The organism is Streptomyces sp. NPDC021019 (assembly GCF_044333295.1).
Taxonomy (GTDB): domain Bacteria; phylum Actinomycetota; class Actinomycetes; order Streptomycetales; family Streptomycetaceae; genus Streptomyces.
In genome coordinates, this window is sequence record NZ_JBIRQR010000001.1 from 1409018 (window position 1) to 1464564 (window position 55547).

General features: G+C 72.1%; 55 protein-coding genes and 2 pseudogenes (2 of these 57 running past the window's edge). 30 read left to right on the forward strand and 27 right to left on the reverse strand.

From position 1 onward, the window contains the following. From ACH4RG_RS06580 to ACH4RG_RS06595, 4 genes and pseudogenes are all read left to right on the forward strand, one after another. A protein-coding gene (locus ACH4RG_RS06580; RefSeq protein WP_397920174.1) for an ABC transporter permease crosses the window boundary here: on the forward strand, window positions 1-730 show its 3' portion. It extends 536 nt beyond the left edge of the window; the window shows 730 of its 1266 coding nt (coding positions 537-1266); the start codon falls outside the window, past its left edge; it ends in the stop codon at window positions 728-730. Further along, on the forward strand, window positions 727-1155 hold the full coding sequence (locus ACH4RG_RS06585; protein ID WP_069752628.1) for a cytidine deaminase: 429 nt from the start codon (window positions 727-729) through the stop codon (window positions 1153-1155). The genes ACH4RG_RS06580 and ACH4RG_RS06585 overlap by 4 nt, the downstream gene beginning before the upstream one ends. Before the next feature lie 120 nt (window positions 1156-1275). Continuing rightward, window positions 1276-2553: a thymidine phosphorylase gene (locus ACH4RG_RS06590; protein WP_398539201.1), complete on the forward strand. Its 1278-nt coding sequence runs from the start codon at window positions 1276-1278 to the stop codon at window positions 2551-2553. A 38-nt stretch (window positions 2554-2591) separates the two neighbouring features. Next, window positions 2592-2750 (forward strand): annotated as a pseudogene (locus tag ACH4RG_RS06595) (Uma2 family endonuclease); the annotation flags it as partial. 80 nt (window positions 2751-2830) lie between these two features. On the opposite strand, the gene ACH4RG_RS06600 reads toward ACH4RG_RS06595, so the two are convergent. Further along, window positions 2831-6121 carry a S8 family peptidase gene (locus tag ACH4RG_RS06600; RefSeq protein ID WP_398539401.1) on the reverse strand — a complete coding sequence of 1097 codons (3291 nt, stop codon included), beginning with the start codon at window positions 6119-6121 and terminating at the stop codon, window positions 2831-2833. A 262-nt stretch (window positions 6122-6383) separates the two neighbouring features. On the opposite strand from ACH4RG_RS06600, the gene ACH4RG_RS06605 reads away from it, so the two are divergent. Continuing rightward, on the forward strand, window positions 6384-6758 hold the full coding sequence (locus ACH4RG_RS06605) for an STAS domain-containing protein (RefSeq protein WP_397920178.1): 375 nt from the start codon (window positions 6384-6386) through the stop codon (window positions 6756-6758). Between the two features lie 61 nt (window positions 6759-6819). Here ACH4RG_RS06605 and ACH4RG_RS06610 read toward each other — a convergent pair. The 3 genes and pseudogenes from ACH4RG_RS06610 to ACH4RG_RS06620 all read right to left on the reverse strand — a co-directional run. Continuing rightward, window positions 6820-7845 (reverse strand): annotated as a pseudogene (locus tag ACH4RG_RS06610) (sigma-70 family RNA polymerase sigma factor); the annotation flags it as partial. A gap of 176 nt (window positions 7846-8021) precedes the next feature. Then, entirely contained in the window at window positions 8022-8738 is a 717-nt protein-coding gene (locus ACH4RG_RS06615; protein ID WP_397920182.1) for a L,D-transpeptidase family protein, read from the reverse strand. A gap of 99 nt (window positions 8739-8837) precedes the next feature. Next, window positions 8838-10148, reverse strand: a complete 1311-nt coding sequence (locus ACH4RG_RS06620) for an MFS transporter (protein ID WP_397920184.1) — start codon at window positions 10146-10148, stop codon at window positions 8838-8840. A gap of 62 nt (window positions 10149-10210) precedes the next feature. Here ACH4RG_RS06620 and ACH4RG_RS06625 point away from each other — a divergent pair, with 62 nt between their 5' ends. Both ACH4RG_RS06625 and ACH4RG_RS06630 read left to right on the forward strand, forming a co-directional pair. After that, window positions 10211-11164, forward strand: a complete 954-nt coding sequence (locus tag ACH4RG_RS06625) for a LysR family transcriptional regulator (RefSeq protein ID WP_397920186.1) — start codon at window positions 10211-10213, stop codon at window positions 11162-11164. Window positions 11165-11261: 97 nt separating this feature from the next. Next, entirely contained in the window at window positions 11262-12080 is an 819-nt protein-coding gene (locus tag ACH4RG_RS06630) for a hypothetical protein (RefSeq protein WP_398539202.1), read from the forward strand. Between the two features lie 5 nt (window positions 12081-12085). Here the strand turns inward: ACH4RG_RS06630 and ACH4RG_RS06635 are convergent, their stop codons facing one another. Beyond that, on the reverse strand, window positions 12086-12847 hold the full coding sequence (locus ACH4RG_RS06635; protein ID WP_397920190.1) for an alpha/beta hydrolase family protein: 762 nt from the start codon (window positions 12845-12847) through the stop codon (window positions 12086-12088). A gap of 103 nt (window positions 12848-12950) precedes the next feature. Between ACH4RG_RS06635 and ACH4RG_RS06640 the strand changes: the two genes are divergently transcribed. Both ACH4RG_RS06640 and ACH4RG_RS06645 read left to right on the forward strand, forming a co-directional pair. Then, entirely contained in the window at window positions 12951-14105 is a 1155-nt protein-coding gene (locus ACH4RG_RS06640; protein WP_397920192.1) for an adenosine deaminase, read from the forward strand. A 134-nt stretch (window positions 14106-14239) separates the two neighbouring features. After that, window positions 14240-14542 carry a hypothetical protein gene (locus ACH4RG_RS06645; protein WP_397920194.1) on the forward strand — a complete coding sequence of 101 codons (303 nt, stop codon included), beginning with the start codon at window positions 14240-14242 and terminating at the stop codon, window positions 14540-14542. 127 nt (window positions 14543-14669) lie between these two features. Here the strand turns inward: ACH4RG_RS06645 and ACH4RG_RS06650 are convergent, their stop codons facing one another. The 5 genes from ACH4RG_RS06650 to afsQ1 all read right to left on the reverse strand — a co-directional run bounded on the left by ACH4RG_RS06650 (window position 14670) and on the right by afsQ1 (window position 18495). After that, window positions 14670-14876: a PspC domain-containing protein gene (locus tag ACH4RG_RS06650; protein WP_397920196.1), complete on the reverse strand. Its 207-nt coding sequence runs from the start codon at window positions 14874-14876 to the stop codon at window positions 14670-14672. Between the two features lie 93 nt (window positions 14877-14969). Then, window positions 14970-15542, reverse strand: coding sequence for a VanZ family protein (locus tag ACH4RG_RS06655; protein ID WP_397920198.1), 573 nt, complete (start codon window positions 15540-15542; stop codon window positions 14970-14972). A gap of 117 nt (window positions 15543-15659) precedes the next feature. Continuing rightward, on the reverse strand, window positions 15660-16295 hold the full coding sequence (locus ACH4RG_RS06660) for a hypothetical protein (RefSeq protein ID WP_397920200.1): 636 nt from the start codon (window positions 16293-16295) through the stop codon (window positions 15660-15662). Beyond that, the gene (locus tag ACH4RG_RS06665) at window positions 16292-17821 is read right to left on the reverse strand and encodes an ATP-binding protein (RefSeq protein WP_397920202.1); all 1530 of its coding nucleotides are present in this window, start codon (window positions 17819-17821) and stop codon (window positions 16292-16294) included. Before ACH4RG_RS06665 ends, ACH4RG_RS06660 begins: the two co-directional genes overlap by 4 nt. Further along, a complete protein-coding gene (gene afsQ1, locus ACH4RG_RS06670) occupies window positions 17818-18495 on the reverse strand; it encodes a two-component system response regulator AfsQ1 (RefSeq protein WP_006127084.1) in 678 nt (225 codons plus the stop codon). Before afsQ1 ends, ACH4RG_RS06665 begins: the two co-directional genes overlap by 4 nt. Window positions 18496-18677: 182 nt before the next feature. On the opposite strand from afsQ1, the gene ACH4RG_RS06675 reads away from it, so the two are divergent. Both ACH4RG_RS06675 and ACH4RG_RS06680 read left to right on the forward strand, forming a co-directional pair. After that, window positions 18678-19445 carry a SigE family RNA polymerase sigma factor gene (locus tag ACH4RG_RS06675; protein WP_397929761.1) on the forward strand — a complete coding sequence of 256 codons (768 nt, stop codon included), beginning with the start codon at window positions 18678-18680 and terminating at the stop codon, window positions 19443-19445. A gap of 322 nt (window positions 19446-19767) precedes the next feature. Then, window positions 19768-20781 carry a hypothetical protein gene (locus tag ACH4RG_RS06680; RefSeq protein ID WP_398539402.1) on the forward strand — a complete coding sequence of 338 codons (1014 nt, stop codon included), beginning with the start codon at window positions 19768-19770 and terminating at the stop codon, window positions 20779-20781. A gap of 21 nt (window positions 20782-20802) precedes the next feature. Here ACH4RG_RS06680 and ACH4RG_RS06685 read toward each other — a convergent pair whose 3' ends face one another. Then, entirely contained in the window at window positions 20803-21513 is a 711-nt protein-coding gene (locus ACH4RG_RS06685) for a uridine kinase (protein ID WP_397920206.1), read from the reverse strand. Between the two features lie 62 nt (window positions 21514-21575). On the opposite strand from ACH4RG_RS06685, the gene ACH4RG_RS06690 reads away from it, so the two are divergent. Then, on the forward strand, window positions 21576-21995 hold the full coding sequence (locus ACH4RG_RS06690) for a hypothetical protein (RefSeq protein ID WP_398539203.1): 420 nt from the start codon (window positions 21576-21578) through the stop codon (window positions 21993-21995). 75 nt (window positions 21996-22070) lie between these two features. Here ACH4RG_RS06690 and ACH4RG_RS06695 read toward each other — a convergent pair whose 3' ends face one another. Genes ACH4RG_RS06695 through deoC form a run of 3 tightly spaced genes read right to left on the reverse strand, consistent with a single transcriptional unit; the run spans window position 22071 to window position 25421 of the window. Beyond that, complete coding sequence (locus ACH4RG_RS06695) at window positions 22071-23039, reverse strand: aldehyde dehydrogenase family protein (RefSeq protein ID WP_397920210.1); 969 nt, start codon at window positions 23037-23039, stop codon at window positions 22071-22073. Beyond that, entirely contained in the window at window positions 23032-24468 is a 1437-nt protein-coding gene (locus ACH4RG_RS06700) for an aldehyde dehydrogenase family protein (protein ID WP_397920212.1), read from the reverse strand. Before ACH4RG_RS06700 ends, ACH4RG_RS06695 begins: the two co-directional genes overlap by 8 nt. Window positions 24469-24473: 5 nt before the next feature. Continuing rightward, complete coding sequence (gene deoC, locus ACH4RG_RS06705; protein ID WP_397920588.1) at window positions 24474-25421, reverse strand: deoxyribose-phosphate aldolase; 948 nt, start codon at window positions 25419-25421, stop codon at window positions 24474-24476. Between the two features lie 180 nt (window positions 25422-25601). Here deoC and ACH4RG_RS06710 point away from each other — a divergent pair, with 180 nt between their 5' ends. Beyond that, a complete protein-coding gene (locus ACH4RG_RS06710) occupies window positions 25602-26240 on the forward strand; it encodes a PH domain-containing protein (RefSeq protein WP_397920214.1) in 639 nt (212 codons plus the stop codon). A gap of 79 nt (window positions 26241-26319) precedes the next feature. Here ACH4RG_RS06710 and ACH4RG_RS06715 read toward each other — a convergent pair whose 3' ends face one another. The 3 genes from ACH4RG_RS06715 to ACH4RG_RS06725 all read right to left on the reverse strand — a co-directional run bounded on the left by ACH4RG_RS06715 (window position 26320) and on the right by ACH4RG_RS06725 (window position 29760). Next, window positions 26320-27960, reverse strand: a complete 1641-nt coding sequence (locus ACH4RG_RS06715; RefSeq protein ID WP_398161398.1) for a phospho-sugar mutase — start codon at window positions 27958-27960, stop codon at window positions 26320-26322. A 421-nt stretch (window positions 27961-28381) separates the two neighbouring features. Further along, on the reverse strand, window positions 28382-29206 hold the full coding sequence (locus tag ACH4RG_RS06720; protein ID WP_397929766.1) for a purine-nucleoside phosphorylase: 825 nt from the start codon (window positions 29204-29206) through the stop codon (window positions 28382-28384). Between the two features lie 116 nt (window positions 29207-29322). Next, entirely contained in the window at window positions 29323-29760 is a 438-nt protein-coding gene (locus ACH4RG_RS06725; RefSeq protein WP_007458837.1) for a gamma-glutamylcyclotransferase, read from the reverse strand. 272 nt (window positions 29761-30032) lie between these two features. On the opposite strand from ACH4RG_RS06725, the gene ACH4RG_RS06730 reads away from it, so the two are divergent. Together ACH4RG_RS06730 and ACH4RG_RS06735 are read left to right on the forward strand one after the other, a co-directional pair. Beyond that, a complete protein-coding gene (locus tag ACH4RG_RS06730; RefSeq protein WP_397920220.1) occupies window positions 30033-31472 on the forward strand; it encodes an NAD(P)H-quinone dehydrogenase in 1440 nt (479 codons plus the stop codon). 196 nt (window positions 31473-31668) lie between these two features. Further along, window positions 31669-32631 (forward strand): DeoR/GlpR family DNA-binding transcription regulator, encoded by a 963-nt coding sequence (locus tag ACH4RG_RS06735; protein WP_397920222.1) that lies wholly within the window; start codon window positions 31669-31671, stop codon window positions 32629-32631. 132 nt (window positions 32632-32763) lie between these two features. Here the strand turns inward: ACH4RG_RS06735 and ACH4RG_RS06740 are convergent, their stop codons facing one another. Next, window positions 32764-33360, reverse strand: coding sequence for a TetR/AcrR family transcriptional regulator (locus ACH4RG_RS06740; RefSeq protein ID WP_397920224.1), 597 nt, complete (start codon window positions 33358-33360; stop codon window positions 32764-32766). A 127-nt stretch (window positions 33361-33487) separates the two neighbouring features. Next, entirely contained in the window at window positions 33488-35242 is a 1755-nt protein-coding gene (locus ACH4RG_RS06745) for an acetyl/propionyl/methylcrotonyl-CoA carboxylase subunit alpha (RefSeq protein ID WP_397920226.1), read from the reverse strand. A gap of 354 nt (window positions 35243-35596) precedes the next feature. Here ACH4RG_RS06745 and ACH4RG_RS06750 point away from each other — a divergent pair, with 354 nt between their 5' ends. Beyond that, a complete protein-coding gene (locus ACH4RG_RS06750) occupies window positions 35597-36085 on the forward strand; it encodes a hypothetical protein (RefSeq protein WP_398539204.1) in 489 nt (162 codons plus the stop codon). 76 nt (window positions 36086-36161) lie between these two features. Here the strand turns inward: ACH4RG_RS06750 and ACH4RG_RS06755 are convergent, their stop codons facing one another. From ACH4RG_RS06755 to ACH4RG_RS06770, 4 genes are all read right to left on the reverse strand, one after another. Beyond that, entirely contained in the window at window positions 36162-36773 is a 612-nt protein-coding gene (locus ACH4RG_RS06755) for a nucleoside triphosphate pyrophosphatase (RefSeq protein ID WP_215102404.1), read from the reverse strand. A 100-nt stretch (window positions 36774-36873) separates the two neighbouring features. Continuing rightward, entirely contained in the window at window positions 36874-37002 is a 129-nt protein-coding gene (gene mmpB / locus ACH4RG_RS06760) for a morphogenic membrane protein MmpB (protein ID WP_098018286.1), read from the reverse strand. Between the two features lie 88 nt (window positions 37003-37090). After that, window positions 37091-37297: an acyl-CoA carboxylase epsilon subunit gene (locus tag ACH4RG_RS06765; RefSeq protein WP_397920230.1), complete on the reverse strand. Its 207-nt coding sequence runs from the start codon at window positions 37295-37297 to the stop codon at window positions 37091-37093. A 35-nt stretch (window positions 37298-37332) separates the two neighbouring features. After that, complete coding sequence (locus ACH4RG_RS06770; protein ID WP_397920232.1) at window positions 37333-38913, reverse strand: acyl-CoA carboxylase subunit beta; 1581 nt, start codon at window positions 38911-38913, stop codon at window positions 37333-37335. A 155-nt stretch (window positions 38914-39068) separates the two neighbouring features. Between ACH4RG_RS06770 and ACH4RG_RS06775 the strand changes: the two genes are divergently transcribed. From ACH4RG_RS06775 to hutH, 5 genes are all read left to right on the forward strand, one after another. Continuing rightward, a complete protein-coding gene (locus ACH4RG_RS06775) occupies window positions 39069-39938 on the forward strand; it encodes a biotin--[acetyl-CoA-carboxylase] ligase (RefSeq protein WP_397920234.1) in 870 nt (289 codons plus the stop codon). 177 nt (window positions 39939-40115) lie between these two features. Further along, on the forward strand, window positions 40116-41315 hold the full coding sequence (locus ACH4RG_RS06780; RefSeq protein WP_397920236.1) for an adenylate/guanylate cyclase domain-containing protein: 1200 nt from the start codon (window positions 40116-40118) through the stop codon (window positions 41313-41315). A 150-nt stretch (window positions 41316-41465) separates the two neighbouring features. Beyond that, on the forward strand, window positions 41466-42278 hold the full coding sequence (locus tag ACH4RG_RS06785; RefSeq protein WP_398539205.1) for an enoyl-CoA hydratase/isomerase family protein: 813 nt from the start codon (window positions 41466-41468) through the stop codon (window positions 42276-42278). Window positions 42279-42381: 103 nt separating this feature from the next. Continuing rightward, window positions 42382-43536, forward strand: coding sequence for a diguanylate cyclase domain-containing protein (locus tag ACH4RG_RS06790; RefSeq protein WP_397920240.1), 1155 nt, complete (start codon window positions 42382-42384; stop codon window positions 43534-43536). Window positions 43537-43683: 147 nt separating this feature from the next. Continuing rightward, window positions 43684-45243 carry a histidine ammonia-lyase gene (hutH, locus tag ACH4RG_RS06795; RefSeq protein ID WP_397920242.1) on the forward strand — a complete coding sequence of 520 codons (1560 nt, stop codon included), beginning with the start codon at window positions 43684-43686 and terminating at the stop codon, window positions 45241-45243. A gap of 109 nt (window positions 45244-45352) precedes the next feature. Here the strand turns inward: hutH and ACH4RG_RS06800 are convergent, their stop codons facing one another. Beyond that, entirely contained in the window at window positions 45353-45667 is a 315-nt protein-coding gene (locus tag ACH4RG_RS06800; RefSeq protein WP_397929775.1) for a hypothetical protein, read from the reverse strand. 108 nt (window positions 45668-45775) lie between these two features. On the opposite strand from ACH4RG_RS06800, the gene ACH4RG_RS06805 reads away from it, so the two are divergent. Then, window positions 45776-46225, forward strand: coding sequence for a hypothetical protein (locus ACH4RG_RS06805; protein ID WP_397929777.1), 450 nt, complete (start codon window positions 45776-45778; stop codon window positions 46223-46225). Between the two features lie 235 nt (window positions 46226-46460). Next, window positions 46461-47729: an Ig-like domain-containing protein gene (locus ACH4RG_RS06810; RefSeq protein ID WP_397920248.1), complete on the forward strand. Its 1269-nt coding sequence runs from the start codon at window positions 46461-46463 to the stop codon at window positions 47727-47729. 506 nt (window positions 47730-48235) lie between these two features. Here the strand turns inward: ACH4RG_RS06810 and ACH4RG_RS06815 are convergent. Then, on the reverse strand, window positions 48236-48637 hold the full coding sequence (locus ACH4RG_RS06815; protein WP_397920250.1) for a RidA family protein: 402 nt from the start codon (window positions 48635-48637) through the stop codon (window positions 48236-48238). A gap of 101 nt (window positions 48638-48738) precedes the next feature. Between ACH4RG_RS06815 and ACH4RG_RS06820 the strand changes: the two genes are divergently transcribed. From ACH4RG_RS06820 to ACH4RG_RS06830, 3 genes are all read left to right on the forward strand, one after another. After that, window positions 48739-49122 carry a helix-turn-helix domain-containing protein gene (locus ACH4RG_RS06820; RefSeq protein WP_361874147.1) on the forward strand — a complete coding sequence of 128 codons (384 nt, stop codon included), beginning with the start codon at window positions 48739-48741 and terminating at the stop codon, window positions 49120-49122. Between the two features lie 424 nt (window positions 49123-49546). Further along, a complete protein-coding gene (locus tag ACH4RG_RS06825; RefSeq protein ID WP_398539403.1) occupies window positions 49547-50059 on the forward strand; it encodes a hypothetical protein in 513 nt (170 codons plus the stop codon). Window positions 50060-50355: 296 nt separating this feature from the next. After that, window positions 50356-50670 carry a hypothetical protein gene (locus tag ACH4RG_RS06830; RefSeq protein WP_398539206.1) on the forward strand — a complete coding sequence of 105 codons (315 nt, stop codon included), beginning with the start codon at window positions 50356-50358 and terminating at the stop codon, window positions 50668-50670. Between the two features lie 38 nt (window positions 50671-50708). Here the strand turns inward: ACH4RG_RS06830 and ACH4RG_RS06835 are convergent, their stop codons facing one another. After that, the gene (locus ACH4RG_RS06835) at window positions 50709-51158 is read right to left on the reverse strand and encodes an RDD family protein (RefSeq protein WP_397929974.1); all 450 of its coding nucleotides are present in this window, start codon (window positions 51156-51158) and stop codon (window positions 50709-50711) included. A 496-nt stretch (window positions 51159-51654) separates the two neighbouring features. Between ACH4RG_RS06835 and ACH4RG_RS06840 the strand changes: the two genes are divergently transcribed. From ACH4RG_RS06840 to ACH4RG_RS06855, 4 genes are all read left to right on the forward strand, one after another. Then, a complete protein-coding gene (locus ACH4RG_RS06840; RefSeq protein ID WP_397920254.1) occupies window positions 51655-51837 on the forward strand; it encodes a hypothetical protein in 183 nt (60 codons plus the stop codon). Between the two features lie 335 nt (window positions 51838-52172). After that, on the forward strand, window positions 52173-53561 hold the full coding sequence (gene gdhA, locus ACH4RG_RS06845) for an NADP-specific glutamate dehydrogenase (protein ID WP_397920256.1): 1389 nt from the start codon (window positions 52173-52175) through the stop codon (window positions 53559-53561). 153 nt (window positions 53562-53714) lie between these two features. Then, a complete protein-coding gene (locus tag ACH4RG_RS06850) occupies window positions 53715-54287 on the forward strand; it encodes a hypothetical protein (RefSeq protein WP_397920258.1) in 573 nt (190 codons plus the stop codon). 134 nt (window positions 54288-54421) lie between these two features. Next, window positions 54422-54871 carry a helix-turn-helix domain-containing protein gene (locus tag ACH4RG_RS06855; RefSeq protein WP_398539207.1) on the forward strand — a complete coding sequence of 150 codons (450 nt, stop codon included), beginning with the start codon at window positions 54422-54424 and terminating at the stop codon, window positions 54869-54871. A gap of 179 nt (window positions 54872-55050) precedes the next feature. Here the strand turns inward: ACH4RG_RS06855 and ACH4RG_RS06860 are convergent, their stop codons facing one another. Beyond that, window positions 55051-55547 carry the 3' portion of an alpha/beta fold hydrolase gene (locus tag ACH4RG_RS06860; protein ID WP_397929782.1) on the reverse strand. Its footprint extends 418 nt past the window's final position, so only the last 497 of its 915 coding nucleotides appear in the window; its start codon lies off the right edge, out of view; the stop codon is at window positions 55051-55053.

Here is a 55547-nt window from a genome sequence, read left to right on the forward strand (position 1 = left end):
CGTCCCAGGGCTCTCGGACTGGTTGCAGGACCTGCAACAACAGCACTGGTTCCTGGTCTCCGACATCGCGGGCATCCTCGGCGGCCTGATGACCGGACTCTCCCTGCTGACCGTCGTCGCCCTGCTGCTGATCCCCGCCACCTGGTGGATCCTGTGGCGCACCCCGTTCGGGCTGCGGCTGCGCTCCTGCGGCGAGTCCCCGGTGGCCGCCGAGACCCTCGGCGTCAACGTGTACAAGTACAAGTACATCGCCGTCACCGTCTCCGGCGGTCTGGCGGGCCTCGGCGGCGCGTTCCTCGCGATCGTCGCCACGGGCATCTACCAGGAGGGCCAGACCGGCGGCCGCGGCTACATCGGGCTCGCCGCGATGATCTTCGGCAACTGGATGCCGGGCGGCATGGCGCTCGGCGCCGGGCTCTTCGGCTTCACCGACAGCCTCAAGCTGCGCGGCGGCGCGGAGAACGTCCACGCGATGCTGCTCCTGCTGGCGGTCCTGCTGGTCATCGCGGTGTTCTGGCAGCTGTACCGGAAGAAGTACGTCGCCGCGGTGATCTCGGCGGCCGTCTCGGCGCTGCTGTTCACCTGGTACCTCCTGACCGACCAGGTGCCGAGCCAGTTCGTCGACGCCGCCCCGTACGTCACGACGCTGCTGGTCCTCTCGCTCTCCGCGCAACGGCTGCGGATGCCCAAGGCGGACGGCGTGCCGTACCGCAAGGGCGAGGGCAAGTGACGCCGCCCGCCGCCGGTGGCACGTCCTCCGGCGCTTTCGGCGAGGCCGACTGGGAGGCCCTGCGGGTCGCGGCCCGGGACGCCATGTCCCGCGCGTACGTCCCCTACTCGCGCTACCCGGTCGGCGTCGCCGCCCGGGTGGACGACGGCCGCACGATCACCGGCTGCAACGTGGAGAACGCCAGCTACGGCCTGTCGCTCTGCGCCGAGTGCGGTCTGGTCTCCGCGCTCCACGCCACCGGCGGCGGCCGGCTGACCCACTTCACCTGCGTGGACGGCACCGGGGCGATCCTGGTGCCGTGCGGCAGGTGCCGGCAGCTGCTGTACGAGTTCGGCGGCCCGGAGCTGCTCCTGGAGACGCCCGACGGGCGGCGCACGCTGGACGAGATGCTGCCCCAGGCGTTCGGCCCGCAGCACCTCGCCTGAACCCCGTTCTCCTCGGCGGTGGCCCTTCCGTTTTCCTGGAAGGGTCACCGCCCTCCCTCATCTCTATGCGCGTAGAGTCAGTGAGGACTCTTGCGTACGCACCCGGCCGGAAGGATTCCCATGGACGCCATCTCCGTCATCCGCACCAAGCGGGACCGAGGCGAGCTGACCCCCGAGCAGATCGACTGGGTCATCGACGCCTACACCCGCGGCGAGGTCGCCGACGAGCAGATGTCCGCCCTCGCCATGGCGATCCTGATCAACGGGATGAACCGCACCGAGATCGCCCGCTGGACCGCCGCGATGATCGCCTCCGGTGAGCGGATGAACTTCGACGCGCTGTCCCGCCCGACCACCGACAAGCACTCCACCGGCGGCGTCGGCGACAAGATCACCCTGCCGCTCGCCCCGCTGGTCGCCGCCTGCGGCGCGGCCGTGCCGCAGCTCAGCGGCCGGGGCCTCGGCCACACCGGCGGCACCCTGGACAAGCTGGAGTCCATTCCCGGCTGGCGGGCCCACCTCTCCAACGCGGAGATGCTGAACGTCCTCGACACCACCGGCGCGGTCATCTGCGCCGCCGGTGACGGGCTGGCCCCCGCCGACAAGAAGCTGTACGCGCTGCGTGACGTCACCGGCACCGTCGAGGCGATCCCGCTGATCGCCAGCTCGATCATGTCCAAGAAGATCGCCGAGGGCACCGGCGCGCTCGTCCTGGACGTCAAGGTCGGCTCCGGCGCCTTCATGAAGACCATCGAGGACGCCCGCGAACTGGCCTCCACCATGGTCGCGCTCGGCACCGACAGCGGGGTGCGCACGGTCGCGCTGCTCACCGACATGTCCACCCCGCTCGGTCTCACCGCGGGCAACGCGCTGGAGGTGCGCGAGTCCGTCGAGGTGCTGGCCGGTGGCGGCCCGAAGGACGTCGTCGACCTGACCCTCGCCCTCGCCCGCGAGATGCTGGACGCCGCCGGGCTCAAGGACGCCGACCCGGAGAAGGCCCTCGCCGACGGCTCCGCCATGGACGTCTGGCGCCGGATGATCTCCGCCCAGGGCGGAGACCCGGACGCCACGCTCCCGACCGCCCGCGAGCAGCACATCGTGACCGCGCGCTCCTCCGGCGTCCTGACCCGCCTGGACGCCTACGACGTCGGCGTCGCCGCCTGGCGCCTCGGCGCGGGCCGTGCCCGCAAGGAGGACCCCGTGCAGGCGGGCGCCGGCGTCGAGCTGCACGCCAAGCCCGGCGACACCGTCACCGAGGGCCAGCCCCTCATGACGCTGCACACGGACACCCATGAGAAGTTCGACTACGCGCTGAAGGCGCTGCCCGAGGCGTACGACATCGCCGCGGCCGGCACATCGTTCGCACCGCTGCCGGTGGTGCGGGAACGCATCGCCTGACCTGCGGATTCCCCATACGGGTGGACGGGACCGGTGGACTGCCACCGGGGCGCTCCGGCCGCCCGACCGCGACGCTGTACGGAGAGCCGGAGGGCGGTACGTACCGGGTGCTGGAGACCGTCGAGTACGGACGGAAGCTGACCCTCCCCGATCCGTTCGGACTGGTCCTGGACACGGGCGTCTTCCCCATCGGCTGACACCTGTACGGCCCGCCGCACGGAGAGGATCCGTGCGGCGGGCCGCCGTCATTCGAGCGTGAACTACCGGACGTGTCGCGTCACTTGCCGAAGTACGCGCTGTAGATCTTCACCGACGAGGTGTTGCCCTTCTTGTCGGTGACCTTGGCGGAGAAGGAGATCGCCTTGCCCTTGGCAGGGTTCTTGACGGTGATCTTGCCCTTCTTGACGGTGACCTTCTTCCAGGTCTTGCCACCGTTGTAACTGACGTACGTCTTCAGTGACTTCAGGTTCTTGCCGGCGGCCGCGCCGTGCACCTTCACCGGCACCGGGACGGTCTTGCCCGCCTTGACCCGGCCGTCCGCGCCCACGGCCGGGGTGAACCGGACGGTGGAGGCGGGCAGCATGGTGAACGAGGTCTTCTTCGAGCGGAACGTCCAGGCCGCGTCCACCCGGGTGGAGAGCGGGTTGACCCTCGCGCTGTGCTGGACCGTGGTCGTCAGCTTGTAGTCGGCCGCGCCCGCCGGGACCCGGAAGGGCTCGCCGCCGACCAAGGGGTCGCCGTTCTGGCCGAGCTTCTTGCCGTTGCGGTACAGGACGGTCTTGGCCGACGTGAACGGCATCCCGCCCTCGTTGCCCTGGCCGTCGGCCAGCAGCGGGAGAGCGCCGGTGATCTCGTTGCCCTCACGGACGATGCCGAGGTCCTTGCTCACCAGCGGGCCGAACACCGCGGTGTTCACCGTCTTCCTGTACGTCCTGCCCGCCTTGTACTTCGCCACCGTGCCGACCTGGTAGCCGGCCTCGTACGTCGGCCAGCCTTCCGCGTCGACCGGGCCCAGCTGGTCGAAGCCGAAGCTCCACGCCACCTTGTCCGCCGTGGAGACGTACAGCGTGCGGGTGCCGGGCAGCCTCTGCTCGGACGCGTGGGACCAGCCGCTGTCATGCGTGGGCAGGTAGGGGAAGGCGGTGACCGTGCCCTTCTTCTTCGACGCGGCCGAGCCCATGGCGACCTTCACCTTGGCCAGTTGTCCGGCGGTGAACTTCCGGCTGTAGCCGGTCGCGAGCCGCTCGACCCTGCCGCCGACCGCGATGTCGTACTCGGTCGACGCGCCCTTGGTCCAGGTGCCCGACCAGTGCTGGGCGAGCGAACCGTCGGTGATCCGCGGGCCGACGTGAAGCGTGCGGAGGCCGGCCGGCGAATCCACCAGCCGGCCGAAGGAGACCGCGTCGTTCTTCGACGCCACCGAGTAGTCCGGGAAGAACATCCGGCTCTTCGCCTTCGCGTCCGGCACCGTGACGCTCACCGGCTTCGCCTTGCGGGCGTCGAACGTCAGCGAGGTGTTCTGGGTGACCGCGAGTTTCGGTCGGGCGATCCAGTCGGCGCCCTTGGTGACGTCGTCCGGGTCCTTGTACACCATGGAGTCGACCGCGTACGTGCCCTTGGGGACCCGGATCTTCGCCGTGCCGTCGACGACCTCCGGGTTCAGGAAGGGGTAGCCTTCCCCGGCACCGAAGCGGTAGAGCGTGCTCTCCGCGTGGGCGGCCGGACGGCCGTCCCGCCCGAGGTGCTTGACCGTGACGTCGTAGCTCTCCACCTCACGCTCGACCGCGGCGGCCGTGCGCACGGTCTGCCCGCCGCCGGTGGCCACCAGGTAAGCGGAGTACGTACCGTCGGCGGTGCCGCCGAGACGGGTGTCGGCGGTCAGCGTGACCTCCGCCGTGCCGCCCGCCGGGACGGTGACCTCGTCCGCGCCGAGCGTGAAGAAGCCGGCCGGAGCGGGCTTCCCCGTCGGGCCGGCGCCCGCCACCTTCAGACCGAGGGTGACGTCGCTCGTGCCGAGGTTGCGGTACGTGACCTTCTCGGTGGCCGGCTCGTCGTCGGCGTGCGGCCACTGCTGCACCCCGAAGGTCACCGAGACCGGGTCGGCGACGACGGTCTGGGCGATCGCACGGTCCACCGCGATCCGGCCGGAACCCTGCTGGAACGGGTGGTACGCGCCGGGCTTCGTGGACGCGGTCAGCGCGCCCTTCAGCTCGGCGTACGCCCAGTCGGGGTGCTGCTGCTTGAGCAGGGCGGCCGCGCCCGCCACATGCGGGGTGGCCATCGACGTACCCGAGATCGTCGCGTAGCCGGCGGGGTTCTCCCCCACCTCATCCGCGATCAGCGATCCGGACGGGATGGCCGCCGTGGTGTCCACGCCGGGGGCCGTCACGTCGGGCTTGATCGCCCCGTCCCCGATCCGCGGGCCCCGGCTGGAGAAGTCCGCCAGCTTGTCCCGGTCGTCGACCGCGCCCACGGTCAGCGCGGCGTTCGCGCTGCCGGGCGAGCCCACCGTGCCCGCGCCGTCGCCGTCGTTGCCCGCGGCGATGGCGAACAGGACGCCCTTCTCGGCCGACAGCTTGTCGACCGCGGCTTCCAGAGGGTCCACCTCCGGAGTGTCCCTCCCACCGAGGCTCAGGTTGACGATGTCGGCGCCCTGGGCGACCGCCCACTCCATTCCGGCCAGGATGCCGGAGTCCTCGCCGAAGCCGTTGTCGTCGAGCACCTTGCCCGCGAGCAGCTTGGCGTCCGGAGCCACGCCCTTGAACTTCCCGCCCGACCGGGCTCCGGTGCCCGCCGCGATCGACGCCACGTGCGTGCCGTGGCCGACCCGGTCCTTGGTGTCGGCGGAGGCGCTGAAGTTCTTCTCCGCGAGGATCTGGCCCTTGAGATCGGGGTGGGTGGCGTCCGTCCCGGTGTCCAGGACCGCGATCTTGACGCCCTTGCCGGTGAATCCGGCCTTCCACGCCGCCGGGGCGCCGATCCGCGGGACGCTCTTGTCGAGGCTCGCCCGGCGCACCCCGTCCAGCCAGACCCGGTCGATGCCGGCCGCGGTGGTGAGCCGCTCACCGCCCGCGCGTCGGTCGGTGAGCGCCTTCCAGATGGCCGGCGCGTCGGCGGTCGGTGTGGTCACCGACTCGGCGTTCAGCGACGTCAGGCTCCGGCCCACCTCGGTGGAGCCCGCGTCGCGGACCTGCGCCCTCGCGGTGGCGGCCTGCTTGCCCCGGTAGCCGACGATCAGCTTCAGGCCGTCGCGCTGGGCCCGGAGGTTCTCCGGGCGGCTCAGCTCGGTGACGTCGAACAGCCGCCGGTCGAGCTTGCCGGAGACGATCAGCCGGTGGGCGTCGGCCGGGATGACGAGTGTGTGCCCCTTGTTGCTCATCCGCTGGACCGGGATGTGCTCCCGGCCCTTCGCGGGCCGGAAGGCGACCGGCTTGCCCTGGGCGTCGACGGTGACCCGGTCGCCGGTGACGAGGGTCAGCTGACGCAGCTCCCTCTCCTGGGCAAGGTCCTGGGCGCCGGCGCCGGACGTCCCCCTCGGATCCGGCTGGGCGACGGCGGACGAGGTCATGCCCGCCGCCAGTGCCACGGCCACGGCAGTGGCGACCGCCGGTATGCGCGCGGTTCTCACGTGTCTGCGCAACTCTCCCCCTGGAGAACTCGATGGTTTCTCGGTCCCGTCGGTCCGCAGAGACGCAGGAACGGCGGCTGCGGCCCGTCGGTTCATCGAACTAGAGGGACTGCTGGGGGTGTTGGTTCACGGCAGGGGCGCGAGGAATTCACAGTTGTCGCAAAACGGCCCCCTCCGTGGCAGGGTCGCCCGGAGGGGGCCGATGAATTTCGCCCGCCGGTCCGGTCTGCCTGGTGTGGATACCGAGAATCCGATCGCCCTGACCGTGACCGGTCGGGTCAGCCGCGCCGTCGTACCCGGCCTCTGCGTCGAGCTGGAGCGCGCCCTCGCCGACCCGCGCGGGGCTGCCCTTGATCCGGGAGCGGCGGTGGACTGCGATGTGGGCGGGGTGATCCGGCCCGATCTGACCCTGGTCGAGGCGGTGGCCCGCCTCGCGCTCGTGGCCCGCCGGTCCGGACGCACGCTGCGGCTGCGCCGCGTGCCCCCCGAACTCCGCTCGCTGCTGGACCTGGTGGGGCTGGCCGACGTGGTGGCCCTGGACGAGGGCCCGGAGGGGCGGGTGCCCGACCCGCGCTGACGTCGGGCACGCACGGGCGCCGGACCCGTACGGCTCCCGGCCGCGCGCCTGCGTGCGTACGGCTGTCGGCCGGGAGCCGGTCGGCCAGACCGAACAGCGGGAACCAGCGCGGGACGTCCAGGAAGCAGTGCATCCCGGTGATCGCCCCGTCCTGGATGTCGATGACCTGGACCGCCCACGGCACGAACCCGTCCCCGTCCTCGGCGGGCTTGTAGTGCGCGAAGCCGGGGGAGCCGTTGGCCAGGACGGGCACCAGCTTGGAGCCCGCGCACGACGCGCCGATGGAGGTCATGAACCCCGTGATGTCCCCGGTGCCCCGGAGCCACAGGTCGAACGGCGGCATCGTCATCACCGCGTCCTCATGGAGCAGCGCGGTCAGGGCGGCCATGTCGTATCCCTCGAACGCCTTCACATAGCGCTCCAGGAGCTTCTGCTGCTCCTCGTCGAGGGGGTCCGCCACATCGCCCGCCCGGCCCTCCGTCTCGGTCAGCGTGGCGCGGGCCCGCTGCAGGGCGCTGTTGACCGAGGCGACGGAGGTCTCCAGCAGCTCGGCCACCTCCGCGGCCTTCCAGGCGAGGACCTCGCGCAGGATCAGCACGGCCCGCTGCTTGGGCGGCAGGTGCTGGAGGGCGGCGACGAACGCCAGGCGCACCGACTCGCGCGCCACGGCCGCCTCCGCCGGGTCCTGGACCGAGGGCAGGATCCGGCCGTCGGGCATCGGCTCCAGCCAGACGTTCTCCGGGCGGGGGCTCAGCGCGGCCTGGGCGAGCGGTGTGGGACCCGTCAGGTCGACCGGGCGGGCCCGCTTGTTGCCCGCGTTCAGCATGTCCAGGCAGACGTTGGTGGCGATCCGGTAGAGCCAGGAGCGCAGCGAGGAGCGGCCCTCGAACTTGTCGAAGTTGCGCCAGGCCCGGACCAGGGTGTCCTGCACCGCGTCCTCGGCCTCGAAGGCGGATCCGAGCATCCGGTAGCAGTATCCCGTCAGCTCGATCCGGTGCCCTTCCAGACGGCTGTCGATCCCGGGGGCGTCGGCGCTCCCGGCGCCCGCCGCCGCTCCTGTGGCCGTCGTCGTGGTCAGATCGCTCATCGCTCCACCCCTGTCGCGCGCAGCCGCGCTGTGGCATCCGTCACCCGGTACGTCGGAAGCTACCGCAGGCCACTGACAGCCGGGGCGGAAAGAGGACAAGGGGTGCCCGGCGGCCGTGGCCGCGGCCACGATCCGTCCGGCACCCCTCAAGGCGTCCCGCCTGCCGAGCGCGTCGCTCAGGTCCCGGGCTTGCGCCCGTACACGTACACGTCGTCGCCGTTCTTCAGCAGTTTCCAGTATGCCTTCGCGTCGGCGGGGCGCATGTTGACGCAACCGCCGGAGCCCGGCGGGTTGTACATGGACTTGGTGACCGAGTGGAACGCCTGGCCGCCGTCGAAGAACTGGGAGTGCGGCATCCAGACCTTGTAGATGGTCGACCAGTGCTTGATGTTGCGCCAGTAGATCTTCTTGGACCCGGTCCGGGTCTCCACGCCGTTCCGGCCGGTCCGCACCGGAACCGGTCCGTACGTCAGCTTCTTGCCGTCCTGGATCCAGCTCAGCTGCCGCGTCAGGTCGACACAGGCGATGCGCCCCTTGTCGGTGGGGCACTTCTTCGCCTTGTTGGGGTTCTTCCCGGCCGCCTTCTGGGCGAGCATCGTGTTCATCGTGCGCCAGGTCAGCGGACCGGCGTAGCCGATGGTGGGGGTGATCCCGTGCTTCTTCTGGAACTTCTGGATCGCCTTGCAGTCGGCCGTCGACTGCTTGCCGTCCACGGGCCGCTTCAGGAACTTCTCGACCTGCTTCTGGTGCGGTCCCACCGACTTCGTGCAGGACGCCGCGTGGGCGGCGGTGCCGGTGCCCAGGACCAGGGCCGGAGCGGCCACCAGTCCGGCGACGGACAGGGCCACCCCTCGTCGCAGAGGTCTTCCGGATATCTTCGCCGTGACTCGCATGCGCGCCAACTCCCCTTCACCCACAGTGCGTTGCTGGTTACGCCTGGTAGACGTGCGAAGGGGTGCGGTGGTTGCGCGCCGGTATGTCTCGGTTGCGCTTCAGTGCGCGGCGGGGACGAGCGCCCGCCGCTCCGCGCGCGCCACCCGGGTCCCGTACAGGGTGATCGAGACGACCCCGAGCACCGCGAGCAGCCCCAGGGCCACCGTCGCCGCCCAGCCCCCGGCGTGGAAGGCGACCGCGCCCAGCGTGCCGCCCGCGCTGGAGCCCAGGTAGTACGCCGACTGGTAGAGGGCCGACGCCTGTGCCCGGCCCGTCGTCGCGGTGCGGCTCACCGACGACGAGGCGACCGCGTGCCCGGCGAAGAAGCCGGCCGTGATCAGCACCAGGCCCAGCAGTACGGTGGCCAACTGGTCGGCCAGCGAGAGCAGCAGCCCGGCCGCCGTGGTGGAGACCGCCAGATAGAGCGCGCCCCGGCGACCGAGGCGGGCCACCAGGCGTCCGGCGGCGGCGGAGGAGACCGTGCCGACCAGGTAGACCAGGAAGATCGAGCCGATCACGCCCTGCGGCAGGCTGAACGGCTCCTCGACCAGCCGGTAGCCGATCACCGTGTAGACCGCGCCGAACACCGTCATGAACAGCGCGCCGATCGCGTAGAGCCGGACCAGCAGCGGGTCGGCCAGATGCGTGGCGACGGTCTTCGCGAGGGCCTTCGGGTTCAGCGAACCGGGACGGAAGTTGCGCGCCTTCGGGATGAGGAAGTGGAAGGCGACGGCGCACGCCAGCGCGAGCAGCCCGACCGCCGCGAGCGCGGCGCGCCAGCCCCAGGCCTGGGCGACCCACCCGGTGAGGATGCGCCCGCTCATACCGCCGATGCTGTTGCCCGCGACGAACAGTCCGATCGCGGCGATCAGCGCCTTGGGCCGCACCTCTTCCGCGAGATACGCCATCGCGGAGGCCGGGAGCCCGGCGAGCGCCGCACCCTGGACGGCGCGCAGCGCGATCAGCGCGCCCATCGAGGGGGCGAAGGGCACCAGCAGTCCGACGAGCACCGCGATCACCAGCGACGCCGTCATCAGCTGCCGCCGCCCGAACCGCTCCGACAGCGCGCTCAGCGGCAGCACGAACAGGGCCAGGGCCCCGGTCGCCGCCGAGACCGTCCAGCTCGCCTGCCCGGCGCTCGCGTCGAACGACGCGGAGAGCGCGGGCAGCAGCGCCTGGGTGGAGTAGAGGAGCGCGAAGGCCGCGACACCGGCGGCGAAGAGGGCGAAACTCATCCGGCGGTAGCCGGGGCGGCCGGGCTCCAGGCGCTCGTGGGTGGCGGCGGCGGGCGCGGCGGTGGTGGTGACGGGGGACTGCGGGGCAGAGGCATCCACGACGATGGTGGATGCCCCGGTACTGGCGGGAGGCATACGTCGAAAGTAGAGCGAGACGTTTCATGCGTCCAATGCACAGAACTGCGATAATCAATCCCATGGCGCATGAACGCAGCTCAGGGCCGTGGCTGTCACCCAGTAGTTACGAAGAAGACATCCGGGCCGTACTCGCGCCCCGCCTCGCGTACTTCGAGGCGGTCGCCCGGCACGAGCATGTGACCCGCGCCGCACACGAGCTGGGCGTCCCGCAGTCCACGCTCTCGCGGGCCATGGTCCGGCTCGAAGCGGACCTGGGCGTCGCCCTGTTCGCCCGCAAGGGCCGCACCGTCTCGCTCACCCCGGCGGGCCGCACCTTCCTCGGTTCGGCGGAACGGGCCCTGGCCGAGGTGGAGAAGGCCGCCGACTCGGTCCGGGCGGACGCCGATCCGACGACGGGCCGGGTCTCCTTCGGCTTCCTGCACACCATGGGCTCGGAGACCGTGCCCGCCCTGATCCGCGCCTTCCGGGCCGACCACCCCAAGGTCCGCTTCCAGCTGGTGCAGAACTACGGCGAGGCGATGATCGAACGGCTGCGCGCGGGCGGCCTCGACCTCTGCCTCACCTCACCCGTGCCCGACGCCCCCGACCTGGTCGCCCGCCGCCTCGACGAACAGCGGCTGCGCCTCGTGGTCCCCGACGACCACCGCCTGGCGTCCCGCCGGCGCATCCGGCTCGCGGAGGCCGCCGACGAGACGTTCGTCACCCTGGAGCCCGGTTACGGGCTGCGCCGGATCACCGACGACCTGTGCGCGGAGGCGGGCTTCACACCCCGGGTCGCCTTCGAGGGCGAGGAGGCGGAGACCCTGCGCGGGCTGGTCGCCGCCGGGCTCGGGGTGGCCCTGCTGCCGCCGCCCGCGGTCGCCCGCCCCGGCGTCGTCGAGCTGACGGTCACCGCACCGCGCGCCGCCCGCGAGATCGGGGTCGCCTGGCTGGACGGCCACCCCGACACCCCGCCGGTCGCCGCCTTCAAACGCTTCCTGCTCTCGCGCCGGGGCCACCTGCTGCCGGACTGAGCGGGCACGCGGCGGGCGGCGTCCGCACCCTGCCCGGTGCGCGGTCGGCGACCCGGGGGCCGCTCGTCCTTCTCTACGGGACAGCGAGAATGTCCCGGTGACCCGTGACCGTGCGTCCTCCACCGGGCCCTCCCGGCCCGCCCCGTCCGCCCTGCCCCCGCACCCGTCCGCGTCCGCGTCCGCGTCCGCAGGCCTGAAGGGCGTCGTGCTCGCCGCCGTGGTCGGCTCGGTGATGCTGCTGGCCTCGGCGGTGCTCTTCGCGCTGCTGCCCGGACAGCTCTCCGAGGCCCGCGACTTCCGGGCCGCGCGGCCGTGCGCGGAGCTCGGGGGCTCCGCGGCGGAGAACGGCGACTGCCTCGCCGAGCGGCCCGCCACGGTGCTCGGCACGGAGGCCCGCCGCCGGGGCAAGGGCCACGCCCGCTGGGTCACCCTCGACCCGGGCCGGGGCAGCGAGCCGTTCCACGTCCGGCTGCGGGGCGAGCGGCCGGTGTGGGAGAAGCTCGCGCCGGGCGACCGGGTCACCGTGTCCTCCTGGCGCGGCCGGACGGTCCAGGTGGTGGCGGGGGAGGCGCGCCAGGACGCGATCGACCGGCCGGGCCCCGGCGCGATCGTCCGGCTCGCCGTGGCGCTGGCCCTGCTGATCGTCGGATGCGTCTTCGTGCGGTCCGCGTTCTGGTGGAACGGCCGCCGCGTGCCCGGCGCCCCGGCCGTCCGGGCCGCGCAGGTCACCGTGCCGATGGTGGCGACGGCGTCGGCGGTGGGCGTCGCGGTCACGGCCGCGGTCACCGTCGAGAGCCTGCCCCTCGCCCTCCTCGCCACCGCCGCCGGCTGCGCGGCCCTGTGGGCGGCCTCGGCGTGGCTGCTCCGCCGGCCGGCCCGCGGACGCACCGCCCGGGGCACGGTCTCCGCCCCGTAAGGCGCTCAGTGCCGCAGGGAGCGGCCGAACCCGGCGGCCAGGGGCATCCGCAGCCCCAGCGGCGGCGGTGCGGCGAGCGCGTCCGCGACCGGGCGGGCATAGGACCGGGCGAAGAGCGAGCCACGTACGAAGTCGGCGGCCAGCGCCGTCACTTCGGAGCGGTGCTGGCGCAACGCATGGCCGTCGGAATGGACTTCGAAGCGACAGGTGTCCCGGTTGGACTTCTTCGCCCGCTCGGCCAGCCGGTAGGACAGCTCCGGGTCGGTGCGCTCGTCATTGGTGCCGTGCACGATCAGCACCCGCCGCCCCACCAGTTGCTTCACCGGCTCCGGCTCGGCCGCCGCCCGCTCCGGCAGCCACGGGGCCAGCGCCAGGACCGAGGTGACCGCACCGTGCCCGGCCGCCCGCAGCGCGGCCCGCCCGCCCATCCCGTGGCCGGCCAGGCAGACCGGTACGTCGCCGTACCGGCGCTGCACCTCGTCGGCCGCCCACGCGGCGTCCTCGACGGGATGCGCGTCTCCGGCGTTCCAGCCCCGGCTGCGGTAGCGCAGCACGTGCACCGCGAGCCCGTCGCCCACCCCGGCGCGGGCCAGGGAACGGGCGAACGGCAGCTGTGCCACGTACGCCAGGGGGGAGGGGCGACGGTGCGAGTCGGCCCGGCCGTCCGGAAGCAGCAGAACCACGCCGCTGACCTCGTCCATCGTTCCGGCCGTCCGAACGGCCCGTCCCAGCCTGGCATCGGGCGAGGAGAGTGCGCGCTGTCCCATGACAGAACAGTGTCAGAAGGAGAGGTGTACTCCACCCGACTTCGCGGTCACTGTTACGCATCGACATCAGGCGCTCTACGCGCGTAGGCGCTAGAGTGCCAAGATGACGAGCCAGACCCCGAACGTCCCTGATTCCGACCAGATCCGGCGCGCCCCCAAGGTGCTGCTCCACGACCACCTCGACGGCGGCCTGCGGCCGGGCACCATCGTCGAGCTGGCCCGCGCGCAGGGTTACGACTCCCTCCCCGAGACCGAGGCCGACAAGCTCGGCATCTGGTTCCGCGAGGCCGCCGACTCCGGTTCGCTGGAACGCTACCTGGAGACGTTCGCCCACACCTGCGCCGTCATGCAGACCCGTGACGCGCTGTTCCGGGTGGCCGCCGAGTGCGCCGAGGACCTCGCCGAGGACGGCGTCGTCTACGCCGAGATCCGCTACGCCCCCGAGCAGCACCTGGAGGGCGGCCTGACCCTCGAAGAGGTCGTCGAGGCCGTCAACGAGGGCTTCCGCGAGGGCGAGCGCATCGCCCGTGCCCACGGCCACCGCATCCGCGTCGGCGCCCTCCTCACCGCGATGCGGCACGCCGCCCGTGCGCTGGAGATCGCCGAACTCGCCAACAGCTACCGCGACCAGGGCGTCGTCGGTTTCGACATCGCGGGCGCCGAGGCGGGATTCCCGCCCACCCGCCACCTCGACGCGTTCGAGTACCTCAAGCGCGAGAACAACCACTTCACCATCCACGCGGGCGAGGCCTTCGGCCTGCCGTCGATCTGGCAGGCGCTCCAGTGGTGCGGCGCCGACCGCCTCGGCCACGGGGTGCGGATCATCGACGACATCGAGGTCGCCGAGGACGGCTCGGTCTCCCTCGGCCGCCTCGCCTCCTACGTACGGGACAAGCGCGTCCCGCTGGAGATGTGCCCGACCTCCAACCTCCAGACCGGCGCGGCCACCTCGTACGCCGAGCACCCGATCGGACTGCTGCGGAGACTGCACTTCCGGGTCACCGTGAACACGGACAACCGGCTGATGAGCGGCACGAGCATGAGCGGGGAATTCGAGCGGCTGACCGAGGTCTTCGGATACACGCTCGATGACATGCAGTGGTTCACCGTCAATGCGATGAAATCAGCTTTCATTCCTTTCGACGAACGTCTCGCCATGATCAACGACGTCGTCAAGCCCGGCTACGCGGAGCTGAAGTCCGAGTGGCTCTTCCGCCAGACCGCTGTGACCAGCGGTTCCGCGGTCTCCGCGGGCTGAGATATCCGACAGGGAATAGGGCCGGGAAGGGAAACCCCGGCCCTTTTCCGCGTGTCGGGATGTTTGCGATAAGGGCAGCGGGATGGCTAGCTTGCAGAGCCGCTCACATCCCCTTCCCCAAGGATGAACTCTCCATGAAGAAGTCTGCTGCCAAGACTCTCGGTGTCGCCGCTCTCGGCGCCGCTTTCGCCGCTGCCGCCGCCGGCAGCGCCTCCGCCGCCCCCGCGCTGCCGCTGGACGCAGCGGCCGGGGCGCTCCCCGTCTCGACGATGGCGCTCGACACCGTCGCCAAGTCGGCCCAGAACGCGCCGGTCCAGGAGACCGTCGGCAAGGTCCTCGGCGGCGACGCCACCGACGCGGCCGCCCCGGTCACCGGTCTGCTCGGCGGCCTGCCCACCCAGGGCCTCACCGCCAACGGGATCCCGCTCGGCGGCTGAGAGGCTCTCGGGTGACCCCGGGGCGCGCACCGGCCCAGCGGCGCCGCCCGTACCTGCCGGTGGGGCGCACACCCTGGTCCAGGGGGTGCGCCCCACTGTGCGTATCTGCTCCCCGTGGTCCGGCGCGTCACCAGGCCGTCGCGGAGGAGGCGGACTTCTCCGACGGCAGCAGCGCCCACAGCGCCAGGTAGAGCAGGAACTGCGGGCCGGGCAGCAGACAGGAGACGGCGAAGATGACGCGCATCGTGTTGGCGGAGATGCCGAAGCGCCGGGCGAGGCCCGCGCACACCCCGCCGATCATGCGGCCTTCGCGGGGGCGGACAAGTGCGGCCATGGTGGGCTCCTTCGTGAACCGTGGTGTGAGGAGCGGCCTCGTGCGCTCCCCGATGTATCCATGGTGCGCCGCGAAGGGGGACAAAGCCTCGCTCTACGGGGCGAGGCCGACCCCGGTAATCGTCGGGGTCGACCCCCCAGGGGCCTCGTCCCTGAGACGGGTCTCCTGCCGGTAGTGGGGCAGGTCCCGTACCCCCGGCAGGCCCCGGCGGCGCAGCCGCGCCCGGCAGACCGGGACGACCAGCAGATGGGCCAGCACCACCCCGGTGGTGTTCAGCAGCAGCGAGTCGATGTCGACGATCTGACCGGGGACCCCGGTCTGGCCCAGTTCGATGGCGAGCGAGATCAGCGCGCCGGCGGCGGCCGTGCGCAGCAGTGAGACCCAGGGGGAGACGAAGATCCGGCCCCCGGCCATCGGCAGCAGCACCCCCAGCGGGGCCAGCAGCAGCAACGCCCCGCCGATCCGGCGGGCCGCCTCTGCCGGTCCCAGCGCGAGGTCCGCCCTGATCCCGGCGAGCGGCTCGAAATTCGCCGCCGTGATCCAGGGAACGTCCAGCGGGCGCAGCGTCAGCCACCCGACGAACAGCAGATGCGCGACAAGGAGAGTGACCCCCGCCGCGCGGAAGTGGATGACGGTCTCGCCGTCCGAACTGTGACGCACGTCCACCAAGACGCCGTGACCGGCAGGATCGGTTCCGCGCCGTCGCGGCCCGCCTCCCGGGCGGCTCCCCCGGGCAGCCCGTCTTCCCGCACCGGGAGGGCGCCCGGCCGCCCGGGACCCGCGTCAGTCCAGCCGGACGCCGTCCGGCGTGGCCAGGTCGCCCGGCCGGGACTTCGTCTGCGAGGTGCACAGATAGCCGCGCGGCGGGTAGTCCCCGGGCCCGCCCAGGACCACCGAGCCGTCCCGGACCAGCGCCTCGCTCTCCGCGTACGTGCACACCAGTTGGGCCAGCGCCTCCGCCGACAGGTCCTCCGGCTGGCTGTTGAGGCGCACGGTGCCCTCCGGATCGCCGTCCCGGACCGGAACCACCCGCAGCCCCGCCGGGACCGCGGTGGTGAACCCGGCCTGCCGCTCGTTCGCGGGCGGCGCCTGCTGGACCTCCTCCAGCAGTTTCCGGGCGACGACCAGGGGGGCGGTGCCGGTCGCGTCCGCCGCCACCGGACGTTCCGCGGTGACCAGTTGTGAGGTGCACACCAGATACACCGTGGTGGTCACGCTGTCCGGCGTCCGGGTGGCGACGTCCGAGGAGGACAGCCGGCACGGCACCCGGGAGGGCGCGGCCCCCGCGTCCACCGGCACCGAGGTCGTACGGATCCCGCACCCGGAGAGAAGCGCCGCGGCCGCCAGCACGGCGGCCAGCGAGGCTGCCGTACGCCGCCGGATCGGGGATCGCCGGTACGTGACATCGCCGCGCTTCACGTCGCCCCGTTCCCGTCCGGGGTGTCCGCCCCCGGTTCGCCGTGGTGCGCGAGCTTCTCGGCGTCGCGCGGCAGCCGCAGTTCGAAGACGGCGCCGCCGTCCGGGGAGTTCGCCGCCGTGATGTCCCCGCCGTGGATGTGCGCGTTCTCCATGGCGATGGAGAGGCCGAGCCCGCTGCCCTCCGACCGCGGCCGGGAGGCGCTGGCCTTGTAGAACCGGTCGAACACGTGCGGCAGCACCTCCTCGGGGATGCCCGGACCGTGGTCCCGTACCTCGATGACCAGTTCCTCGCCCTCGGTCCGCACCCGTACGCCCACCGGCGAACCCCCGTGCTTGAGGGCGTTGCCGATCAGGTTGGCCAGGATCACGTCCAGCCGGCGCGGATCGAGCCGCACCATCATGCCGCGCTCCGCGTCCAGGTCCACCGCGTCCAGCCAGGCCCGCGCGTCGATGCACGCGGTCACCTGGTCGGCCACGTCGACCGTGTCCAGCACCAGGCGGGCCGTGCCCGCGTCGAAGCGGGTCACCTCCATCAGGTTCTCCACCAGGTCGTTGAGCCGCCGGGTCTCGCTGACCACCAGGTGCACGGCGGGCGCGATCATCGGGTCGAGGGTGTCCGCCTCGTCCTCCAGCACCTCGGCCACCGCCGTGATCGCGGTCAGCGGGGTCCGCAGTTCGTGCGACATGTCGGCGACGAACCGGCGGCTCGCCTCCTCCCGCGCGCTCATGTCCGCGACCTTCTTCTCCAGCGAGCCGGCCGTCCTGTTGAACGTACGGGAGAGATCGGCGAGTTCGTCCGTGCCGGAGACCACGAGCCGGGTGTCGAGCTTGCCCTCGCCGAGCTTGCGGGCGGCGTCGCCGAGCCGCTGCACCGGACGCAGCACCGTCGTCGCGGCGGCCTGCGCCAGCAGCGCCGAGCCGACCAGCGCGAGGGCGGTGGCGATCCCCAGCGACCAGGCCAGCGAGTTGAGGTCCTGCCGCTCCTGGTCGAGGGACTTGAGCATGTAGCCGGTCGGGCCGCCGCCGATGATCCGTGTACCGGCGACCAGATACGGCGTGCCCGCGATGCTCGTCCGCTGCCAGAACAGGTGGTACTCGTGCTCGTTGCTCGACGTCAGCGCCTGCTTGCGGGCCACCTGCTCCTGCAGCGAGTCCGGCACGTCGGCCCGGGTGAAGCTGTCCAGGTCGGAGTAGCCCACGATCGGCTTGCCGCGCTCGCGTTCGGCCTCCAGCAGCACGCTGTAACCCAGACTGCTGGACGCCATCTCCCCGGCGGCCCGCTGGAGGTCGTCCTTGGTGGGACGGGTCGGCAGCTCCGCCGCGGTGGCCTGCATCTGCCGCCGGAAGTCGTCGAGCGCGGTGTCCTGGGTACGGGTCAGCACGGCCTCGCGGTTGAGCCAGTACGCGATTCCCGAAGCGGAGACCGCGGCCGTCAGCGCCACCAGCGCGAACACCACGACCAGGCGCAGCCGCAGACTGGTCCAGCGCAGACCGGCACGCAGGGACCGCTCGGCGGTTTCGGTCACTGAGGCGAGTCCAGCCGGTAGCCCACGCCCCGCACCGTACGGATGAGGGTCGGCGAGGACGGCACGTCCTCCACCTTCGCGCGCAGCCGCTGTACGCAGGCGTCCACCAGACGGGAGTCGCCCAGGTAGTCGTGCTCCCACACCAGGCGCAGCAACTGCTGCCGGGACAGGGCCTGGCCGGGCCGACGGCTCAGCTCCAGCAGGAGCCGCAGCTCGGTCGGTGTGAGCTGCAGATCCTCACCGTCCTTGGTGACGGTCATGGCGGAGCGGTCGATCACCACGTTGCCGAAGGTCGCCGAGTCGGTCGACTCGCGCTCCCCCCGGCGCAGCACCGCCCGGATCCGGGCGTCGAGCACCCGCCCCTGGACGGGTTTCACCACATAGTCGTCCGCGCCGGACTCCAGTCCCACCACGACGTCGATGTCGTCGCTGCGCGCGGTCAGCAGAATGATCGGCAGCTGGTCGGTGCGGCGGATACGCCGACACACCTCGAAACCGTCGATCCCGGGCAGCATCACATCCAGCACGACCAGGTCGGGCCGCTGCTCGCGCAGCAGCTCCAGGCCGTCCTCTCCCGTCGCCGCGGTGGCCACACGGTGGCCCTGGCGTGACAACGAGAGTTCGAGGGCCGTGCGGATGGCGTCGTCGTCCTCGATCAGCAACAGGAAAGGCACGAACGTCATTCTGGCCCATGGTGGCGCTTCAGTTCGACCTGTGGCCCGGTCCGATTGTCCGGGCACGGCCCCGACCGCCCCTGTGACAGGCCTGTGACAGTCGGGGGACAGCGCCATGAAACTGCCCCGGCAAGCTCTTCGACAACAGGGCACGAACGAACTCCACCGATAGGGGGCGCGAGATGAACGCACTGCACAGCACCAGCTCAAGCGCAGTTGTCACGCGTCTCCACGACGTCGGGCGGAGCACGGAGAAGTCCGGTGCGATGAACATGCGGGGGTGTGTTCGGAGCGCCGGGCGTCAGCACCAGACGGTGGCGGAGCAGGTGCGCATGCCGTACATGACGGTGATCGACGCGCCCAAGGGGGCGGCGAGCGCGTACGGGGAAGTCACGGGGGATCGCACGGCCCGGACGGCAGACGCGGACGCCGAAGCGGCGTTCACGGCCTACGTCCAGGAGCGACGGGCCTCCCTGTACGCGACCGCCTACCACCTGACCGGTGACCGGTTCGAGGCCGAGGACCTGCTCCAGAGCGCCCTCTTCTCGACCTACCGGGCGTGGGACCGGATCAGCGACAAGGCAGCGGTCGGCGGCTATCTGCGCCGCACCATGACCAATCTGCACATCAGCGCCTGGCGCAGGCGCAAGCTCAACGAATACCCGACCGAGGAGCTGCCGGAGACGGTGGGCGACACGGACGCGATGCGCGGCACGGAGTTGCGGGCGGTGCTGTGGCAGGCGCTCGCCCGGCTGCCCGAACTCCAGCGCACGATGCTGGTCCTGCGGTACTACGAGGGCCGCACCGACCCGGAGATCGCGTCGATCCTCGACATCAGTGTCGGCACGGTGAAGTCCAGCATCTGGCGCTCCCTGCGCCGGCTGCGCGAGGACGAGGTCCTCAGCTTCGGACGTGACGAGCAGGAGTCCTTCGGCGAGCTGGTGGCCTGAGGCTGGGCCCTCCGTCTCGGGGGAGGCGGGGGCCACGGGGGAGGTACGGGGGAAGTACGGGGGAGCAGTAAAAAAGGGGGGACCGAGGGGGGTTCGGGGAACCACGGGGGAACGGCCCGCCGCTTCGGGGGAGGCGCGGGGCACGGGGGAGACACAGCGGGGTCGTACGGGCCGGGGGGTCCTGTACGGCCCCGCTTCCCGTGCGTCCGGGCCGTTACGGTGGGGTCGGCGCCGTCGTCGCCGGCCCCGCGAACCAGGAAGTGAGCCAGTGAGCACAACAGAGGGTGGCCGTACGAGGCCGGCGTGGAAGGTCTGGGCGGTCGTGGCCTCCGTGGTCGTGGTGGTCGCGGGGCTGTTGCACGCCTGGCGCAACACCAACGTGCTGACGGCGGACAGGCTCTGTGGGGACCTGGTCTCGGCGGAGAAGACGGACGCTGTCCTTCCGGGGTCCGGGCGTCTGGACGCCGAAGGGGACGGTCTGGATGACGGCGACCTGACGAATACGACGTGCGAAGTCGAGAAGTCGTCTGTCGTCCTCGGCTCAGGCGAGAGCCGGCTGACTGTTCGGCTCTGGGGGGTACGAGGCTACGATCCGCTGACGTTCGACGGGCAGCCCTACCCGACGGGCGCTTCGTTCTTCAGCGGCGAGGTGACCGGCGGGGTCGACGCTCACAAGGCGTGGGTCATGCTGCCCGAGAAGTGCTGGACCGACCGGCCGGTGGTCGCCGAGTTCAACATCACCGAACCGGCTGCCGACCGCGCAGCCTTCGCCGTCCTGGCCACCGACACTGTACGGACCATCGCGGCCCGGACCGGATGCGGTGACCTCCCAGGGAAGCCCGGGACGCTCGTGCCTCCGCGCTCCGACGCCGCCCGTCCGGTCTCCGCAGGGCAGGTGTGCGGCCTGGACGGCCTGGCCGTGGCGGACCAGGTGCCGGCGGGGACGACGGTGCTCGAAGAAGGGCAGAAGGCTCCCGCCGACCTGTGGGCCTGCAAGCTGACCCTGGACGACGAGACGAGTGGCTTCGTCCGCAGTGACGGCTTCATGAAGTACACCGCCACCCGGGACCCGCTGCTCATCGCCGCCATGCGGAAGTTTCCGGGCACGGTCAACGGCGCGTCGCGGGGCGGCCGGGAAGGGGAACTCGTCGACAAGGGTGCTGGATTCATCCTGCGCTGCGCGGAGGGGGACCCCCTCTACCTGGCGGTGGAGTCGGGACTGCAGTACCTGGCGGCGAGCAAGCTCCACGCGGACCTTCCGCGGCGGGACGCCCATGTCGAGCCCTTCGTGAAGGCCGCCGCCAAGACCTTCGGCTGCGCTGCCCCCACGGGCTGAGCGCGAGCGGGGCGTCCGTCCCTACTCCGGGACCGGCACCCCCACGCCCGCCCGACGGCACCGCCCGGCCGCCGCGGCGGCGAACCGTCCCAGGGCCTCCTCCTTGCCGCAGGGGTACGCCCCCAGGGCCGTCTGGCGGGCCACGATGCGGCGTTCGGCCCGCATCAGCCGCCAGCCCCGCCGCAGCAGGAACGGCACCGACTTGCGGCCCTCGCGCAGATCCCGTACCAACCGCCGCCGGAACGTGGTGGACGGGCGGCCGCGCAGACACAGCGCGTCCGCCAGCAGCCCCAGGTCCTGGCAGCGTTCGACGATGTCCGCCGCGAAGATCCCCTCCGCCACGAACAGCGGTGACCGCTCGATGTGGAAGGCCTCACGGTCCGTACGGGAGCTGGTGGCGATGTCGTACACCGGAACCTCGGTCCGGCCGCACCGGCACAGCTCGGCGATGGCGGCCACCGCCGCGTCCGCGTCCCAGGACCCGGCGGAGTCCCAGTCGACGTCCGTGGAGCCGGGGACCCGAGGCAGTGTCGGGTCGTCGTACTCCTTGTAGAAATCGTCCAGGCGCAGCACGGGCAGACCGGTGCGCGCGGCGAGGGAGGACTTGCCGGAGCCGGAGGGGCCCGCGAGCAGCACGACGCGGGTGGGGATCGGTTGGGAACTCACAGAAGAGAAGTGTGAGGCATTGACCCGCGCAGGGGACCCCCCGGGCCTCCTGTTGGTATCCGGCATCACACCTCAACTACTCTGCGCGCACAGACGATTACCCGACCAGGTTCGATCAGGTGGAAAACATGGCACTTCATGCACGTAAGCCCGAACGTCGCGTCCTGCTGCGCGCCGGTCTGACCCTCACCGCGCTGGGAGCCGCCCTGGGAGCCGGCGCGGGCTCCGCGGGGGCCGTCCAGCTGCCCCCGGTCGCGGAGGTCCCGGAGCAGGGCACCTCGGCCCTCCAGGCGGTCGGCGAGACGGCCGGACCGGCGGTGACCAGCGCGCTCGGGACCTCGCTGGCCAGCAGCGTCGCCCCGATCACCGACCTCCAGCTGGACCCGCTGGCCAACACCGGGGTGGACCCCCTGGACAACGCCGTGGGCACTCAGATCGCCGACTTCAAGCCGGTGACCACGGCCGTCCTGACGGACCCGATCACCAGTGGCGGCTCGCTGAGCGACCTGCCGGTGGTGGGGACGGCCACCGGGCTCATCACCGGCTGACGCCCGGCGCGGGCCAACGGCGGACGGGGCCGCCCCGGGGTGGGAGGGCGGCCCCGTCCGGGCATCGGGTGCGCGTCAGTACGAGGAGCCGGCGGCTCCCAGGGCGCCCGTGGGGTGCCACACCGTCTTGGTCTCCAGGAACGCCGTCAGGCGGTGCGTGTCCGGGGAGGCCGACCAGTCCGCGGAGTCCGCCGCGCCGTCCGCGCCGGCCGGAGAGGGAAGGGCGGCGCTCTGCGCCTCGGTTGCGGGGTGGCGGCGGGTGACGGGCGGGCGCAGGACGCGCTTGAGGTTGTCCGCCGCCGCGATCTCCAGCTCCTTCGCCAGGGCGGTGTCCGCACCGGTGAGGTCGATCGCGTTGACGTCCTGGTGGGCGGCGAGCGGGGCCGCGAGCTCCGCCGTGACGCCCGACAGGATGTTGACCACGCCGCCGGGCACGTCGGAGGTGGCCAGCACCTCGCCCAGGGACAGTGCGGGCAGCGGGGCGTCGGCCGAGGCGACGACGACCGCCGTGTTGCCGGTCGCGATGACCGGGGCGATCACCGAGACCAGGCCGAGGAACGACGACTTCTGCGGTGCGAGGACCGCGACCACGCCCGTCGGCTCGGGGGTGGAGAGGTTGAAGAAGGGGCCCGCGACCGGGTTCGCCCCGCCGGAGATCTGCCCGATCTTGTCGGTCCAGCCCGCGTACCAGACCCAGCGGTCGATCGCCGCGTCCACCACGGCCGCCGCCTTGGACCTCGACAGCCCCTCGGAGGCGGCCACCTCACGGACGAACTGGTCCTTGCGGCCCTCCAGCATCTCCGCGACGCGGTAGAGGACCTGGCCCCGGTTGTACGCGGTCGCGCCCGACCAGCCGCCGAACGCCTTGCGCGCGGCCACGACCGCGTCGCGCGCGTCCTTGCGGGAGGACTGCGGCGCGTTCGCCAGCCACTGGCCCTTGGAGTCCGTCACCTCGTACACCCGGCCGCTCTCGGAGCGGGGGAACTTGCCCCCGACGTACAGCTTGTAGGTCTTGAAGACGCTCAGACGGTTCTGCTCAGACATCGAGGTACGCCTCCAGGCCGTGGCGGCCGCCCTCGCGGCCGTAGCCCGACTCCTTGTAGCCGCCGAACGGCGACGTCGGGTCGAACTTGTTGAACGTGTTGGCCCAGACGACGCCCGCGCGGAGCTTGTTCGCCACCGCGAGGATGCGGGAGCCCTTCTCCGTCCAGATGCCGGCCGAGAGGCCGTACTGACTGTTGTTCGCCTTGGCGACCGCCTCGTCCGGGGTGCGGAAGGAGAGGACGGAGAGCACCGGGCCGAAGATCTCGTCGCGGGCCACCGTGTGCGCCTGGGTGACGTTCGTGAAGAGCGTCGGGGCGAACCAGTAACCGGACGACGGCAGTTCGCAGGGGGCGCTCCAGCGCTCCGCGCCCTCCGCCTCGCCGGTCTCCACCAGGGAGGTGATCCGGGCCAGCTGCTCGGCGGAGTTGATCGCGCCGATGTCGGTGTTCTTGTCCAGCGGGTCGCCCAGGCGCAGCGTGGACAGCCGGCGCTTCAGGGCGTCCAGCACCTCGTCCTGGACCGACTCCTGGACCAGCAGCCGGGAGCCCGCGCAGCAGACCTGGCCCTGGTTGAAGAAGATCCCGGTGACGATGCCCTCGACGGCCTGGTCGACCGGCGCGTCGTCGAACACGATGTTCGCGCCCTTGCCGCCCAGCTCCAGGGTGACCTTCTTGTCCGTGCCCGCGACGGAGCGCGCGATGGCCTTGCCGACGGCGGTCGAACCGGTGAAGGCGACCTTGTTCACGTCCGGGTGCGTGACGAGGGCCTCACCCGCGTCCCCGTAACCGGTGAGGATGTTGACGACGCCCTTGGGGAGTCCCGCCTGGCGGCAGATGTCCGCGAAGAACAGAGCACTGAGCGGGGTCGTCTCGGCGGGCTTCAGGACCACCGTGTTGCCCGTGGCGAGCGCCGGGGCGATCTTCCACGCGAGCATCAGCAGCGGGAAGTTCCACGGGATGACCTGGCCCGCCACGCCCAGCGGACGGGGGTTCGCCCCGTACCCCGCGTGGTCCAGCTTGTCGGCCCAGCCCGCGTAGTAGAAGAAGTGCGCCGCGACCAGCGGGAGGTCCGCGTCGCGGGTCTCCTTGATCGGCTTGCCGTTGTCGAGGGTTTCGAGAACGGCGAGCTCGCGGCTGCGCTCCTGGATGATCCGGGCGATCCGGAACAGGTACTTGGCGCGCTCGGAGCCGGGCAGCGCCGACCACTTCTCGAACGCGCTGCGGGCCGCCCTCACGGCCCGGTCCACGTCCGCCGCGCCCGCCCGCGCGACCTCGGAGAGGACTTCCTCGCTGCTCGGCGAGACGGTCTTGAAGACCTTGCCGTCGGCGGCCTCGGTGAACTCGCCGTCGATGAACAGCCCGTAGGACGGGGCGATGTCGACGACGGAGCGGGACTCCGGCGCCGGTGCGTACTCGAATGCGGATGCCATGGCTATCAGTCCACCGTCACGTAATCGGGGCCGGAATAACGGCCGGTGCTGAGCTTCTGGCGCTGCATCAGCAGGTCGTTGAGCAGGCTGGACGCGCCGAACCGGAACCAGTGCGGGTCCAGCCAGCCCTCGCCCGCGGTCTCGTTGACCAGCACCAGGAACTTGACCGCGTCCTTGGTGGTGCGGATGCCGCCGGCCGGCTTCACGCCGATCTGTACGCCGGTCTGCGCCCGGAAGTCGCGGACGGCCTCCAGCATGAGGAGCGTGTTGGCGGGGGTGGCGTTGACGGCCACCTTGCCGGTCGAGGTCTTGATGAAGTCCGCGCCCGCCAGCATCCCGATCCAGGACGCCCGGCGGATGTTGTCGTACGTGGACAGCTCACCGGTCTCGAAGATCACCTTGAGGCGGGCGGCCCCGCACTCCGCCTTCACGGCGAGGATCTCCTCGTACACCTTCAGGAACCGGCCGGAGAGGAACGCCCCCCGGTCGATCACCATGTCGATCTCGTCGGCCCCGGCCGCCACGGCGTCGCGGACGTCCGCGAGCTTGACGTCGAGCGCGGCACGGCCCGCCGGGAAGGCGGTCGCCACGGACGCCACCTTCACGCCGGAGCCGGCCAGCGCGGCGGCGGCGGTGGCCGCCATGTCGGGATAGACGCAGACCGCGGCGGTGCGCGGGGTGGTCCGGTCCGTCGGGTCGGGGTTGACGGCCTTGGCGGCGAGAGCCCGGACCTTGCCCGGGGTGTCCGCGCCTTCCAGCGTCGTCAGGTCGATCATCGAGATGGCGAGATCGATGGCGTACGCCTTGGACGTCGTCTTGATCGAACGGGTTCCGAGGGCGGCGGCGCGCGCTTCGAGGCCGACGGCGTCGACGCCGGGCAGCCCGAACAGGAAGCGGCGCAGCGCACTGTCGGACGCCGTCGCGTCGGAGAATGCGGGAGCAGTGGTGGGCATGGTCACCAGAGGAGCATATCTACGCGCGTAGCGGCCTGTACAGGGGGCCGGGCCATCCGTGCGTCCCGCACCCGGCCGTCCACCCGTTCCGCTTCCGGGGCCCGTCTGCGGGGCGACCCGCCCGACGGGCGCGGACGGCCGCTCCGCCGCCCTCCGCGCCCGTCAGGCAGAATCGGCCCCATGACGAGCCCCACACCTCCCGCGGAGCCGCCGCCCGCGACTCGGACCTACCGTTCCGTCGCCGCACTGGTCTGCGGGTCGCTGCTGCTCCTGCTGATCGCCTGGATGGCCGGGGACGCCATGATCCGGGGCGAGGGGCGGGTGCCCTGGCTGGCCGCGGCCGCGCTGCTCCTCGTGGTGCCGCTGGTCGTGGCGTTCACCCTGCGGCCCGCCGTCTTCGCGGACGACGAGCGCATCCGGGTCCGCAACCCGTTCCGGACGATCGAGCTGCCCTGGACCGAGGTCGCCGACGTACGGGCCTCGTACTCCTCCGAGCTGCTCGCCCAGGACGGCACGAAGTACCAGCTGTGGGCCGTCCCGGTCTCCCTGCGCGCCCGCAAGCGCGCGGCGCGCAGCGCGGCCCGCGCGGCGCACGACGACCCCTACGGCCGCACCTCCGTCAGCGCCGACGTCCGCGACTCCGCCGCGCGCACCGCATCCGCCGACCAGACGGTCCGCGACCTGCGGGACATCGCCGAGCGGGCCGGCGACGCGACCGCCGAGGGCTCGGACCGGGGCTCCGTGCGCTGGGCGTACGAGGTGATCGCCCCGGCCGCCGCGGGGGCCCTCCTGCTCGTGGTGGTGGGGGCGCTCGGCTGAGGCGAGGCCGAGGCCGTCGAAACGCCGTAGGGCCGGCGCCCCTCCCGGGGCGCCGGCCCTACGGCGTGAAAGCGGTGCCTCAGATCCCCGCTGCCGCCGCCAGGTCCCGCTTGATCCCGGAGAGCAGCTCGGCCCCCCGGGCCCGCGCGGCGGGCAGCCCGGCCGCGTCCGCCACCGGCACGACGACCTCCAGGTAGCACTTCAGCTTCGGCTCGGTGCCGCTCGGGCGGACGATCACCCGCGCGCCCTCCAGCTGGTAGCGCAGCCCGTCGGTGGGCGGCAGCCGGTCCGTGCCCCGCGCCAGGTCCTCGGCCGAGGTGACGGCGAGACCGGCCAGCGCGGTCGGCGGCTGCTCCCGGAGCCGGGTCATGGCGTCCGCGATGACCGAGAGGTCCTCCACCCGCACCGAGAGCTGGTCGGTGGCGTGCAGGCCGTGCGTGAGCGCCAGGTCGTCCAGCAGGTCCAGGAGCGTACGGCCCTGTTCCCTGAGTGCGGAGGCGAGCTCGGCGACGAGCAGGGCGGCGGTGATGCCGTCCTTGTCGCGGACGCCCTCGGGGTCGACGCAGTAGCCGAGCGCCTCTTCGTACCCGTACCGCAGGCCGTCCACCCGGGCGATCCACTTGAAGCCCGTCAGCGTCTCCTCGTACCCGAGGCCCGCCTTCTCCGCGATCCGGCCGAGCAGCGACGACGACACGATCGACTCGGCGAACACGCCGCTCACGCCCCGCTCCACCAAGTGCGCGGCCAGCAGCGCGCCCACCTCGTCGCCGCGCAGCATCCGCCAGCCGCCCTCCGCGGCGGCGTCGGGCACGGCGACGGCGCAGCGGTCCGCGTCCGGGTCGTTGGCGATGACCAGGTCCGGCGCGGCCCGGCGCGCGGTGGCGAAGGCGAGATCCATCGCGCCGGGCTCCTCCGGGTTCGGGAAGGCCACGGTGGGGAACGCGGGGTCCGGCTCGGCCTGCTCCGCGACGAGCACCGGCGCGGGGAACCCGGCCCGCGCGAACGCGGCGGTCAGCACGGAGGTGCCGACGCCGTGCATCGCGGTGTAGACGGTGCGTGCCGTACGGGGGCTGCCGGGGGCCAGGACCGCGTCCGTACGGGCGAGGTAGGCGGCCAGGACCTCGTCGCCGAGGGTCTCCCAGCCGTCCTCGGGGCGCTCCACGCCCGCCAGCGGGCCGACCGCGTCGATGGCGGCGGCGATCTCGCCGTCGGCCGGAGGCACGATCTGCGACCCGTCGCCGAGGTAGACCTTGTAGCCGTTGTCGCGCGGCGGGTTGTGGCTGGCGGTGACCTCGACCCCGGCGACCGCGCCCAGATGCCTTATGGCGTACGCCAGTACGGGGGTGGGGAGCGGGCGGGGCAGCACGGCGGCGCGCAGCCCGGCCCCGGTCATCACGGCCGCCGTGTCGCGCGCGAAGTCCTCCGACTTGTAGCGGGCGTCGTAGCCGATGACGACGAGGCCGCCCTCCTCGCCCTGCGTCTTGAGGTAGGCGGCGAGGCCCGCCGCCGCCCGGATGACCACGGACCGGTTCATCCGCATCGGCCCGGCTCCCAGCTCCCCGCGCAGCCCGGCGGTGCCGAACTGGAGCGTGCCCGCGAAGCGGGCGGCGAGCTCCGTGGTGTCGCCCGCCTCGATGATCGCGCCCAGCTCCGCGCGCGTCTCGGGGTCGGGGTCCTCGGCCAGCCAGGTCCTGGCCTGCGTGATGAGGTCATGCTGCACGGGGTCCGCCTTTCGGGGGTGCGGAGGAGTTACGGGGTGGGGTACGGGTGGGGCGGGGGCGCGGGGCGGGATCGGCTGCGCGGGCTGTTCCCCTCCCCGCCCCTTCCCGAAACCGGGCTCCGCCCGGGGCCCCGGTTCTCGAACGGCGGACGGGCCGGAAACGCAGCCGGGCGGGCAGAGAAGGGGCGGGGGAGCCGAGAAGGGGCAGGGGCGAAGGCAGAGCCCATCCCTGGAGGGCTCCGCCAGGACCGGTCCGGTGGGGCTCGGCCGGAGCCGGACCTCTGGGGGCAAGCAGTGCCGGTCCCCGCAGGGAACAAAGCGGTGCCGGTCCCGACGGGGACGAGCAGTGCCGGTCCCGAGGGGGGGGCAAGCAGTGCCGGTCCCGGAGGCCCGGCTCAGCGGCTCGGCTCAGCGGCCCGGCTCAGACGCGGTCGAGCACCCTCGCCAGCAGCGCGCCCATCCGGGTCGCCGAGTCGCGACCGGCCTGGAGGACCTCCTCGTGGTTGAGGGGTTCTCCGGACATGCCGGCCGCCAGGTTGGTGACGAGGGAGAGACCGAGCACCTCGGCGCCCGCCTCCCGGGCCGCGATGGCCTCCAGGACCGTGGACATGCCCACCAGGTCGCCGCCCATGACCCGGACCATGTTGATCTCGGCCGGGGTCTCGTAGTGCGGGCCCGGAAGCTGGACGTAGACGCCCTCCTCGAGGGTGTCGTCGATCTCCTTGCACAGCGCGCGCAGCCGCGGGGAGTACAGGTCGGTCAGGTCGACGAAGTTGGCACCGATGATCGGGGAGGCGGCCGTCAGGTTGATGTGGTCGTTGATCAGGACCGGCTGTCCCGGGCGCATGCCCTCGCGCAGCCCGCCGCAGCCGTTCGTCAGGATGACGGTCCCGCAACCCGCGGCCACCGCCGTACGGACCCCGTGGGCGACGGCGGCGACGCCCCGGCCCTCGTAGAAGTGCGTGCGGCCGAGGAAGACCAGCGCGCGCTTCTCGCCGATCCTGTACGAGCGGACCGTGCCGCCGTGGCCCTCGACGGCGGGCGCCGGGAAGCCGGGCAGATCGGTCACGGGGAACTCGGCCTCCGGGACGCCGAGTGCTTCGCCCGCGGGCGCCCAGCCGGAGCCCATGACCAGGGCGACGTCATGGGTGTCGGCGCCGGTCAGCTCGCGCAGGCGTGCGGCGGCCCCGGCGGCGGCTGCCCGCGGGTCGCCCTGGATGTTGTCCGGAATAACAGATGCGTTCACGCGGACGAGCGTAACCGCTGAATCCCTACGCGCGTAGATGTACTGGCGCAAAGGCGTGCCACGCGTCCTTGTGCTTTTGTACGAACAGGCCGCGACCGTGCCCCGGTCCGCCCTGGTCAGCAGGGGCGCTTGCGCAGTTCCATCACGTAGTCGTGCGGTGCTCCGGCGGACTCAGCGGCGTCCGCGATCTCGCCGAGATAGCGCGCCGAGGGCAGCCCGCCCTCGTAGCCGTTCAGCACGTACATCCAGGCCGGCTCCTCGCCGTCCAGGGTGTGCACCCGCACCCGCATCCGCCGGTAGATGTCGAGCCCGACGCCCTCCCAGCGGTCCATCGAGTCCTCGTCCATCGGCGCCAGGTCGTACAGCGCCACGAAGACCTGGGAGCGCGGGGCCTCCACCACGGTGGCCAGCGCCCCCTCCCAGCCCATCTGCTCCCCGCCGAAGGTCAGCCGCCAGCCGTTGAGCCAGCCGGTGCTGCGCATCGGGGAATGCGGAGCGCGGCGGGTCATGAGCCGCGCGTCGAGGTTGCCGGCGTACGCGGCGTAGAGCGACATGGGACCGAGGGTACGGGAGGTGGGCGCGGGAGCGGCGGTTCCTGTGACGAAGGCCCCGGTCGGGGGAGTGCGGGGCGGGGCCGCGGTGCCGCCCCCGGCGGCTCGTTCCCGTGCGGCGGAAGCCCTCTTTCCCGTATGGAGGGCCCCGGGGCGAAGCACTTTGGCGCGTGCGGGACAATGGAGTACGTACTGCATTCCCCCGGGGCGATCCCCCGGACCCCCGGCCGGGGCGGCAGACGGCCGCGGGTTACACAACGCGAGGCGGACTTTTCGTGACCCGGATCGTGATCATCGGCGGCGGCCCCGGCGGCTACGAGGCAGCCCTGGTGGGCGCCCAGCTCGGCGCGGAGGTGACCGTCGTCGACTGCGACGGTCTGGGCGGGGCCTCGGTCCTCACCGACTGCGTGCCCTCGAAGACCCTGATCGCCACGGCCGAGGTGATGACCACCTTCGACTCCTCCTACGAGGAGCTGGGCATCATCGTCGCCGACGACACCCCGCACGTGGAGCAGGCCGCCCGGGTCGTCGGCGTGGACCTCGGCAAGGTCAACCGCCGGGTCAAGCGCCTCGCGCTGGCCCAGTCCCACGACATCACCGCCTCCGTCACGCGGGCCGGCGCCCGCGTGATGCGCGGCCGGGGCCGGCTCGACGGGCTCCAGGCCGCCGACGGGTCCCGCCAGGTCGTCGTCACCGCCGCCGACGGCACCGAGGAGCGGCTGACCGCCGACGCCGTGCTGATAGCGACCGGCGGCCACCCCCGGGAGATCCCGGACGCGCAGCCCGACGGCGAGCGCATCCTGAACTGGACCCAGGTCTACGACCTCGACGAGCTTCCCGAGGAGCTCATCGTCGTCGGATCCGGCGTCACCGGCGCCGAGTTCGCCGGGGCCTATCAGGCGCTCGGCTCGCGCGTCACCCTCGTCTCCTCCCGCGACCGGGTGCTGCCCGGCGAGGACCCGGACGCCGCCGCCGTCCTGGAGGACGTCTTCCGCCGGCGCGGCATGAACGTCATGGCCCGCTCCCGCGCCCAGTCCGCCAAGCGCGTCGGCGACCGGGTCGAGGTGACGCTGGCCGACGGCCGGGTCATCAGCGGCTCGCACTGCCTGATGGCGGTCGGCGCGATCCCGAACACCGCGGGCATGGGCCTGGAGGAGGCCGGCGTACGGCTCAAGGACTCCGGACACGTCCTCACCGACCGGGTCTCGCGCACCAGCGCCCCCGGCGTCTACGCGGCCGGTGACGTCACCGGGATCTTCGCGCTGGCCTCGGTCGCCGCGATGCAGGGACGCATCGCGATGTACCACTTCCTGGGTGACGCGGTCGCCCCGCTGAACCTCAAGGCCGTCTCCGCCAACGTCTTCACCGACCCGGAGATCGCCACCGTCGGCTACAGCCAGGCCGAGGTCGACGCGGGCAAGATCGAGGCCCGGGTGGTGAAACTGCCGCTGCTGCGCAACCCGCGCGCCAAGATGCAGGGCATCCGCGACGGCTTCGTCAAGATCTTCTGCCGTCCCGGTACGGGGATCGTGGTCGGCGGCTGTGTGGTCGCGCCACGCGCCAGCGAGCTGATCCACCCCATTTCTCTCGCGGTCGACAACAACCTGACGGTGGAACAGATCGCCAACGCGTTCACCGTGTACCCGTCCCTGTCCGGATCGATCGCCGAAGTGGCCCGGCAGCTGCACACCCGCAAGCTCACGGGCGAGGGCTGAGAGCCCGGGAAGCACGGCGTTTCCGGCATCTCACCGCGACCGGGCGGCAGTCCGGACGGCGCGGCGACCGTCTGGCGATCGCCGCCGACCAACAAAGGGGCCTCCTATACCACTTGGAGGCCCCTTTGAAGTACAACTTCCGTTATTCGGCGCAAACTGCTGAAAACTCACCTGCGGCCAGGTTACTGTCAGTTTCGTGTTCGCTGCAGAACGTCGTCAATTGATCCTCGAAATGGTGCGTGCCAACGGGGCGGTATCGCTCCGTGAGCTCGCCCGCGTCGTCCAGACCTCCGAAGTGACCGTACGGCGGGACGTGCGGGCACTGGAGGCAGAAGGACTCCTCGACCGCCGGCACGGCGGTGCGGTCTTGCCGGGCGGTTTTACGCGGGAGTCCGGCTTTCCGCAAAAATCCCATCTCTCCACCGCGGAGAAGACTGCCATCGCCGACCTGGCCGCAGGCCTCGTCGGCGAGGGCGAGGCCATTGTGGTCGGCGCCGGCACGACCACGCAGGAGCTGGCCCGTCGGCTCGCGCGGGTCCCGGGTCTCACCGTCGTCACCAACTCCCTCCTGGTGGCCCAGGCGTTGGCCCATGCCAACCGGGTCGAAGTCGTCATGACCGGCGGCACCCTGCGCGGGAGCAACTACGCGCTGGTGGGCAGTGGGGCCGAGCAGTCCCTCCAGGGTCTGCGGGTCTCCCGGGCCTTCATCTCCGGGAGCGGTCTCACGGCGGAGCGTGGCCTGTCCACCTCCAACATGCTCTCGGCCAGCGTCGACCGGGCTCTCGTGCAGGCCGCCGCGGAGGTGGTCGTCCTGGCGGACCACACCAAGCTCGGCTCGGACACCATGTTCCAGACGGTGCCCACCGAACTGATCACCCGTCTGGTGACGGACGAGCCCCCGCTCCACGACGAGCGGGCCGCCGCCGAACTCCAGTCCCTGGCGGACCTGGGCGTGGAGATCACGGTGGCCGGCCCGGACGCGGACGCGTCCGGCGGGGACGGCCCTCCACCTGGGCGTCAGCCCCGCCGGGACATGCCGCTCCCCGGCCAGCGGCGCACGCAGAACGGCGGTCTCGGGCCGCAGCTGCGCAGCGCTTCCGCCTTGGCGGACGTGCCGGGCGAGCAGCGGGCCCGGGTGGCGGACCTGCGGCGACGGTAGGGCCGCCTTTCGGCCCCTCCGGTGTTTGAGGAGCGGGGTCCGGGGCGGAGCCCCGGGGTCGGGAAGGGGCGGGGAGAAGCCCCGCGCAGCGGCCGAGCACGCCGGCCGCAGGCCCGGCTGCTTCAGGTCCCGCTACTTCAGGCCCCGCAAGGTCAGCCGCAGCAGCCGCTCCGCCAACTCCGGGTCGTCGGGCGACTGCTCGGCCGCCAGCGCGATCGCGTTGGTGAGCTGGAGCAGATCGTCGATCGAGACGTCCGCCCGCACCGACCCGCTCTCCTGGGCCCGGCGCAGCAGCCCCGCGCCCGCCTCCCGGAGCGGCAGATGGCACTGGACGAGTGCCGAGCTCCCGTTGTGCGAAGCGGACATCAGGCCGTGGGCCAGGCCGCGGTACTCACCCGCATGAGTGACGATCGCGCCCAGCCAGTCCACCAGCGCCCGGCACGGGGCTTCCGCCGCCGCCAGCTCCCGTGAGCGGTCCAGGAGCGAGCTCAGGGCGTCCTGGAAGACCGCGTTCATCAGGGCGTCCCGGTTCGGGAAGTGCCGGTAGAGGGTGCCGATGCCCACCCCCGCCCGGCGGGCGATGTCCTCCAGCGACGCGTCCGTACCGTGCTCGGCGAAGGCTCTGCGCGCCTCGCCCACCAGCCGGTCGTGGTTCCGGCGCGCGTCCGCGCGCATCGGCCGGGCCGGCGGTCGTGCCGTGCTCGTCTCCATCGGGATCGCCCCTGCCATGGCTTCAGCCCCTCCCCAGGTCCGCGGACCTCGGACCTTCTGTGGGTTCCAGGATGCCACTGTGAAGAAGGGGCCCGGTCCGCGTCATCACGACGTGGACCGGGCCCCTTCGGAGTATGCCGGGCGGTCAGTCCTTGATCTCGCAGATCAGGGCGCCGGAGGTGACCGAGGCGCCGACCTCGGCGGTGAGCCCCTTGACGGTGCCGGAGCGGTGTGCGTTGAGCGGCTGCTCCATCTTCATGGCCTCCAGGACGACGACGAGGTCGCCCTCCTCGACCTCCTGGCCCTCCTCCACCGCGATCTTGACGATGGTGCCCTGCATGGGCGAGGCGAGGCTGTCGCCCGAGGCGGCGGAGCCGGCCTTCTTCGCGGCGCGGCGCTTGGGCTTCGCGCCGGCGGCGAGGCCGGTGCGGGCCAGCGACATGCCCAGCGAGGACGGCAGCGACACCTCCAGGCGCTTGCCGCCGACCTCGACGACGACGGTCTCCCGGCCGGCCTCGTCGTCCGTGTCCGTGTCGGCGGGGGCGGTGAAGGGCTTGATGTCGTTGACGAACTCGGTCTCGATCCACCGGGTGTGGACGGTGAACGGGTCCGCGGTGAAGGCGGGGTCCGCGACGACGGCACGGTGGAAGGGGATGGCGGTGGCCATGCCTTCGACGGTGAACTCGGCGAGCGCGCGGGCGGCGCGCTGGAGCGCCTGTTCGCGGGTCGCGCCGGTCACGATGAGCTTGGCGAGCAGGGAGTCCCAGGCCGGGCCGATGACCGAGCCGGACTCGACGCCCGCGTCGAGGCGGACGCCGGGGCCGGTCGGCGGCGCGAAGGTGGTGACGGTGCCGGGGGCCGGCAGGAAGCCGCGGCCCGGGTCCTCGCCGTTGATACGGAACTCGAAGGAGTGACCGCGCACGGCGGGGTCGCCGTAGCCGAGCTCCTCGCCGTCGGCGATGCGGAACATCTCGCGTACGAGGTCGATGCCCGTGACCTCCTCGGTGACGGGGTGCTCGACCTGGAGGCGGGTGTTGACCTCCAGGAAGGAGATCGTGCCGTCCACGCCCACGAGGAACTCGACCGTCCCGGCGCCGACGTAGCCGGCCTCCTTCAGGATCGCCTTGGACGCCGCGTACAGCTCGTCGTTCTGCGCCTGGCTCAGGAAGGGGGCCGGGGCCTCCTCCACGAGCTTCTGGTGGCGGCGCTGGAGCGAACAGTCACGGGTGGAGACGACGACCACGTTGCCGTGCTGGTCGGCCAGGCACTGGGTCTCGACGTGGCGGGGCTTGTCGAGGTAGCGCTCGACGAAGCACTCGCCCCGGCCGAACGCCGCGACGGCCTCGCGGACCGCGGAGTCGTAGAGCTCCGGGATCTCCTCCAGGGTGCGGGCCACCTTCAGGCCGCGACCGCCGCCACCGAAGGCGGCCTTGATCGCGATGGGCAGCCCGTTCTGCTCGGCGAACGCGACGACCTCGTCGGACCCGGAGACCGGGTCCGGGGTGCCGGCCACCAGCGGGGCCCCCGCGCGCTGGGCGATGTGGCGGGCGGCGACCTTGTCGCCCAGGTCGCGGATGGCCTGCGGCGGCGGGCCGATCCAGGTCAGCCCGGCGTCCAGGACGGCCTGGGCGAACTCCGCGTTCTCCGACAGGAAGCCGTACCCGGGGTGGATCGCGTCCGCCTCCGAGTCCTTGGCGGCCTGCAGCACCTTGGCCATGTCCAGATAGCTGGCGGCCGGGGTGTCACCGCCCAGGGCGAACGCCTCGTCTGCGGCCCGGACATGCAGCGCGTCCCGGTCCGGCTCGGCGTAGACCGCGACGCTCGCGATCCCCGCGTCCCGGCACGCCCGAGCAACGCGGACAGCGATTTCGCCACGGTTGGCGATGAGCACCTTGCGCACGATGACTCCCTCCTCGAAACAAGCTGAGTTTAGGGACTACCGACACGGCCGTACGACCCGTCCCCATTGGTGAGCTTGCCCACACGGAGTGTGATCCGAGGCTTGCCCCAGTAGTGAAATCCCTTGTGGCACCACGGTACGCCGCGATCCTCAACCGCACAGTAACCAGCCGGTGTGGTCCAGGTCTCTGTCTTTAGGGTCAACGCCTCACGGCATTTCTTTGTGGGGACTCTACGAACGGTCGATGGATTCTTTGCCCGGCGCACGGGTCTGTCCGACCCCTTGTCCGAAGGAATACCCATGAGTAGGGTCCGCGCTACGCAGGTACCGCAGGTAACAGGGGGTGGATCGGTCATGCGCAGACCGGTGGCGATCGTGACCGCGCTCGTGCTGTTCGGGGAGGCGGTGGGCATCGTGCTCATCAACGCCGTCCTGGCCACGGTCGCCGAGAACCAGAACATGTCGCTGGCCGGCCTGGACCCGGACGCCATGTCCGCCGGCACCTGGGTGATGGGCGGCGTCTCCGGCCTGCTGCTGGTCCTGTGCGGGCTGATCGCCCTGCTGGCCGGGGCCCGCGACCGCGCTCCGGGGCGCTTCGAGCGCGTCGCCCTGATCGGCTGTGCGGTCGTGCACGGCGTCCTCGGCGCGGTCACCGTCGGCCTGGTCGGCTGGAGCGCCTTCGCGTTCATGATGCTCGTGCTGGCCCTGCTGGTGCTCACCCTGCTGGCATACGGGCCCGAGACCCCGGCCGAGGACGGCGTGAGCGACGGGGCGGGCCCGGTGGCGGCCCGGACAGGGGTGTCCGCCGGGCCCGCCGCGGGGCCCAGGCCCACAGTCCCGTGACGGCCCAGGCTCACAGTTCCGTGACGGATCAGACCCACAGTTCCGTGACGGATCAGGCCCACAGTTCCGTGACGGATCAGACCCACAGTTCCGTGACGGAGACGTCCAGCTCGCCCAGCAGTCGGCGCAGCAGCGGCAGCGAGAGCCCGATGACGTTGCCGTGGTCGCCCTCGATGGAGTCGACGAACGGCGCGGAGCGGCCGTCCAGGGTGAACGCCCCCGCGACGTGGAGCGGTTCGCCCGAGGCCACGTAGGCGGCGACCTCGGCGTCGCTCGGCTCGCCGAACCGTACGACCGTGGACGCCGTCGCCGAGGCCGTACGGCCCGAGGCGGTGTCGATCACGCTGTGCCCGGTCCGCAGGACGCCCGACCGGCCGCGCATCGACTTCCAGCGGGCGGTGGCCTCCTCGGCGTCGGCCGGCTTGCCCAGCGCCTCGCCGTCCAGTTCCAGCACCGAGTCGCAGCCGATGACCAGGGCGCCCGCGGCCTCGGCGCGCTCCGCGACGGCCGCCGCCTTGGCCCGGGCCAGGACGAGCGCCAGCTCGGCGGGGGTCGGTGCGCTCAGGGCGTCCTCGTCCACCCCGCTGACGATCACCTCGGGAGCGAATCCGGCCTGCCGCAGCAGACCGAGACGGGCGGGGGAGGCGGAGGCGAGCACGAGACGGCGCTGATCAGTCATGCGGGCCATCGTAGAAGGGGCCGCGGGGGACGGGCGGCCACGGGCCCGGGTCTCGGAGGGCGGCGGGAGGCCCCGGCCCGGGCGGACGCGCCCCGGCCGCGCCACCCTCTCAGCGGATGCCGAGGACGAACATCGCCACCAGCATCGCCAGCGCCAGCAGGACGCCGGCTCTGCGCATCATGGCCTGGGCGTCGCGCAGTTCCTTCGGCGGCTTGTTCTCGGGATCGGACCACAGCATGCTCCCGATCCTGCTGCGCCGCCCGTCCCTACGCCTGAGTACGGGTACTCAAAGCCGCCCCCGCGCCGGCGGGGGCGGCTTCGCGCGCTCAGGCCGGCCAGTACGTCCGGGCCCAGGCCCGGGGGCCCGGCTGCGGGCTGCCGGCGCGGGCGATGCGTCCCGGGTCGGACCACTGCTCGGGCGGCAGCGGCGCGCCCGACGAGACGGCGGAAGCCGCCGCGGCGCGCGCCCGGACCACCGCCAGGGCGGCGGCCAGCTCCTCCGGGGTGGGGTTGCCCCGTACGACCTTGATCATGGGCAGACCTTTCTGCGAGCGGCTGAGGGGACCGGCTAGAGCGGGATGTTGCCGTGCTTCTTCGGAGGGAGGGATTCCCGCTTCGTCCGCAGTTGACGCAGCCCCTTCACGATATGGGCCCGGGTGTCGGACGGCATGATGACCGCGTCGACATAGCCGCGCTCGGCCGCCACGTACGGGTTGAGCAGCGCGTCCTCGTAGTCCGTCATCAGCTCGGCCCGCGTCGCGTCCGGGTCCTCGGCGGCCGCGATGGTGCGGCGGTGCAGGATGTTCACCGCGCCCTGCGCCCCCATGACGGCGATCTGGGCGGTCGGCCAGGCCAGGTTCAGGTCCGCGCCCAGGTGCTTGGAGCCCATCACGTCGTACGCGCCGCCGAAGGCCTTGCGCGTGATGACGGTGATCAGCGGGACCGTCGCCTCCGCGTACGCGTAGATCAGCTTCGCGCCGCGCCGGATGATGCCGCCGTACTCCTGGTCCACGCCCGGCAGGAAGCCCGGCACGTCCACGAAGGTGATGACGGGGACGTTGAACGCGTCGCAGGTGCGGACGAAGCGCGCCGCCTTCTCGCTGGCGTTGATGTCCAGGCAGCCGGCGAACTGCATCGGCTGGTTGGCGACGATGCCGACCGGGTGGCCCTCGACCCGGCCGAAGCCCGTGATGATGTTCGGCGCGAACAGGGCCTGGGTCTCCAGGAACTCGCCGTCGTCCAGCACGTGCTCGATCGCGGTGTGCATGTCGTACGGCTGGTTCGCCGAGTCCGGGATGAGCGTGTCCAGCTCGCGGTCCTCGTCGGTGGTGGCGAGGTCCGCCTCCTCCGGGAAGACCGGCGCCTCGGAGAGGTTGTTCGACGGGAGGTACGACAGCAGCGACTTGACGTACTCGATGGCGTCCTTCTCGTCGCCCGCCATGTGGTGCGCCACCCCGGAGGTGGTGTTGTGCGTACGGGCGCCGCCCAGCTCCTCGAAGCCGACGTCCTCGCCGGTGACCGTCTTGATGACGTCGGGACCGGTGATGAACATGTGCGAGGTCTGGTCGACCATCACCGTGAAGTCGGTGATCGCGGGGGAGTAGACCGCACCGCCCGCGCACGGGCCGACGATCAGCGAGATCTGCGGGATCACCCCGGAGGCGTGCACGTTGCGGCGGAAGATCTCGGCGAACAGGCCGAGCGCGACGACGCCTTCCTGGATCCGCGCGCCGCCGCCGTCGTTGATGCCGATGACCGGACAGCCGGTCTTCAGCGCGAAGTCCATGACCTTGACGATCTTCTCGCCGTAGACCTCGCCGAGGGAACCGCCGAAGATCGTGAAGTCCTGCGAGTACACGCAGACCGGGCGGCCGTCGACCGTGCCGTAACCGGTGACGACACCGTCCCCGTACGGGCGGTTCTTCTCGATGCCGAAGTTGGTGGAGCGGTGCCGGGCGAACTCGTCGAGCTCCACGAAGGAGCCCTCGTCCAGCAGCAGCTCGACCCGCTCACGGGCCGTCAGCTTGCCCTTGGCGTGCTGCTTCTCGACCGCGCGGGCCGAACCGGCGTGCGTCGCCTCGTCGATGCGGCGCGTCAGGTCCGCGAGCTTGCCCGCGGTGGTGTGGATGTCGCTTAGCGGCTCGGACATCGGGGGGCGGCTCCCTGCCTGGTCACGGGGACGACGTCTGGCACCGGTCACGGGGGGACGGCCAGCCGTCAGTCCGGCTCTGGCTACTGACTCGTAGGGTATCGGCGCGCCTCCGGAAAGGCAGTGCGTCCTTTGCCACACCTAGGCTGGGTTGCATGACACCTCCGGATGCGCCACACAACCGCTGGTCGGACCTCGACCGGCCGCCCCTCAACGTGACCGCGCTGCGGCGCGGACTGCTGCGGCCGGACGCGCTGTGGACGTCGCTGGAGGTTGTGGAGTCCACCGGGTCCACCAACACCGACCTCGCCGGGCGGGCCCGTGGCGGGGCGGCGGGCGAGGGCACGGTGCTGGTCGCCGAGGAGCAGACCGCCGGGCGCGGACGGCTGGAGCGGACCTGGACCGCACCGCCCCGCTCCGGGCTGTTCTTCTCGGTCCACCTGGAACCCGGCGACATCCCCGTGGAGCGGTGGGGGTGGGTGCCCCTGCTGGCCGGGGTCGCCGCCGCGACCGGGCTCGCGAAGTCGGCGGGTGTCGACATGTCGCTGAAGTGGCCCAACGACCTGCTGGTCTCGGTGGAAGGGGAGGAACGCAAGACGGGCGGCATCCTCGGCGAGTTCGCCGGGGACGGCATCGTCGTCGGCCTGGGCGTCAACGTCTCGCTCCGCGCCGACGAGCTGCCCGCCCCCACCGCCGGGTCGCTGGCGCTCGCCGGTGCGGTCTCCACCGACCGCGAGACCCTGTTGCGCGCCGTCCTGCGCTCGCTGGAGGACTGGTACGGCCGGTGGAAGGCGGCGGACGGCGACGCGGCCGCGTGCGGGCTCCAGGCCGCCTACGCGGCGGGCTGCGCGACGCTGGACCGGACCGTGCGGGCGGAGCTGCCGGGGGGCACGTCCCTGGTCGGCGAGGCGGTCGCGATCGACGGGGACGGGCGGCTCGTCCTCTCCACCGAGGGCGGTCTCCAGCGGCCGGTGTCGGCCGGGGACGTCGTCCACCTGCGGGGCGCCGCCGGTGGCCTGACCTGACGGCCGTGTACCCCCGACGGGCGTACCGGTGGATACCGTGTATGCCGGAGATGTCACGCGCGACGCACCGATGACGGACAACCAAGGACGTGAGCTGGGGCACACCTGCCGTATCGTTGAGGCGATCCAGCGACAGATCGGCAGGGCAGTGCGCAGGGAACGGGCAGGAGGCGGCTGGTGACCGTCGGCGACACGACGTCCGGCGCGGGTGAGGAGCCCGGGGCGGACTCCTCGGTCCACGCCACACCCCACCACGAGGTCGACCACACGGTGGAACCGACCGACGACCCCCTCGCCATCCGCCTCGAAGCGCTGATCCTGGGGGCCGACCGGCGCTACACGCCCTTCCAGGCGGCCCGCACCGCCGGGGTCTCCATGGACCTGGCCTCCCGGTTCTGGCGGGCCATGGGCTTCGCCGACATCGGCCAGGCCAAGGCGCTCACCGAGGCCGACGTGCTCGCCCTGCGCCGGCTCGCCGGACTCGTCGAGGCGGGGCTGCTCAGCGAGCCCATGGCGATCCAGGTCGCCCGCTCCACCGGGCAGACCACCGCCCGGCTGGCCGAGTGGCAGATCGACTCGTTCCTGGAGGGGCTGACCGAGCCGCCCGAGCCCGGCATGACCCGCACCGAGGTCACCTATCCGCTGGTCGAACTGCTGCTCCCGGAGCTCCAGGAGTTCCTCGTCTACGTGTGGCGGCGCCAGCTCGCCGCCGCGACCGGCCGGGTCGTGCAGGCCGCGGACGACGAGGAGATGGTCGACCGGCGGCTCGCCGTCGGCTTCGCGGACCTGGTCGGCTTCACCCGGCTGACCCGGCGGCTTGAGGAGGAGGAGCTCGGCGAACTGGTCGAGTCCTTCGAGACGACCGCCGCCGACCTGGTCGCCGCGCACGGCGGCAGGCTCATCAAGACCCTCGGGGACGAGGTCCTCTTCGCCGCCGACGACGCGGGCACCGCCGCCGAGATAGCGCTCCGGCTGATCGAGGCGATGGCCCAGGACGAGACGATGCCCGCCCTGCGTGTCGGCATCGCCTTCGGCACGGTCACCACCCGGATGGGCGATGTCTTCGGCACCACGGTGAACCTCGCCAGCCGGCTCACCTCGATAGCGCCGAAGGACGCCGTCCTGGTCGACGGGGCGTTCGCCAAGGAGCTGGTCCGGCACGGCGACGCCCCGGAGTCCGAGGCGCAGGCCGCCGAGGCCGTCGCGGCCGCCGCCGAACGGGCCAGGGTCGCCGAGAAGGAGGGACGGGAGCCCGACGACGAGCCGCCGCTGCCCACGTACCGCTTCGGGCTCCAGCCGATGTGGCAGCGCCCGGTGCGCGGACTCGGTGTGGTGGAGCCGTGGCTGCTGGCCCGGCGGGGGAAGACCGGCTCCTGAGCGCGGCTCGCCCACGCCGTCACGCCGCCGTGCCGGTTGTCGCGTCCCTGCCCTCGTGCCCCGCCCCGCCCTGTCGCGGGCGGGGGCTTCCTGTCTAGGATCCGTGACGGTAACGCTCGTTAACAGGCCGTCCATGACAGGGGAGCAGCCATGACCGTCACGTCCGAGCAGCGGTACGGGGAGTTCGTCGTCGTACGGCGGCACGAGGGGCAGGACCACGTCGCCGAGCTGGTCCTCGACCGGCCCAAGGCCATGAACGCCGTCTCCACCGACATGGCCCGCTCCATCGCCGCCGCCTGCGACGCACTCGGCGCCGACCGGGACGTCAGGGTCACCGTCCTGACCTCGAGCCACGAGCGGGCCTTCTGCGTGGGCGCGGATCTCAAGGAGCGCAACTCCTTCACCGACGCCGACCTCGTGCGCCAGCGGCCCACCGCCCGCGCCGCCTACACCGGGGTCCTGGAGCTGCCGATGCCGGTGATCGCCGCCGTGCACGGCTTCGCCCTCGGCGGCGGCTTCGAACTCGCCCTCGCCTGCGATGTGATCGTCGCCGACGCCACCGCCGTGGTCGGGCTGCCCGAGGTCTCCGTGGGCGTCATCCCGGGCGGCGGCGGTACGCAGCTGCTGCCGCGCCGGGTGGGGGCGGCGCGCGCCGCCGAGCTGGTGTTCAGCGCCCGCCGCGTCGAGGCCCCCGAGGCCCGCGAGCTGGGGCTGGTCGACGAGCTGGTCGAGGCGGGCCGGGACCGCGAGGAGGCCCTCGCGCTGGGCGGACGGATCGCCGCCAACTCGCCGGTCGGGCTGCGAGCGGCCAAGAAGGCGCTCCGGCTGGGGGTGGGGCTCGACCTGCGGGCGGGCCTGGAGGTGGAGGACGCGGCCTGGCGGTCGGTTGCCTTCTCCGGGGACCGGGCGGAGGGGGTGGCCGCGTTCAACGAGAAGCGGCGCCCCGACTGGCCCGGCGAGTGAACGCAGTTGCCTGCTACGCAGAGTGAGTGCACGACTGGAAATAGTTGAAATTAGTTACGCTTCAAACTGATCAAAAGGGAACAAATCTACATAAGCTGTAGCAATGGGTGGTGACGATGAGCGGCTGCGAGCCGTGGTCTCGCTTGCGCAGACCATGGCCGCGGCCTACACGCCGCGTGAATCGTGGCGGGCGGCGGCGCTGGGCGCCTGCGAGGCGCTGAGCGGCAGTTTCGCCGCGCTCTCCGTGTGGGAGCGGGACCGGGGCAGGCTGCGGGTGCTGGTGAACGCGGGCCAACGGGCCGAGGGGGAGGAGGAGTTCCCCGAGGAGGAGGCCTACCCGGTCCACGAGTTCCCGGAGATCACCGAGTTCCTGCACGAGCGCTGGGCCGGCGGCGGCGAGCCCGATGCCTGGGTGGAGACCGCCGACGGGCAGCACGGCGCGGGCGGTCCGGCGCGCGGCGCCCGCCCGTACTGCCACCAGCGGGTCGCGGCGCTCCGGCGGCGCGGCCGGGGCTGCTGCGTGGTCGCGCCGATCGTGCTGCACGGCCGGGCGTGGGGCGAGCTGTATGTGGCGCGGCCGGCCGGGCAGCCCGTCTTCGACCGGGCCGACGCGAACTTCGCGACCGTGCTCGCCGCCGTCGTGGCCTCCGGGATCGCCCAGACCGAGCGCCTGGAGGAGGTCCGGAAGCTGGCCTTCACCGACCCGCTGACCGGTCTGGCGAACCGCCGCGCGGTCGACATCCGGCTGGACGAGGCCGTCGAGCGGCACCGGGTCGACGGCACGGTCGTCAGCCTCGTCGTCTGCGATCTGAACGGCCTCAAGGCGGTGAACGACACCCACGGCCACGCCGTCGGCGATCGCCTGCTGGAACGTTTCGGCTCCGTACTGTCGCTGTGTGGGGCGATGCTGCCGGAGGCGCTGGCGGCCCGGCTGGGCGGCGATGAGTTCTGCCTGCTGGCGGCGGGGCCCCCGGCCGACGCGGTGGTCGGCGTCGCCACCGAGCTGTGCGATCGGGCGGCGGCGATCGAGCTGGGCGACGGGGTCGCCTGCGGGGTCGCCTCCACCGGCGACCCGATCGGCCCGGTGCGCTCGGCCCGCAGGCTCTTCCGGCTCGCGGACGCCGCCCAGTACCGGGCCAAGGCCGCCCGCTCGCCGGGCCCGGTGGTGGCCGGGCGGGACGGCGAGGTCATCCGGCTCGCGGACTCCCCGCCGAAGTCCGCGCACGACCGGCGCAGGCTGCGCGGCAACAGGCCGTGATCCGGGGAGCGCCGCCAGGGCCTGCGGTTCGGTGCGGCGGCGCACCAGGTCTCGGCGCAAGCCGCTCACGGGCTCGATCGGTCCCGTAAGGGGCTCTGCGCCGCACCACTAGTGACATGAAGGCTTTCAATACGTACGCTGCTGAATATGGATATGCACACTGTTGTGGTGGGGACGTCCGGAACCACCGCCGAGGACGTCGTCGCCGTGGCCCGCCACGACGCCCGGGTCGAGCTCTCCGCCGCCGCCGTGGAGGCACTGGCCGCCGCCCGTCTCGTCGTGGACGCGCTCGCCGCCAAGCCCGAGCCGGTCTACGGCGTCTCCACCGGCTTCGGCGCCCTCGCCAGCCGCCACATCGGCCCGGAACTGCGGGCGCGGCTCCAGCGCAACATCGTCCGCTCGCACGCGGCCGGCATGGGTCCCCGCGTCGAGCGCGAGGTCGTCCGCGCGCTGATGTTCCTCCGGCTGAAGACGGTCGCCTCGGGTCACACCGGCGTGCGCCCCGAGGTCGCGCAGACCATGGCCGACGTGCTGAACGCGGGCATCACGCCCGTCGTCCACGAATACGGCTCGCTCGGCTGCTCCGGCGACCTCGCCCCGCTCTCACACTGCGCGCTCACCCTGATGGGCGAGGGCGACGCGGAGGGCCCCGACGGCACCGTCCGCCCGGCCGGCGAGCTCCTCGCCGCGCACGGCATCACCCCGGTCGAGCTCCGCGAGAAGGAGGGCCTGGCCCTCCTCAACGGCACCGACGGCATGCTCGGCATGCTGGTCATGGCCCTCGCCGACCTGAAGAACCTCTACACCTCCGCCGACATCACCGCCGCCCTCTCCCTGGAGGCGCTGCTCGGTACGGACAAGGTCCTCGCCCCCGAGCTGCACGCCATCCGCCCACACCCCGGGCAGGGCGTCAGCGCGGCCAACATGCTGCGGGTGCTCGCCGGTTCAGGCCTGACGGGGCGCCACGCCGACATTACGGGCGACGCGCCACGGGTCCAGGACGCCTACTCGGTGCGCTGCGCCCCCCAGGTCAACGGCGCGGGCCGCGACACCCTCGACTACGCGGCCGTCGTCGCGGGCCGCGAACTGGCCTCCTCCGTCGACAACCCGGTGGTGCTCCCCGACGGGCGGGTCGAGTCCAACGGCAACTTCCACGGGGCGCCCGTCGCGTACGTCCTGGACTTCCTCGCGATCGTCGCCGCCGACCTCGGCTCGATCTGCGAACGCCGCACCGACCGGCTGCTCGACAAGAACCGTTCGCACGGTCTGCCGCCGTTCCTCGCGGACGACGCCGGCGTCGACTCGGGCCTGATGATCGCCCAGTACACCCAGGCCGCGCTGGTCAGCGAGATGAAGCGGCTCGCGGTCCCCGCCTCCGCCGACTCCATCCCGTCCTCCGCGATGCAGGAGGACCACGTCTCCATGGGCTGGTCCGCCGCGCGCAAACTCCGTACGGCCGTGGACAACCTGGCCCGGATCGTCGCCGTCGAGCTGTACGCCGCGACCCGAGCCGTCGAGATCCGCGCCGCCCACGGCCTGACCCCCGCCCCCGCCTCGCAGGCGGCCGTGGACGCGCTGCGGGCCGCCGGCGCCGAAGGACCGGGCCCGGACCGCTTCCTCGCGCCGGACCTGGCCGCCGCCGACACGTTCGTGCGGGAGGGGCGCCTGGTCGCGGCCGTGGAGCCGGTCACGGGCCCGCTGGCCTGAGCCGTCCCCGTGCGTACGTGAGCGCGGCAGAGCCAGTACCCGCGCACGCACGGAAGAGAGGGCTCCCGCGCGATCGTCGCGGGAGCCCTCTCCTGTGCGTACGGAATGCTCAGAGCGCCGGGCGCGCCCCGGCCCCGGCGCGGCGCACCGAGTACGTGACGAAGCCCGCGCCGAGGCCCAACAGGGCAGTGCCGCCGATGAGATACGGCGTGGTGTCCGGGCCCGGCCCGGTGTCGGCGAGGAGCGCGTCGGAGGCGTCGTCGGGGCTCCCGGCGGGCTGTTCGGCGGCTCGGTCGGACGCGGCAGCCGGGGTGCCCCGCACGCCCCTCTCACCGGTCGCGTTGGCCGACGGGACGAACCAGAGAGCGGCCAGCAGCGTGCCTGCGGCGGTGGCGGTCAGCAGTGTGCGACGAGTGACGGACACAGATTCGATCCCCTTGCGACAACCATGAGTTAGCCCCGTGGGCCGATGCTAAGCAAAGCAGCGGGTCGGTGGAAAGTCGCGGCCTCGCCGGGCCTTACGCTCCGGCCTATGAGCACAGAAGAGACATCCAGGTTTGTTCGGCTTCGCGTGGAGATGGTGCTGGAGGTCACCGACCTCGACGCCCTGACCGGTACCGCCCTCGAATCCATCGCCGCCGAGTACGGGGAGCCCGTCGCGGCGGTCGCCGGGAGCGACACCGCCGAGGAGCGGATGCATGCGGAGGCCACGGTCCGGGCAGACGGTGCGGAGGCCCTCGCCTCGTTGGTCGACCCCTTCGACCTGGTCAGCGAGGTGCCCGGAGTCGAGCTGGCCCAGGCCTCCTGGAGCAGCGAAGGCATCGAGTACGACCCCGACGCGGAGGGCTGGGACGGCGCGGACGACGGCGACGAGGACCTCTTCCTGCCGTCGGACGGGGACGAGGAGGAGGGGTACGGCGGAGCGGTCGCGCACAATGGGAAGAACGACGGCGAGGACGGTGACCCCGCGCAGCGGGCGTGACCTGTGAGAACACCGGCCCCGGCCCCGCTCACCGGCGGACCGGGGCCGTGCCGGGCGTCGGCGGAAAGAGGGGCCGGGGCGCGGGAACCACCACTGCCGGGGCCGCGTCGGTGAGTGGTGTTCCCCACATCTGTCAGGGATGTGGAACGGAGCACCCTTTCCGGGTGTTCTTGGAACATTGACGGGGAATAGCGGCCTGGCGGCCCCGTCCGGGGATTTTGGGGAATCGGCGACGATGGAGAAGCGTGTGATGACGGACAGCAAGCGGCGCAGGGGCCTCATGGCCATGTCCGCACTGCTCGGCGGCGTGCTGGTGCTTTCTGCCTGTAGCGACGACGGCGACAAGGGCGGCAAGACGAACGCCGGGAGCTCGGAGTCGTCGCAGAAGGAGGTCGACAAGGCGGCAGCCGCGGAGGCCTCCGAAGCGCAGATAGCGATCAAACCGAAGAACGGCGCGACCAACGCCAGCATCAACAACGCGGCCCACGTCACCGTCGCCAAGGGCAAGCTGACCAAGGTCGTCATGACCACGGCGGCCGGCGACCCGGTCGAGGGCACCCTGGCGGCCGACGGGTCCAGCTGGAAGCCGGCGGGCCAGCTGGAGCGCTCCACCACGTACAAGATCGACGCCACGGCGGCCGACTCGAAGGGCCGCGAGGCCCACGAGAACAGCTCCTTCACCACCGTATCGCCCGACAACAGCTTCATCGGGAACTTCACCCCCGAGGACGGCTCCACGGTCGGCGTCGGGATGCCCGTCTCGATCAACTTCAACAAGGCGATCACGGACAAGAAGGCCGTCCAGGCGGGCATCACCGTGACCTCCAGCAGCGGCCAGGAAGTCGTCGGCCACTGGTTCAACTCCCAGCGCCTGGACCTGCGCCCGGAGGACTACTGGAAGGGCGGCTCCACCGTCACCCTGAAGCTGGCCCTCGACGGCGTCGAGGGTGCGGACGGCGTCTTCGGCGTCCAGCAGAAGAGCGTGACCTTCAAGGTCGGCCGTAACCAGGTCTCCACCGTCGACGTGAAGTCCAAGACGATGACGGTCACCCGCGACGGCAAGACGATCAAGACGATCCCGATCTCCGCGGGCTCGCCCGAGAACCCCACGTACAACGGTCAGATGGTGATCTCCGAGAAGCACAAGGAGACCCGGATGAACGGCGCCACCGTCGGCTTCACCGATGACGACGGCAAGGGCGAGTACGACATCAAGGACGTGCCGCACGCCATGCGCCTGTCCACGTCGGGCACCTTCATCCACGGCAACTACTGGGGCAAGGGCATCTTCGGCAACGCCAACACCAGCCACGGCTGCGTGGGCCTCGCCGATGTGAAGGGCGCGAACGACTCCAGCGCGCCCGGCGCCTGGTTCTACGACAACTCCCTCGTCGGCGACGTGGTCATCGTCAAGAACTCCCCGGACAAGACCATCACCCCGGACAACGGCCTCAACGGCTGGAACATGAGCTGGGCCGAGTGGACGGCCGGCTCCCAGGCCTGACCCTTCCCCCGCCGTTCCTCCTCGGCACCCCCCGTCCCCGCCCGAAGGCGGCGGTCCCGGCAGACTCCGGGACCGCCGCCTTCGGCGTGCCCGGTGCCCCTACGGCGCTGCGTCCAGCCCTGTGAGGACGCGGCGGAGCCGACACGGCATCGGACGCTGCCACCGCCTGCCGGCCGACGGTCTGTCGGTGGTACCTCCTAGTTTGATGGTCGCGACGGGGGGCCGGGTAGATCCGACCGCTCCGTCCGTCACGCCCTGCGCGGAAACGGTCTGCGTGGCGCTCCGTGCAGTACACCGTCCACTATTACGGCGACGCGCGGCACGCCTACTCATACGGATCGGCCACGGTGGACATCGTCTCGGACTGACCGACAGCCGCCGCCCTCCCGGAACCACCTGGCGTCCGTGGCGCCGACGAGGGTTGTGGGAGCGTTCGTTGAACGGTCATCGCGGCTGTTCCACGAACGGGGCTCCCGGAGGACTGCGGGCCCTGCGAGGAGCAGACCTCAGGCGGGCAGTCCCGTGTCGATGACGCAGCTGATTTCGATGACCTGGCCGGGCAGGGTCAGTTCAGTGACGCCCACCACCGTGCTGGCCGGGCGGTGGTCGCCGAAGTACCCCAGGTTGCCCGCCGCCGTCGCCGCGGCATTCAGCCGCAGGTTCACCACGTACAGGGTCTGCGAGACGACCTGGTCCCGGGTGGCGCCGTAGTGGTCCAGGACCTTGTCCATGTTGGCGTAGGTCTGCTTGAGCTGGGCTGCGAAGTCGCCCGCGTGGAGGAACTCGCCCGCCTCATCGAACGAGAGCTGTCCAGAGACGTGGATCAGCTCGCCGGACCTGATCGCCTGTACGTAGCCGAAGTCGCTCTCGGCCGGCACGCCGTAGGTGAAGACATCCATGGTGGTCACGGTGCTCGCCCTTCCCTTTTGCTCTCTTGTGGTTACTCGGAAACTGTAGGAGAGTCACGGCTGACCTGGAAGAACGCACTTTTCGGTGACTGAGGAACCTCATGGTGACCAAGCAACTGCTCAAGGGCCTGCCCGAGGACGCCGACCTGCGGCGCGCGGACTCCCTGGCACGGGAGATCTTCTCGGACGTCGCCAACAAGTGGGCGCTCCTGATCATCGAGGCGCTGGGCGAGCGGACGCTGCGCTTCAGCGAGCTGCGGAACGAGGTCGAGGGCGTCAGCCACAAGATGCTCACCCAGAACCTGCGCATGCTGGAGCGCAACGGTCTGGTCGTCCGGAAGGTGTATCCCACCGTGCCGCCGCGGGTCGAGTACACCCTCACCGAGCCGGGCCGGGCCCTGCGCACCGCGGTCGACGCCCTGTGCGGCTGGACCCACCAGCACCTCGGTCACATCGAGAGTGCACGCGGCCGTTTCGACGCCTGACGGACACGCGGCCAGACCCTCACGCGTCGCGCGATTTCCTTGTCCGGGCTCACGTGATCGGGCTACCGAGCCATCCTGTGCCTGACAGCGAACCCAGTCGTTCGGCTTCCGTGACCAGGCACCTGGTCACGTACGAGTCGTCCTGCGATGACTCGTCATCCCCGGGGCGGAGCGTCCGGATGCGGGCTCGCCCGCTCGGCGGAGGTCGTTCGGTCTGCGGAGCGATCCTGACCGGCCCCGCCTGCTGCGAGTCTCGAAGCGCACGGGCCGCTCCGGCCCGTGGACGTGAGGAGCGCCGATGTTCCAGGCCAAGCCGACCACGACCACGACCGTGACCACGACCAGCGGCGAAGCAGCAGACACACCACGCCGCGAGGGCCGCCTGCCCCGGACGTGGCGTGCGGCGCACGAGCCCGCCGCAGGAGTGCCGCGCTGGGCCCGCCGAGTCGCCTACGCGGTGCCCCTGGTGGTGCTCCCGTCCGGGATCTGGCGCCTGGGCGTGCTGTTCACCGCGGACAAGCGTGGCGGGTCGATCGCTGACTGGGCGATGAACGGATACGTCGTCCTGCTCACCCTCGCCTCCGAGATCCTTGCCTTCACGGCCGTGGGGCTGGTCGCCCGCTGGGGCGAGGTGTTACCGCGCTGGATGCCGGGATGGGGCGGGCGGCGGGTACCGACGGCCGCCGTGGTCGTCCCGGCCACGATCGGGGCGACGATCCTGACCCTGGTCTTCACGGTCATCGCGGTCATCACCACGGCCACCCAGTCCAAGACCAACGGCGATCCGCTGCCGGCCGACTTCCCGAGCAAGGCCGGCGGCTGGGAGACCGTCTACTTCTACGCCTCCTATGTCCCTCTGGTCCTGTGGGGCCCCATGCTCGGCATCCTGACGTACGCGTACTGGCGCCGACGCAGGTCGGCGACGACGGGAGTTTGACGACAGGACTTGAGGAAGGCCCCGTCATCAATCCTGTGGTGCGGTGGCGGAATGGCCAGGACTCTGGGCCACCATGCCTCACAAAGCCCCGACCGGCCCGATGTGTACACGCGATTCGCTCGCCTCGGACCTGCGCGCGCTCGGCCTGAGGCCGGGGCGGCGGTGCTGTGGGCCTCTTGTTCGGACTGGCCGAAGCGGTTGCCCACGCCGAGGAGTGGCTGGCCGGGCATCGGCCGCGTGCCGCCGGGGCCTGACCGCCGCGTCCCCGGAACCCGGTTCGTGGAACACTCCGGCAGGTGTCTCACTGGATAGCTTGGACAACTCCGCGCCGCCTGGGCGCCACCGCCGCCCTGTACGCCGTCTTCGTCTGTGGTTGGTTCCTCGGTCAGCCGCTTCCTCACGTCGGCTGCGAAGAGGGGACGACAGCCGCTTCCTCCGTCCCGGTGACGATCGGGGAACCGGGGGACGTCAGCGGCGGCTTCAGCCGGGTGGCGACTGATATCGGGCAGGTCGTCACCTACGACTTCGTCTCCACCCGGGTGATCGCCGAGTGCGACCCGGACACCGCCCACCCCCGGCTCGTCGCCTGGATCACCGGCGACTGGCGCTGAGGGGGGCCTTCTCGCCCGAAGGTCCGACGGAGCGGGCTTCAGTCCGTACGCCCCCGCATCGCCGCCCGGTACGACCGCAGATCGCTGTGCCGGACCTGGCGCACCCCCGCGAGGTCCTCGGGCGCCTCGGAGAGGCGGCCCGGTGGCCTGGCGGGGGCGTCGGCCGCCGCCGGGCCGCGGAGTCGGTGCCAGGGCCGGCTCGGCAGCCAGAGGAGCCCGTACAGCCAGCGCCGCACCAGCAGGCGGAATCCCGGCCTCCCCGCGTCGGGCAGCCGGATCACCCGGACCCCCATGATCAGCTTTCCGGCGCTCGCCCGGACGGCCATCGTCAGCAGCACCTGGTTGGCGAACGACAGCGTGACCAACTGGACGACCAGCAGGCCGACCGCGTGCCCCGTCGCGCCCTGGTTCAGGCAGGACCGCACCAGGAGTCCGACGGCCAGCAGGCACAGGTAGCTGTCGAGGCCGACCGCCAGGTAGCGCCGCATGTCGCCCGTGCCCTTGGGGACGCGCGGCCGCCCCCGGAGTGCGGGGGTGGGGTAGGCCGAGCGGGCGTACGCCGGATACGCCGCCCGGGGAGGCGTGTCCCCCTGCGGCGACCGGCCCGCTGTCATGGGCGGGGCCGGCCGGGGCCGAGCGGCGCTGCCTCCGGCCCGGCGTCCGCCGTACCACGCCCGTAATGCGTCAGGAGGCTGCCCTCGCCGACGCCCCCGCGGCTTCGTCATGGGGGCATCATGACTGATCGTCAGGCGGGGTGTCCTTGTTCCTGACGGGTAACTCCGTCGCGCCGGCGTTGTTTTCACCCGACCCTTACGGTTGCCGCCCACCGGGCGCACGCGCGCCTCCCCGGCCCGGTCCCTGGGTCCGCTCGCCCGCGGGGGCGGGGTGCAGCCTGCTGCACCCCGGTACGGGGGCCCGCCCCCTCCTCGCGGCGCGCCGCGGCCGACAGGCTGGACGCATCACCGAACACGGAGGCATCCCGTCATGAAGTCCTTGCTCTGGCTCGTCCTGTCCGCCGCGCTCGTCGCCAACGTCTTCCTCGGGTTCGCGGTCGACAAGAACGGCCTCGAAACAGCCCTGAGCATCGTCTCGGGCGTGGTCGTGCTCGCCTCCGGGGCCGGGCTCTGGGTGCTGCGAGGCCCCCGCGAAAGCCGATCCGGAAGGTGACCCGGCCCACCCGGAGGGGGTCGCAGGGCTGGTGGCCCCGAGCCGCGCGGACCGCCCGGAACGCTGGATCGGGCCTGCTCAGGGCCCTGCGCGGCGGTCCGGGCGCTGATCAAAACGGCTGATCATGGCCAATATATGGATGGTCCTCGAAGATCATCGGGCCGCACGGGACAATCGGATCGTACGACGGTCCCGCGCATCACCCTGCCGGACGTCGGCCGCGTGGTCGTCCCGGGAGGGAGTCCACGGGGCACCGGCGGGGGAGGCGGACCGATGGCGCTCCCCGGGGCGGGGACGTCGACGCGCACGAGCCGACCACGGAAGGTCTTGATCAGATGCCGGTCATCCCCGACTCGCCCGACTCCACCCGCACGCATGATGCCGCGGCCCGCGTCATCGAGCCGCTCTACGCCGAGATCCTGCGCCGCAACCAGGGGGAGCAGGAGTTCCACCAGGCGGTCCGCGAGGTCCTGGAGACGCTCGGGCCGGTGCTGACCCAGCGCCCCGAGTTCATCGACGCGCGCATCATCGAGCGCGTCTGCGAGCCCGAGCGCCAGCTGATCTTCCGGGTGCCGTGGTCGGACGACTCCGGCGACATCCACGTCAACCGCGGCTTCCGGGTGGAGTTCTCCAGTTCGCTCGGCCCCTACAAGGGCGGGCTGCGCTTCCACCCCTCGGTCAACCTCGGCATCGTGAAGTTCCTCGGTTTCGAGCAGATCTTCAAGAACGCCCTCACCGGCATGCCCATCGGCGGCGGCAAGGGCGGCGCGGACTTCGACCCCAAGGGGCGGTCCGACGCCGAGATCATGCGCTTCTGCCAGTCCTTCATGACCGAGCTCCACCGCCACCTGGGGGAGTACACCGACGTCCCGGCCGGTGACATCGGCGTGGGCGGCCGCGAGATCGGCTACCTCTTCGGCCAGTACAAGCGGATCACCAACCGTTACGAGTCCGGCGTCCTCACCGGCAAGGGCCTCGGCTGGGGCGGCGCACAAGCCCGTACGGAGGCCACCGGCTACGGCACGGTCCTGTTCACCGCCGAGATGCTGCGCAGCCGTGGCGAGTCGCTGGAGGGCCAGACCGTCGCGGTCTCCGGCTCCGGCAACGTGGCCATCTACGCGGTCGAGAAGGCCCAGCAGCTCGGCGCGACCGTGGTGACCTGCTCGGACTCCAGCGGCTACGTCGTCGACGAGAAGGGCATCGACCTCGCCCTCCTCAAGGAGATCAAGGAGACCGGCCGGGGCCGGGTCTCGGAGTACGCGGAACGGCGCGGCGCGCACGCCCGGTTCGTCCCCGGTACGGGGGTGTGGTCGGTCCCCGTGGACGTGGCCCTGCCCTGTGCCACGCAGAACGAACTCCATGAGGCCGACGCACTGGTCCTCGTGCGCAACGGGGTCAAGGCGGTCGCGGAGGGCGCCAACATGCCCACCACGCCGGAGGCGGTCCGGGTGTTCCAGGAGGCGGGCGTCGCCTTCGCCCCCGGCAAGGCGGCCAACGCGGGCGGGGTCGCGACGAGTGCGCTGGAGATGCAGCAGAACGCGTCCCGCGACTCGTGGACCTTCTCCCACACCGAGGAGCGGCTCGCCGAGATCATGCGGCACATCCACGACTCCTGCTACACGACCGCCGAGCGGTACGGCAGCCCCGGCAACTACGTGGTGGGCGCGAACATCGCGGGCTTCGAGCTGGTCGCGGACGCGATGCTGGCGCAGGGTCTGATCTGACCGTACGCGGCGAGGCGCCGGTGCCGATGTGGTCGCCGCCGGGACCGCTACCCCGCCCGGGGGAGGCCGCCAGGTGCGGACTCCCCCGGGCGGGGGAGCGGGTTGGCTCGCGCGGGGGATTCCACGTCGTGCCTGCTCCGCGAGGGTGGAGGCATGACACCGAAGATCCTGCACCGGCCGCCGGCCGTCAGTGACACCGAGCGGCCCGTGCCGCGCTGGGCGATGCGCCTGGCCTACGCGTTACCGCTGCTTCTGCTGCCGGCGTGCCTGTGGCGGCTGCCCTTCGCTGTGCACTTCACGATGGGCCAGGAGCCTCAGGAGGGCAGCCTGCCTGCCTACTGGCTGAGCATTCCGTACGTTCTCGGGCTCAGTGTGCTGACGGAAGTGGTCGCGATCCTTACCATCGGGCTGGTCCGGGGCTGGGGAGAGGTGGCGCCCGCCTGGATACCCTTCATCGGCGGGAGACGCGTCCGGCCGATGGCGGCCGTCGTCCCCGCCGTCCTCGGCGGCCTTATCCTCACCTTCCTTTTCACGGCGGTCCCGCTGGGCGGCGGTCGCGACCTCACCCTGTACGGCGTCATCGACACCGTCGGGTACTCCAACGGAGCCTGGGAGGCTCTGGCGACGGTGTGCGTCACCCCCATCGCCGCTTGGGGGCCCATCACCATCGCCCTCGCGATCGCCTACTACCGGCGACGTCGAACCGCCGTCGCTGTGGCGGCGTGAGCGCGCATCGCCTCCTCGAACCCTCCGTCCGCCGGTGCCGGCCGTCTGTCACGCGACTTCGCCACCAGCAGATCCGCCCGGAGCGCAACGCCCGACGCGTGCCGGGGCGGTGTCGCGCTCCTAGGCTGGGCACGGTGAGCATCCGAGCGACGAACCAGGCCGACGTGATCCCTCTGCGCCCGCTCCCGGCGGCGGTCCCGGCTCCACCCCGGGAACCGCTCTGGCGTGACCTCGTCGGGGAGGTGCTGCGGCGCGAACGCCAGCACCAGGGGCGGACGTTGAAGGACGTCGCCGAGGCGGCCCGGATCTCCGTGCCGTACCTCTCCGAGGTGGAGCGGGGGCTCAAGGAGGCCTCCTCGGAGGTGCTGGCCGCCGCGGCCCAGGCGCTGGGCCTGAGCCTTGCCGACGTCCTGGCGGTTGCGGGGGAGCGGCTGGTCAGCCTCAAGGCCGCGCGGTCCCGGTCGCGTTCGCTCGGGCCGAGTGCGGCCGGCGGCCGCCGGCCCGTGCGGTCGACCGGTCCGGCGGGTTCGGTCGGTGCGATGCGCCCGTCGGGCCCGATGGGCGGCGTGCTGCTGGCCGCCTGACCCGAGGGGGCGGTACGCGGCCGCCCTGGCCCCCGGGAGCGTTGCGTGCGTCCGTGCGTCCGTGCGTCCGTGCGTGCGTGCGTGCGTCCGTCCGTCCGTGCGTGCCTCCGTGCTTGCGTGCGGTCGCCTGAGCCGGGGGCGGCGCCGGTAAGCGGAGCCGTCGGGCCCGGGGAGGCCCGTTACGGGCGGTCGTCGACCCGGGCGGTCCGGTCCGCGAGGGCCCGTACCTCGGCGGCGACGGCGGCGTGCCGCTCGCGCGGGATGTCGTGGCCGACCCCGGGCTGGATGACGAGCCGGGCGTCGCGGATCGCCGCGGCGGTGGCCCGGCCCGCGGAGGGCTTGAGCACGGGGTCGTCCGCGCCGTGCAGCACCAGCGTGGGGACCCGCAGTTCGGCCAGGGACGGGCCGTGCCAGGGCGCCCCGATCTGGCGGGACTGGGCGTCCGGATCGGCGATGCTGGTGTCCACGTCGACGGTGATCCGCTCCAGGACCTCCGCCTCGTCGAACGGGTAGCCGGGCGAGGCGACGATCCTGGCCACCGCGAGGCCGGTCGCGATCCGCTCCTCCCGGTCCCGGGCGGGCTTGACGCGGGCGAACTTCGCGAGCGTGCCGAGCCGCACATGGCGGAAGGCTCCCAGCCTGCCCACGTCGCTGGGGAGCGAGGCGGACGAGGTGA

Bases quoted from the DNA above. Each gene is read 5' to 3' on its own strand.
- ACH4RG_RS06685 (WP_397920206.1), bottom strand. From the start codon at position 21,513: ATGCCGGATACCAACAGGAGGCCCGGGGGGTCCCCTGCGCGGGTCAAT.
- gdhA (WP_397920256.1), top strand. From the start codon at position 52,173: ATGCCGGTCATCCCCGACTCGCCCGACTCCACCCGCACGCATGATGCC.
- ACH4RG_RS06835 (WP_397929974.1), bottom strand. From the start codon at position 51,158: ATGCGGCGCTACCTGGCGGTCGGCCTCGACAGCTACCTGTGCCTGCTG.
- deoC (WP_397920588.1), bottom strand. From the start codon at position 25,421: ATGCCCACCACTGCTCCCGCATTCTCCGACGCGACGGCGTCCGACAGT.
- ACH4RG_RS06650 (WP_397920196.1), bottom strand. From the start codon at position 14,876: ATGGCCGCACTTGTCCGCCCCCGCGAAGGCCGCATGATCGGCGGGGTG.
- ACH4RG_RS06755 (WP_215102404.1), bottom strand. From the start codon at position 36,773: ATGGCCCGCATGACTGATCAGCGCCGTCTCGTGCTCGCCTCCGCCTCC.
- ACH4RG_RS06775 (WP_397920234.1), top strand. From the start codon at position 39,069: ATGACACCTCCGGATGCGCCACACAACCGCTGGTCGGACCTCGACCGG.
- ACH4RG_RS06635 (WP_397920190.1), bottom strand. From the start codon at position 12,847: ATGGGACAGCGCGCACTCTCCTCGCCCGATGCCAGGCTGGGACGGGCC.
- ACH4RG_RS06640 (WP_397920192.1), top strand. From the start codon at position 12,951: ATGACGAGCCAGACCCCGAACGTCCCTGATTCCGACCAGATCCGGCGC.
- ACH4RG_RS06690 (WP_398539203.1), top strand. From the start codon at position 21,576: ATGGCACTTCATGCACGTAAGCCCGAACGTCGCGTCCTGCTGCGCGCC.
- ACH4RG_RS06810 (WP_397920248.1), top strand. From the start codon at position 46,461: ATGGAGAAGCGTGTGATGACGGACAGCAAGCGGCGCAGGGGCCTCATG.
- ACH4RG_RS06675 (WP_397929761.1), top strand. From the start codon at position 18,678: ATGAACGCACTGCACAGCACCAGCTCAAGCGCAGTTGTCACGCGTCTC.
- ACH4RG_RS06750 (WP_398539204.1), top strand. From the start codon at position 35,597: ATGCGCAGACCGGTGGCGATCGTGACCGCGCTCGTGCTGTTCGGGGAG.
- ACH4RG_RS06600 (WP_398539401.1), bottom strand. From the start codon at position 6,121: ATGACCTCGTCCGCCGTCGCCCAGCCGGATCCGAGGGGGACGTCCGGC.
- ACH4RG_RS06770 (WP_397920232.1), bottom strand. From the start codon at position 38,913: ATGTCCGAGCCGCTAAGCGACATCCACACCACCGCGGGCAAGCTCGCG.
- ACH4RG_RS06850 (WP_397920258.1), top strand. From the start codon at position 53,715: ATGACACCGAAGATCCTGCACCGGCCGCCGGCCGTCAGTGACACCGAG.
- hutH (WP_397920242.1), top strand. From the start codon at position 43,684: ATGGATATGCACACTGTTGTGGTGGGGACGTCCGGAACCACCGCCGAG.
- ACH4RG_RS06625 (WP_397920186.1), top strand. From the start codon at position 10,211: ATGGCGCATGAACGCAGCTCAGGGCCGTGGCTGTCACCCAGTAGTTAC.
- ACH4RG_RS06615 (WP_397920182.1), bottom strand. From the start codon at position 8,738: ATGCGAGTCACGGCGAAGATATCCGGAAGACCTCTGCGACGAGGGGTG.
- ACH4RG_RS06840 (WP_397920254.1), top strand. From the start codon at position 51,655: ATGAAGTCCTTGCTCTGGCTCGTCCTGTCCGCCGCGCTCGTCGCCAAC.
- ACH4RG_RS06700 (WP_397920212.1), bottom strand. From the start codon at position 24,468: ATGGCATCCGCATTCGAGTACGCACCGGCGCCGGAGTCCCGCTCCGTC.
- ACH4RG_RS06785 (WP_398539205.1), top strand. From the start codon at position 41,466: ATGACCGTCACGTCCGAGCAGCGGTACGGGGAGTTCGTCGTCGTACGG.
- ACH4RG_RS06620 (WP_397920184.1), bottom strand. From the start codon at position 10,148: ATGCCTCCCGCCAGTACCGGGGCATCCACCATCGTCGTGGATGCCTCT.
- ACH4RG_RS06820 (WP_361874147.1), top strand. From the start codon at position 48,739: ATGGTGACCAAGCAACTGCTCAAGGGCCTGCCCGAGGACGCCGACCTG.
- ACH4RG_RS06645 (WP_397920194.1), top strand. From the start codon at position 14,240: ATGAAGAAGTCTGCTGCCAAGACTCTCGGTGTCGCCGCTCTCGGCGCC.
- ACH4RG_RS06740 (WP_397920224.1), bottom strand. From the start codon at position 33,360: ATGGCAGGGGCGATCCCGATGGAGACGAGCACGGCACGACCGCCGGCC.
- ACH4RG_RS06590 (WP_398539201.1), top strand. From the start codon at position 1,276: ATGGACGCCATCTCCGTCATCCGCACCAAGCGGGACCGAGGCGAGCTG.
- ACH4RG_RS06805 (WP_397929777.1), top strand. From the start codon at position 45,776: ATGAGCACAGAAGAGACATCCAGGTTTGTTCGGCTTCGCGTGGAGATG.
- ACH4RG_RS06765 (WP_397920230.1), bottom strand. From the start codon at position 37,297: ATGATCAAGGTCGTACGGGGCAACCCCACCCCGGAGGAGCTGGCCGCC.
- mmpB (WP_098018286.1), bottom strand. From the start codon at position 37,002: ATGCTGTGGTCCGATCCCGAGAACAAGCCGCCGAAGGAACTGCGCGAC.
- ACH4RG_RS06695 (WP_397920210.1), bottom strand. From the start codon at position 23,039: ATGTCTGAGCAGAACCGTCTGAGCGTCTTCAAGACCTACAAGCTGTAC.
- ACH4RG_RS06710 (WP_397920214.1), top strand. From the start codon at position 25,602: ATGACGAGCCCCACACCTCCCGCGGAGCCGCCGCCCGCGACTCGGACC.
- ACH4RG_RS06790 (WP_397920240.1), top strand. From the start codon at position 42,382: ATGGGTGGTGACGATGAGCGGCTGCGAGCCGTGGTCTCGCTTGCGCAG.
- ACH4RG_RS06605 (WP_397920178.1), top strand. From the start codon at position 6,384: ATGAATTTCGCCCGCCGGTCCGGTCTGCCTGGTGTGGATACCGAGAAT.
- ACH4RG_RS06725 (WP_007458837.1), bottom strand. From the start codon at position 29,760: ATGTCGCTCTACGCCGCGTACGCCGGCAACCTCGACGCGCGGCTCATG.